We start from the raw sequence: 50404 nt of genomic DNA, 5'->3' as shown, positions 1-50404 counted from the left end.
GATCGTATAGCCAAGTCCCTTTCTAGCAAGCAGACTAGTCAAGCCGCGTAATTAATTTTTTAAAAACACTAAAAGCGAAATGGGGGTCGTCTAACAATCGTGAACTAGGCTTTATGAAATTGATTCAATTAAAAGATCAGCTCAACAACTAGAGAGCTTCGCAAAAAAACAATATTAGCTCCCTCTAAAAACCACTAAAACTCCCAATAAAGTAAACAGCCCTGTCACTGTCGAAGCTGCTGAAAAAGGATGATTTTCACTTTTCCAGCAGCTTAGTAATGAGCGTAGCCGTTGCCTAATTTTAAAAGCCTTGCTACGAGTGGGTGTCTCGCAGCAAGGCGCGCAACGTGCGAAGCCATTACTCTTCTTCGAGTTACGAAAAAAGAAGTTTTCAGTGGCCCTGTCACTGTCTACCATATTGGGAGCATGTTTTGCTTTGTCGTTTCAACTAAATCTTTCTTTTCTCTCTCGATCCAAAATAGCCTTTAACCTCGGTGTCAGGACATAATTGCTTTTCCCTGTAATCGCATTTTCAGTCAGCACGGCAAGCTCTTGATCATAAATAATCCCGGCCTCTTCCGGCGTAATCCCGAACTTCCTTCCAGCTGCCTTTAAAACGATAGGGTCATGCCTTTCGGGATTGTACTCGCCATCTTTTTGTTCCAACTCTTCCCATTTGCGAACACAAAAAGAATAAAGGATTTTCTTGTCGACCAATGCACACACGTCCTTTCGTAAAAATAGATTTACATGAGAAGCATGTTCTGGATGTGATAGAGAGTCTTTCTCCCTACTATCGTTCGCTATCAATAGGGAAGATCCTACCTTTTTTGTTCGTCAAATTTTGACATTAATCTCCGCAACTAGAGGGAGCAAGTTCCCACTTATACGTCCATTAGCAGCTGCTTCACGCTTCTCCTTGCCCCATATTGCAAAATATCGGCAAGCTCTTGCTGCAACGCTTCCTTCAGGCCGTCGATTGTCAGCAAATTCATGCCCCAAAGCTCCCGCTGCTGAAGCAGCACTTCCGCTAGTTCGGCCGGGTCCTCTCCATAGCGGGCCCAGGTCTCATGAAAGCAATCAATGACGTGATCATGATCACGAATCACGTGCTCCTCCCCCTGCTGTCGGCTTCCGATTAAAAAGTCCCCCTCGCGCCGTACGGGGCGGTAATAAATAATCAAAGCAGCGAGGGAAAACACGAGAACCCGCGGTAATGCGCCCTCGTGCTTGACGTATGCAATCAGGGACGGAATCACCCGCACCTGGAATTTATAGACCGCATTCATGCCGATATCTGTCAGCATATGCCTCGTGTACGGGTTATGAAACCTCTCAAGCACGGAGGCGGCGAAGCTTTGCTTTTCCTGCTCCTCCACTTCGACGTACGGCAGAATTTCTTCTTTCATTCCTTTCTCGACATACTTGAGCAGCGTTTGATCCCTCATCGCTTCAAACACAGTATCTCTCCCGGCTAAATAGCTTGCAGCAAACATCATCGTATGGGCGCCATTTAATAAGCGGACCTTTAAATCACGGTAAATCGTACTATCTCCCCATTTCACATTCAATCCGGCCTTTGTAAACGGAAGCAGTCCGGCGGCAGCGCTATCGGCTTCGACCGCAAACAAATGATAGGGCTCCCCCACGGTTAAGAGGACATCCTGATAGCCTAGCCGCTCAAAAAAAGCGTCACTGTTTTCTTTCGGAAACCCGGTCACAATACGGTCAACTAAGGAGTTGCAGAACTGATTGGCGCGAGCGACCCACTGCATAAAATCCTCCGGAAACCCCCATTCCCTGGCGATGCGGATCACGAGCTCTTTTAACACGGTTCCGTTGTCTTCCACAAGCTCACACGGAATGATTAGCAAACCTGCGTCATCCGCACCTTTGAAGACGTTGTACCGATGATACAAAAAAGCCGTTACTTTGCCCGGGAAAGAAAGCGGGGACCCCTCTTGGTGATACTCCTCCTGCATATAAATCAGCCCGGCCTCCGTCGTGTTGGAAAACATAACTTCGATCGCCGGATTTTCAGCGACCTCCAGCACTTCCTGCCAGTCTGTATAGGGGTTAATTCCACGTGCAATCGAAGAGATGATTTCACTTTTGTCCACGGGCTGCCCGCCTTCGACTCCCCGCATGACAAACGTATAGAGGCCATCCTGCTCCTTCAATTTCGGTACGACTTTCCCATGAGGAGTCGGCTGAATCGCTACGACTCTGCCATTGAACAGCTGCTGCTTATTCATCTGATGAATCATCCAGTCGACAAAGCCTCTCAAAAAGTTCCCCTCTCCAAACTGAACGACCTTTTCCGGCAGATGCTCCGCCCGAAAGCATTCCACTTTGCTCTCCTCAATCAAACCTTTGGATAGTTGCTTCATCGTCTTCCTCCTTCCCCTCTGCTACTACTCCACTTCCACCATCACTTTAATTACATTCGTCTTTGGATCAGTGACCGCTGCAAACTGCCGTGCCACTTCATCAAGCTTTATTCTTTTTGTCAGCAAAGCCTCACAGTCAACCAGACCTTTTTCAATACAGGAAATGACATACTCAAAATCAGCCCTCGTCGCATTGCGGCTGCCGCTCACCGTCATTTCCCGTTTGTGCATTTCCGGGTGCTGAAAGCTGACATTCTCTTTGGTCAGCCCGACGAAGACGAGCTTTCCGCCATGACTAACATAGCGGATCGCTTCGTTCATCGAATGCTGATTTCCAGTCGCATCAATCACCGTCCACGCTCCGTCCCCATTCGTCAGCCGCTGAAGCTCTGAAAGCGCATCCTCCCCCCCCTGAATCACATGATCAACCCCGGTCCACTGCTGACAAAAACGCAGTCTTTCCCGGTTAATGTCCATGGCGATCACCTTCGCCCCGGCCAGCACGGCAAATTTCATCACCGCTAATCCGATAGGCCCGGCGCCGATCACCAGCACTTGCTCGTGCTCCTTCACCTCTGCTCTTCTGACCGCATGAGCGCCGATACTTAATGGCTCAATTAACGCCGCCGCATCAAGGGAGATATCGTTCACTTTGACCAAATGAGAGAACGGGACAGAAAGAAATTCCTTCATTCCCCCGTCAGTATGGACGCCAAGCACCCGCAGGCTGACGCAGCAATTAGGCTTCCCGTTCCGGCATGCCACACAGTTTCCGCATTCCATATACGGCACAATCGTCACACCGTCTCCAAGTTGAAACTCACTTTCCCCGTTCATCTCTACAATCTCGCCGCTTAATTCATGGCCGAGCACTCTTGGATACGTAAAATAAGGCTGATTGCCATAGAAGGCATGAATATCCGTTCCGCATATGCCAATCCTCTTAATATGAAGCAGGGCCTCCCCTTCCTTCGGTACAGGCTTTTCTTCCTCGCGCTCATGAAATGTATTCGGCTGCTGGCAGTAAACCACTTTCATCTTCTCATCCCCTCTTCATCTATTAGCTATTTCCTTCATCTTATCAGCAACAGATGATAAAAAAATTGCCTATTATTGCGTATTCATACCTTATTTTGATATGGTTAGTAAGAAGAGAAAACAGGGAGGACCAGGGAATGAAACCGATTCAAAAAAGCTTTGCAGCAAGCAGTCTCTTTCCTTTCGAAATCGTTTACAAAGATTCCAAGAGTCTGCAGCGGGAACTGCCTTTTCATTATCACGAATGGTATGAGCTAATTTATGTCTATGATGGGGAAGGAACCTTTTTAGTCGATCAATCGATTCAGTTGATGCAAGCCGGCGATCTGTTCGTCATTCCAAGTAACATTATTCACCGGGCTCTCCCAAGTAAGGACAATCCGGTGACCTCAACGGCTGTCTTTTTTCATCCTGTTTTTGTCCAGGATCGTTTTCTCGGAGACTCGTTTCACTTTCTCCAACTGTTTGAAACATGTTTACAGCAAAAAAGCTATACATATCAATTGGATGAAACACAGCAGCAAGCCGTTATCAATGAGCTGGACTCCATTCAGACAGAAATAACGGAAAAAAAAGCCGGCTACAAGCACGCCACCCTCATTCACCTGCAAAAGCTACTACTGTTCATCAACAGAGAATGGCCCCGGTCCAATCCTTCCAGCACAGCACCCCTACCTCACACGGCGCCCGGCTGGATGAATGACATTCTTTCATTTATTGAAACCCAGGACCTCAGTAACCTTTCTCTTTCGACGCTTGCCAAGTACGGCAATGTCAGCACCGCTCATTTAAGCAGAGTTTTTAAAAAGACAACCGGGCTGAAAATGTCAGAATACATCATGACGAAAAAAATTCTCAAGGCAAAGAAAATGCTGTTAGGCTCCAATTTGACGGTTGAAGCCATCGCCCGAGAATGCGGCTTTGAAAGCCTGCCTTATTTCCATCGAACCTTTAAAAAGTACAGTGGACTGACACCTTCCCGTTTTCGCAAACAGCACTGGTAAAAGGGCAATGTATCGTCTCCTTTCCTCCGCCAATTGGGTACATGCACAGGCGAGACGCTTGACGCATAGTATGCCGAAGATAAGCTTCATCGTACTTGATAGAAAAGGCAGGAGGATAATCAATGGCTTCCTATATGGATTACACATCACCTTCAACTGAGTTCGCGTTTGATGTCAACCAAAGTAACCTGATGCATAAGGACAGTCAAAATTACATTAACATTTTAAGCACCAATCAATTAAATACGTTGGAAAATGTCTCGTTGCTTGATATTTTTCTCAGCACGAATAATGTGATTGAGCCACATTATCATCAAAATGCGGCTGAATTAGTCTATTGCATTTCCGGCGCCGCCACGGTTTCCCTGCTTAACCCGTTTACAAAGGAGTTTCTCCATTATCCGATTACGCCCGGACAGGTAGCAAATGTTCCTCAAGCCTGGTGGCATTATGAAGTCGCTACGGCGGATAACACCCACCTTTTAGCGATCTTCGACGCGCCAATCCCTGAAGTCATTCTTGGCTCTGATCTTTTGAAGCTCACCCCTGCCAACATCATGGCTCACACCTACTGCATGGACGAAAATGAATGGACGCAAACGACGGCTCCTGTTCAGCCTTCCACCTTTATCGGTCCTACAACAGACTGTACGAGAAACGCCGATCGCACTGCCCCGGCTCACAACCAGACCCAGGGCTATATGCCGGCACAGTACCAGCCTTATCCATACACATCCTATCCATATTATCCGAAGTGGTAGAAGAAGCACGTGATAAGAAAACGCGTAGCATCCTTTCTTAGAAGCGACGTGCGAAGCCGACGCCCTGAATCATCCCGAAAATGTTTATACTTTCTTATCTTTTAAAAAAAGTCAGCCATGAGCAAAAAGGCTCTACGACTGACTTTTTTTCGCTACTCTTTCCTCACCCTCGAAAGAGTCAACCCATCTCCAATCGGGATCAGCACCGACTCCAATTGAGGATGTTCAGCTACAAAATGATTAAATTTCTTCATACATTCCGTATAACGTTTCGGTGTAACGGTGTCGTCGATTACACTGCCTGCCGCAAGAACATTATCAGAAACAATTAATGCGCCCGGTACAGCTAATCTGATGCAGGCTTCTACGTAATTCTCGTAATTCTCTTTATCAGCATCAATGAAGAAAAAATCAAAGCGTTTCTCTTCCTCAGCCAACGTTTCGAGACTTTGCAAAGCCGGTCCGGTAAGATAAGAAACCTGCCCGCCATAGCCCGCTTTTGTCACACTTTCATGGGCCAGTTCTGCATAGCTTTCTTTTAATTCGAGTGAGGTTAATGTTCCTTCTTTCCCGAAGCCTCTGGCAAGACAAATTCCGCTGTATCCTCCAAGGGCACCGATTTCCAGCACATGCTTCGCTCCCGTGATCGACACGAGCAGCGTCAGCAATTTTCCGGTAGAAGGAGAGACGGAAATCGCAGGCATGCCGTTTTCCTGAATGGAAGAAATCACCCCCTCCAATAGTCGATCCTGACTGTAGAAAACCGAGTCAATATAACTGTTTACTTGCTTCATTTTCGTCAATTCCTTTCCTCTCATCTGTCATGCATTCTCCCTTTTATTTTACTACAACGACGAAAGAAGTTATGCCAAAACTAGCTTTGACCGATTGGCGAGCAAGCCATTGCATAATGATGTTCAGCTACTTTATCATGTAGGTGCTTTATGGCTCCACTTGTGATGGGGATAAATGAACGCTAATGCAATCGCACCAATTGTACTCGGCAGTAAAATAAAAGCAAAAAAACGAAGTGTAAACAATCCACTAACATCAAAATGACCATGAGAAGGATTTAATATTTGAGTCGCGGTCATGATCGCCACATGAAAGCCAATTGATGTCCAAACGTTTCCTGACACAGCTCTGAAATACCCTAAAATAAACGCGAAACCAGGAATAAATTGAATTTGCTCCACAGAATACATCGCTCCTATAAAGAAAGCAAATAATGTGAACAAAAGTGATTGCAAGATGACCGTGAGCCAATGGGGAAATGATACATGTAAGTAACGATAGATATACCCTCTAAAAATAAGCTCTTCAGGCAATGCCTCCATCAAAAATACAGTAATGAATAAAATCAGGATGCTCAGCAACAAGGCATTAAAGTCCGTATGGAATGTTATGTCAACCCAGCCAAGCATGAGACAAATAACTAAACCGACTAATGCAGGAATTGTCCAGAGAAGAAAGCCGACAAAAAATGAAAAGATGTTTGTTCGAAGAGATGCCTGACCAAGGTTTTTCCACGAAATGTTATCAATTCTACATACGATTCCTAAAAGAGCAATAGTGAAAAATGTAGTAAGGAGAGCAATGAAGAAATGGTTTAAGCGACTGTATTCTTCTCCGGACGTCACGTCGCTAATGTAAATAACAAAATTCCAAACGGCAATGCCTAGCAACATTACAATTCCGATTCTGACTACTGTCGCTGTCATTTTCATTGATCTGCTTCCTTCCACATTAGCTTTTTATAGCCTGGGGCAAAGCCAACATTTCAGATGACCTTGCCCGGGCCCTTTCCTATTTTCGCTCCATCAAATTGATGCCGATCCCCATACAGATTACGCCGATAAGCAGCAGAAACGATAACGGGGTGGCAATTTCGCCGACGCCATACTGGTAGAGCGACGCTCCTTTCAGACCTTCCATCGCATAGAAAATCGGCATCGCCTGTGCGAGAAGCAACATCACTTCATTCGTCACGATCTCAATCGGCCAAAAGGCACCGCCCAGCATCGCGATCGCTGTCGATGTGATCGGAATAACCGCCTGAAGCTGCTGGGATGTTCTGACGAGACCGATGAGCAGCATTCCTAAAGCCACAATCGCAAACACATAGCAGCCAATGACAATCAGCATGGTACCAAAGCGATTGCCAAGCTCAAAATCCAACAGATAGTAGAAGATGAAGAAAACCGCCACAATCTGCAGGATGCCAATGATAAAGCAATAGAGAAGATGGCCGGTGTAGACCTGCCATTTACGGAGTGGCGAAACAATCAGCCGATTCCATGTCCCTTCCCGTTTTTCCTCTGCGACGTTCATTAAACTGAACATAATCGTATAGATCGAAAAAAACAACGTCATCCCAAATAAGACATGAAGCCGCTCCTCATCAAGAAAAACGCCATCCGCTCCGGCTAATGAAGTGCTGGAAACCGTAAGAACAGGTTCAGCCAAAAAACGCTCTACTTCGGAGCGGATATCTGCTCTTTCTGACGCCTCAAGCTGTCTTATGCGCAGTTCCTCGGTGAATACTTGATTGACGTAGCTGTCAACGACATAGTGGGTTTGTTCATCAGTAGCGACTAGCAGACGATAGTCGTCCTTCATAAGCCGAAGCGCCAAGCTTACCATCCCTGTGGCGACAGCATGCCTTGCCTCCTCTTCCTCAACCCACACAAAGCGCAAGGCGCCGGATTCATTTAATTTCTCCAACCAGCCGTCCCGTTCCTCCACTGTAAGGGTTTCATCACCGTATGTGTAAACTGTCAGTTCACTCTCTGAACGGAAGCCCGCCAGAAAAAACACAAACAATAATGTCAGGCCAAAGAAAAACAGGACCAGGACCGGCGCTCTTTTAAATCGCTGCCATTGCAGCAAAAAAACAGATTTCATGATGACATCGACCTCCCCGGGTAAATCATGACACTGGCGATTAACAACAGCAGCGCAAAACCGGCGATCCTGCTGAGCGGCACAAGCAGCTCACTCATCGCAAACCCCTGCATCAATTGAAGATAGGCGGTCAGAGCGGCGCCATTTGGCGTCCAGCCGCCGATGGCGGTGACAAACTCCGGCAATACAGCGGTCGGAAAGAAGCTCCCGCCAACAAAGGCGAACAGGCTCACCATTCCGCCGGCAAAAATATGGGAAACCGTGTCACTCTCAAAGCGAATCACGATCGTTGTCAGCAGAACGGCAATCGCGCCGATACAGATAGAGACGATAAAAGCAATCAATCCAAGACCAAGCCAGAATTCGGCCGTATGCTGGTATCCCCCAAAAGCCAAGGCGGAAAAGCCGAACAAAATCACCGTCTGAATATAGGAAATGACGACAGCTGAAATACATTTTCCCGCCAAGTATTTATAAACCGAGATTCCGGAAAGCAAAATCCGGTTCAACGCATGCTGCTTTTTTTCGACGAACGCTTTACTGGAAAGAGTGGCGCCCACATATAAAACGAACATGACCGCCATCCCGATCGTATAGTACTGAAACGAGGTGACCGGCTCCCGTTCCGTTACTGTCTCGATCCCTCCTGGACGTAACGCTTCTGCGGAGAAATCTGTCCTTTCTCCGACCGCGAAAGCGAGCGCCGTCTCAAAATTAAGATGATTAACAAAACGATCAATGATATCAGAAAAAATGCCCGCATATATAGAGCCGTATTCATGGACGGTTATTTCCAATTGACTCCCGTCACCTTCATTTAGCAGCATTTTCTGCAAGGAATCAAAAGTGAAATTTTCCGGTATCGTCAAAACGGCGGCAATCTCTCCTTCCGTTAAGGCGCTCCCGGCTTCGTCCGGCTCCATCGCGATAAGCTCGACCGCTCCACCGAGATGATCGTCAAACAGCCCCGTCAGCAGCTGATAGGGACTGACTTCCGCCGCAAGCTCCGTCCATTCAGCAGCGACATTTTCCGGATAATCCCTTTCATCCAGCATTGTATGAAATCTCTCTATTCCATGCTCGGCCTGATCATGCTGGACAATCGCCGCCTTTATCTCAAATTGTGCGACATCACCTTCCATCACGCCCTTTAACGCAAATCCTAATATCGTAATTAATAAAATCGGCATAAACAGCAAAATGAGCAGCTCTGTCCGATCACGAATCAAGGTGAGGAAGTCCTTTTTCAGCATATCTATCATCTTTTTTCCTCCTCTAGTCTCGCAGCTTCCGTCCCGTCAAATGCAAGAATACATCCTCCAATGTCGGAACCTGGACATTGACGCGCAAAATCTGAGCATCGTTCCGTTCAGCCGCCTGAAAGATTTCAGCGAGCATTTTGCTTCCTTTCGGGACAATCAGTTTAAGCCCTTTTTCCGTTTCAATCGTTTGAATGATAGCTTGATTGGCTTCCAGCTCGTTAAACAACCCGCCATTTGGCCGTTCTAAATCAATCAGGATCGCTTCCTCTCCTGATAAAATACTTTTCAGCTCTTCCTTTGTCCCCGCCGCGATTACCCGACCATGATCCATGATATATAAGCGGTCGCAGAGGCGCTCTACTTCCTCCATGTAATGACTGGTGTACAGCACCGCCAGCCCCTGTTTCTGATTCAGCTCCCTTACCATTTCAAGAATATGACTTCTTGATTGCGGGTCGATCCCGACGGTCGGTTCATCCATTATCAAAATTTCAGGATTATGGAGCATCGCCGCCGCCATATTTACGCGTCGTTGCATACCGCCCGAATAAGTGCGGACGAGCTGCTTTTGCCGATCCGTCAAGCCGACCAGCTCCAGCACCTCCTGTATTTTTGCTTCAAGCTGCTTGCCCCGCAATCCGTAGATCCGGCCAAAAAATTTCAGGTTTTCATAAGCGGTCAGCTCTTGATACAAAGCGATTTCCTGCGGCACCATCCCCAACACGCGGCGAATCGCGTTCGGCTCCTGAATCACACTTTTTCCGTAAAGCCGGACATCTCCTGAATCAGGCCGCAGCAAAGATGAAATCATCGAAATCGTCGTCGACTTCCCTGCTCCATTCGGTCCGAGCAAGCCGATCGACTCCCCCTTTTCCATATAAATGTTAACCCCTTCCACCGCCGTGATTCCTTTAAAGCTTTTTGATAGCTCCTCCGTTTCCAGCATCAACCCTACCTCCTTCTTCCATCCTTACCTTGTGCCTTTATTGTAAAGCGCCGACGGTCCGCTGCCTACTATCCTCCGTCATTGCTTTATCGCTTTTTTCATGACTTAAGTCATTTTCTTAGAAGCAGCGCCCTGCCTCGCCCCCTCGAAAAACAAAAAGGAATTCCTTCAACCGCCGCCTCGGCGTGCAAGGAATCCCCTATATGGCTGCTACACAATTTTTCTGCGAATTGCGTAAATCGCCAGCTGTGTTCGGTCTCTTAGCTCCAGTTTATCTAAAATGACACTAATCTGGTTTTTGATCGTGCCGACAGATAAGCCTAGTTCATTTGCAATTTCCTTATTGCTTCTTCCCTCTCCAACTTTGCGAATAATCTCAAGCTCACGTGGCGTCAGAGACGGATCGGGGCTTTCCGCCTCGGCTCTTTCGTCAATCAGCTTTGGCATCACCTTCGCCGCCACCTGATCCTGCAGCATGATCCCGCCCGCTAAACAGCTGCGGATCGCACGAATGAATTCTTCAGGCTCCGCATTTTTGAGCATGTATCCTCTCGCCCCGGCCTTTAACGCCTCCAGTGCATATTGCTCATCATTAAATGTTGTCAGAATCAGCATCATCTGCTCCGGCCAGCGCGAATGAATGATCCTCGCCGCTTCCAGTCCGTCCATGACCGGCATCCGGATATCGAGGATGACGAGATCGAATAGATGCTTTTCACAGAGAGCGACGGCGCTTTTTCCATCGCTTGCCTCGCCGGCGACCGTAAGCTCAGGATCGGTTTCGATCATCATTTTCAAGCCTTGGCGCACCATTCCCTGATCCTCCGCCAACAAAATCCGAATCATTCCCTATCCCTCCCTTTTTGCAGCAATGGCAACGTACCACGTACAATAAAACTCCCATCATAATGCCGTATGTCCAAATGGCCGCCCGCCTGCTCGACCCGCTCTCTCATCGAGGATAAACCAAACCCCTCTCTAAAGGAAAGCTGCTCATCATCTGTCGCATTCGCCACTTCAAAACGAAAAACTGTTCCCGCGGGGGCTTCAAATAAGATAGTGGCTTCTTTCTTTTTCGCGTGTTTCATCACATTCGTCAGCGCTTCCTGAACAGCCCGGTAAACGACTGTTGCCTGCTCGTTGCTCAGCGGCGCCGTGAAAGCGCCGTGCTTCACCGACATATGAATGCGAAGATAGCTCTCGGCCTCCAGCCGGCGGATTAAGCTGATGATAGCCGATAATCCAGCCATATCATCCTCCTTCAATGTCTTCACCGCATTGCGTGTTTCCTCCAGGCTTTCTTTCGCCAATTGCTTCAGCTCATTCACTCTCTCCTTCGTCCCGGCGGCAGCCTCCAGCCGAAATACTTCCAATTGCATGAGCAGGGCCGTCAGCTTATGGCCGACAGAATCATGAATATCCCTGGCAATTTGCCCGCGCTCCTCCTGCCGCGCCAGCTTTTCGCCCGCCACAAGCTGCCGCTTCATTCTACGGAACTCACTAAGCAAAGCCTCATTTCGCAGCGTAACGTCTGAGACTTTCAGAAACAAGCGGCGATACATCACAAATGCTGCTCCGAGCATCACGCTGTAAACGAGAAGAAACAGCGGATGAAAGACGGAGTAGCCGAAAAAGGCAGGAAGAATCGAACCGAGCAATAGCAGCCCGCCAATCAAAGCAGACTGAACAGCCTTCAGGCGATAGACAGCCTTTCCCGCGATCATCGTAAAAACAAGTAAAGGATAAGGGTTAACGGCACCTTCTTGCTCCGGCCATAGAGCGGCGATAGCCATTACCGCGGCACAAGCTAATAAAGCGGTAAAGCGCCCTTCCTGCTTCCTAAAAAGCGGGGAAAGAAAAAACAAGGCAAAAAAGCCGGCAGCCCCTGCAATTCTTTCCGGCATCGCATGAACCGGTTCGGCATAGCCGTTTATTGCCAGAATCCACGCCACCATCAGCAGCATCAGCCACATCCAAAAAGCCGCCACACGCTCCCCCTCCTTCTTGCTTAAAATCAGCATTCAACTCAAGGCTAGTATAGCGGTAAGTATTTCCTTTTTACAAGTCGATTTTCATCCGATGGGAAAAGAAGGACACTACATCCATTAAAACACACTTGACAAATCAGATTAGTATGTTTTAGTATAAGATTACTCATCACGAATTTGCAAATTTCAAATTTTTCAACCAGCTGATCGGTCGACCGAAAGCACTTGTTCCTCACGGGAATGAGTGCTTTTTTCGTTGAAAATAAGGGCTGCTGATGAGGCTAACATGAAATAATCAAGGAGGTGTGACGTTTGACTATTCTTAAACCGCTCATCGCAAAGAATGGCTGGTTCCGGAATCAGATACTCCCATGGTGCCTGCCCGTTGGTTTTCTCGTATCCTGGCAATTGCTGACTCAGCTCGGCATCATTTCAACAAGGATTTTGCCGGCGCCGCTCAGTGTTCTGGAAGCCGCCGTTGACTTGACGAAGTCCGGCCTGTTACCCGACTATATTCAATCAAGCGCGAGCAGAGCCTTTTACGGATTTGCCATTGGTGGAGGGATTGGCTTTCTACTCGGACTGCTCAACGGAATCTGGAAGCTTGCGGAACAAGTACTGGATACGTCGATGCAAATGATCCGCAACATTCCGAACCTGGCGCTTATTCCTCTTGTGATTGTCTGGTTTGGCATCGGAGAAGAATCGAAGGTCATTCTGATTGCTTCCAGCGTGTTTTTCCCGATTTATTTAAACACGTACCATGGGATTAAAAACGTCGATCCTCTGTTAAAAGAAATGGGGATCGTCTACCGGTTAAAAGGATTTTCACTTTTTTGGAAGGTGATTTTACCGGCCGCGCTCCCTTCGATTATCGTCGGCCTGCGCTTTTCACTCGGCGTGATGTGGCTCACCCTCATCGTCGCCGAAACAATCGCTTCCAATTCCGGTATTGGCTATATGGCGACCAACGCCCGTGAATTTATGCAGATGGATATCGTCGTGTTAAGCGTGATTATTTACGCCCTGTTCGGCAAGCTGTCGGACGTGATTGCCCGGGCTATGGAAAGAAGGCTGTTGCAATGGCATCCGAATTACAGCGTACAGGAGGGGAATTAACATGGAGGGACATCCAGCCGGAATCAGCATCAAAACGGTCAATCTTCATAAATCATTTCAAAGCACGAAAGTTATTAAAGGCATGAACCTGGCAATCACTCCAGGCGAATTCATCGCGATCGTCGGTAAAAGCGGCTGCGGAAAAAGCACATTGCTCCGCTTAATTGCCGGGCTCGATCAGCCGACTTCCGGTGAGATTTTAGCCGGTACCGAGCCTTTAACCGGCATCCACAAAGATATGCGGATGATGTTTCAGGAAGGAAGACTTCTGCCCTGGCTAACGGTTTTGAACAATGTCGGACTTGGGCTAAAGGGAGATTGGAAAGAAGAGGCTCATCTTTTGCTTCAGAAAGTTGGACTCGCCGACAAAATAAACGAGTGGCCTGCTAAATTATCCGGCGGCCAGCGGCAAAGGGTCGCTCTCGCCCGGGCGCTGATGAGCCAGCCCCGCCTGCTTTTATTTGATGAACCTTTAGGGGCTCTTGACGCACTGACAAGAATCGAAATGCAGCAATTAATCGAGGGCATTTGGCAGGAGCAGAAGTTTACCTCCCTGCTTGTCACTCATGATGTCGAAGAAGCTGTCGTCATGGCGGACCGTGTCATCGTAATCGAGGATGGAAGGATCGCCATGAATACCCGGATTGACCTTCCGCGGCCAAGAGACAGGCGCAACAGTCATTTTTCCAATCTCGTCGGCGACATTTTAGATCGCGTTCTCGGCCATGCGCCGCCCTCAAGCCAGTTGAGACAAAATGTTCAATAAGAAAACCGCGTAGCGGCTTTTCTTAGAAGCGGCGTGCGGATCCGTTACCATCTTTTAAGGCTGGCTGAAAACGGGGTTGTTTCAGACTGCCACGTAACGGGTGCAGCCGACGCCCTTCTTTTAAAAAAAGAAAAAGAAAAGGAGAGATATTATGCGGACGAACAAACGAAGCATTTTCTTTTTCATGATAATCGTTACAGCGCTTTGGCTAACAGCTTGCGGAGCCAAAGAAACAGATTCAGTAAGCGAAGCGGCGCCCGGGCACCCGGAGGAAGATACGGCTGGTGGAGATCCCGACGTTTTTAAAGTCGGCTTTCAAAAGGGCGATAATCTGACCATTTTAAAAGCAAGTGGTGAACTGGAAAAAGCATTGGAGCCACGGGGAATCGAGGTGGAATGGGTCGAATTCTCCGTCGGGCCGCCTTTATTGGAAGCTCTTAATGTCGGCGAGATCCACTTCGGCTATACGGGGACATCTCCGCCAGTATTTGCCCAATCCGGCGATGGTCCTGACGTTGCCTATGTTGGCTATGCCCCCTCTTCCCAGGAAGGGTATGGCATCATTACGCAGCATGATTCTCCTTTATCAAGTCTCAAGGAGTTAAAAGGGAAGAAGGTTGCCGCCGCCAGAGGCTCCGCCGGTCACTATTTCCTCATAAAAGCCCTGGAATCAGTCGGGCTGACACTTGATGATATTGAGGCGACTTATCTGGCGTACAGCGAAGGCCGCACCGCCTTCGAACGCAAGGATATTGATGCCTGGGTCGTGCCGGACCCACGCTTTGCCGATGCAGAAATCACAATTCAGGCAAAGCCTCTGGCAACGCGATCCGACGTCCCTGCTCAATATAACTTTTATTTAGCGTACCGCCCGTTTGCCAATGAGCACTCGGATATTCTCCGCATTGCGATCGATGAGCTGGCCAAAGCGGAAGACCGCGCTCAGGCCGACCTTCAGGCAACCGCCGAGCTGCTGTTTCAGGATACAGGAGTCGCCGTCAACATCTGGGAACGCTCCTTATCACGCCAGGCATGGGGCTCCGCCTATCCGCTGACCGAAGAAGTGATTCAAGCACAGCAGGAAGTAGCAGACACCTTTTATCAAACAGGAGAAGTCCCGCGGGAAATCGACGTCACTGAAGCAATGATAAACATCGAGGAATAAAGGGGGAAAACAAAATGACAGCACATGAACGTTCTTTTCATTTAGGAGCATTTATATGGGGCGTCGGGCATCATGGCGCAGCCTGGCGTCACCCTGATACCGACTTGAAAGGGTTCACCGATTTCAATTTTTATAAGCAGATCGCCGAAAAAGCCGAGGCTGCAAAATTTGATATGATTTTCTTCGCAGACCGGCTGGCGATTTCAGACCGCTACGAAAACCGCTTTGACGCGACTTTGACCTTCATTCCGCCGGTCCGCTTAGAGCCGGTGTCGCTCCTCGGAGCTCTCGGCGCCGTCACGGAAAAGATCGGCCTCGCCGCAACAGCATCAACCTCCTATAATGAGCCGTTCACCCTGGCGCGCAAATTCGCCTCGCTTGATCATCTGACAGAGGGGCGGATCGCCTGGAATATCGTCACCTCGACGAATGACGGAGAAGCGTTGAATCACAACCGCGAGCAGCACTTTGAACATAGCGAGCGCTATGCACGCGCGAAAGAGTTTCTCGAGGTCGTCACCTCGCTGTGGGACAGCTGGGAAGATGATGCGATTGTGCTTGATCAGGAAACGCCGCTTTTCGCCGACCCGAAAAAAGTGCATTACCTCGATCATGAAGGAGAATGGTTCCAAGTTCGCGGCCCCTTGAACATCCCACGTCCTCCCCAAGGCCATCCGATCAAAATTCAGGCAGGCTCGTCGCCGACCGGAAGAGATTTCGCCGCTGCTTCAGCCGATGTTATTTTTACCGCCCAGCCAACATTGGAAAAAGCGCAGGACTTTTATCAGGACATCCAACAGCGCTTAATCAAAGCAGGCAGACCACAGGGAAGTCTGAAAATCATGCCCGGCGTTATGCCGATTATCGGTTCCACGCCTCAGGAAGCGAAAGAAAAAGCCGACTACCTCGAGCAGCTCGTCGATCCGATAGCCGGCCTGGCTTTATTATCAGACAGCATGAATCATGATCTGTCGCAATACCCGCTTGACGGCCCATTGCCTCCGCTCACGGAAATACGCGGCAACCAAAGCCGCTTTAAGCTCGTCCAGGCACTGGCCGAGAAAGAACAGCTCACCTTGCGCGATCTTGGCAAACGCTTCGGCGGCACCCGCTCACACCGTTTATTGATCGGCACTCCAGAGGAAATCGCCGTCAATTTGCAAACCTGGTTTTTGAGCGAGGCCGCGGACGGCTTCAACATTATGCCACCGTATCTTCCGGGCGGCTTTACGGAATTTACTGATGAAGTCGTCCCGATTCTCCAGGATCTCGGTCTTTTCAGACAGGACTATCACGGCTCAACCCTTCGAGACCACCTTGGCCTAGCGAAGCCTGCCAACAAATTTTTGCAGCAGAAGACCGTCTGACCTCTCTCACGGCCGATGCTGATAGCGCTCCAGCTCAATACGACCATCAGCCGTAAACACTATGCCCTCGCTTTCGAGGGAGAGCTTTTGCACCTGAAACGCCTCGTCATCTTTCAACCCAATCTCTCCCTTGGCATTGATCACCCGATGCCAGGGGAGACGATGCTTTTTGCTCATGGAATGCAAAATCCGCACGACCTGCCTTGCCCCACGCGGGCTTCCCGCTAATGCGGCGACTTGTCCGTAAGTCATCACCTTTCCTTCCGGTATTTGTTTCATAATCTGAATGGCCCGTTCCGTAAATGGCTCCATCCGTAACGCCCTTTCATTCGCTCTTTTCCCGAGCTGTTTTTTCATCTTAGTCTATGTATAACATACAATAGTTTCAAAGCTGAGACCAGTTAGCAGATGGCTGTATCATAAACGCATTTTTTCTAGAACAAGGCCTCTCGACAACTTTCACTTCTTTATCTAAATGTTATCTTAAATTGAACCGATTTAACCTTTTTTACAAATTTAGCTTTTTTTACTCTTTTTACTACTAGAGTAGCCCTAATAATTACTAAAATTATAATACATGTAAACATAAAACGATCCTCCTTCCAACAAAAAAACCCCGACAAATAGACAGATGAAATCTGCTATCTATCGGGGTTTCCCGCTAAATATTTAATTATTAACTGAATATTACCATAATTATTATAACCTTGCAAATATTATTTTAAATGTTTTACTTTAAAGGTTTAATAAAAAGGAGACCTTCCAAAAGTCTACAGATGACTTATGAAAGGTCTCCTACTAGGCGAAACTTTCTTAAATAAAGTGTTTCAAGTGATGATTACATCATCCCAGGCATTCCGCCCATGCCGCCCATGTCAGGCATTCCGCCGCCGCCTTCGTTTTCTTCAGGCTTGTCGGCGATTACTGCTTCTGTTGTGAGGAACATTGCAGAGACAGATGCTGCGTGTTGAAGGGCAGAGCGTGTCACCTTCGTTGGGTCAACGATACCAGCTTCAACCATGTTTACCCACTCGCCAGTCGCGGCATTGAAGCCTTGGCCGACTGCTTCGCCTTTTAGGCGTTCAACGATTACTGAACCTTCAAGGCCTGCGTTGTGAGCGATTTGGCGAACCGGCTCTTCAAGAGCGCGAAGAACGATGTTGACACCAGTTGCTTCGTCACCTTCTGCATCAACAGCTTGAACAGCCTGGATTACATTGATCAGCGCTGTACCACCACCAGCGACAATACCTTCTTCTACCGCGGCGCGGGTAGAGTTCAGGGCATCCTCGATGCGAAGCTTGCGTTCTTTAAGCTCAGTTTCTGTTGCTGCACCGACTTTAAGAACGGCAACACCGCCAGATAGCTTAGCAAGACGCTCTTGCAGCTTTTCTTTATCAAATTCAGAAGTTGTTTCTTCCACTTGTGCTTTGATCTGGTTGACGCGAGCCGCGATTTGATCAGCTGCACCGGAGCCTTCGACAATGGTTGTGTTCTCTTTTGTGACAACTACTTTGCCGGCACGTCCGAGCTGCTCAATTGTAGCAGATTTCAGGTCAAGACCAAGATCTTCTGTAATCACTTCACCGCCAGTAAGGATCGCGATATCTTCAAGCATTGCTTTACGACGGTCACCAAAGCCAGGAGCTTTAACGGCAACAGCGTTGAATGTACCTCGAAGCTTGTTGACAACGAGAGTCGCAAGCGCTTCGCCTTCTACATCCTCAGCAATGATTAAGATTGGACGGCCTTGCTGTACCACTTGCTCAAGCACAGGAAGAACTTCTTGAATGTTAGAAATCTTCTTGTCTGTAATCAAAATATAAGGGTTGTCAAGAACAGCTTCCATCTTATCAGAATCTGTTACCATGTAAGGAGAAGCGTAACCGCGGTCAAATTGCATACCTTCTACGACTTCAAGCTCAGTTGAGAACCCTTTTGATTCTTCAATTGTGATTACGCCGTCGTTTCCGACGCGGTCCATTGCTTCAGCAATGATTTCACCGACTTCATTATCAGCCGAAGAGATCGCCGCAACCTGTGCAATCGATGCTTTTCCTTCGATTGGCTTAGAAATCTTTTTAAGCTCTTCCACAGCAGCTGCTGTCGCTTTTTCAATTCCTTTTCGGATCACCATCGGGTTCGCGCCGGACGTGACGTTTTTAAGTCCTTCGCGAATCATAGCCTGCGCAAGAACCGTTGCCGTTGTTGTCCCGTCCCCTGCAATATCGTTTGTCTTGCTCGCTACTTCAGCAACAAGCTTCGCACCCATGTTTTCAAAGGCATCTTCAAGCTCGATTTCCTTGGCGATTGTTACACCATCGTTTGTAATTAATGGGGAACCGAATTTCTTCTCAAGAACGACGTTGCGTCCTTTTGGTCCAAGCGTAACCTTTACAGCATTTGCTAATGCATCAACACCGCGAAGCATTGAACGGCGTGCGTCTTCGCTAAATTTAATGTCTTTTGCCATCGTTTCTACCTCCTAATTGATTGTATGTAGTTCCTATTCTCGATCCTTACCCGATAATAGCGAGAACATCACTTTCACGAAGAATGAGATATTCTTTGTGGTCATATTTCACTTCAGTGCCCGCATATTTAGAGAAAATAATCGAGTCACCTTCACTTACTTCAAGCGCGATACGCTCACCGTTGTCCGTTACACGGCCGGTTCCAACAGCGATGACTTTTCCTTCTTGAGGCTTTTCCTTCGCAGAATCCGGTAATACAATTCCGCTTGCAGTTTTTTCCTCAGACTCAACTAATTCAATCACAATTCGATCACCTAATGGCTTTAACAAGGAAAACACCCTCCTTCAAACCTTTGATTATAATTTTATTAGCACTCATTAGCACTGAGTGCTAACACAATTATTATGATAATCATATCGTCCTTATTTTGCAAGTCTTTTATCAAAAAAAATAACGACAAAACGAGTCAATTTTCTCCTCTAGCTTCTCCAAATCCTTCCTGCTTATTCCCTCTTTGTTCTTTTCTATTCAGTTGGGCGCTTCCCTTCTTATTTCGCTATAAAATATGATAAAATGAGAAGATGCTTGTTAGTTATAAGTACAGTTTATTATGTATAGACCTTATATAAAAAGGAGAAAAGCATATTGAATAAACGATATTGGTGGATTCTGATCACATATGTCATCATGCAGCTATCAGCGATACCGGGGGTAATTATTCTCAGAAACCTCGGCGTTGCACAAGAGCAGATTCCCGGGATTTGGAGCCTGTTCAGCTTTGGTCTCGGCTTTCTCGTTATCCTCCTTCTACTTGCACCCGATATGCGGGATCGCCATATGGTTCGCGGGCGTTCTTCGCGCGGCGAAGCAGTACGCTGGACAATCATTGGGGTTTTCATGGTTTTCGCCGCCCAATATGCAGCCGCTTTAATTGAGGTTTATCTGTTCGGAATTGAAGCTGGCTCAGAGAATACACAGCAAATCATTGAATTTGCCCAGGCGTTACCGGCTTTTATTATCGTCGTTTCCGTGATTGGACCGATTTTGGAGGAGATCGTATTTCGGCTTGTCATTTTCGGGGCGTTGTATAAACGGTTTAATTTCTGGATTGCCGGCTTTATCAGTTCCCTTATTTTTGCGGCGATCCATTTCGATTTCACTCACTTACTCGTTTACACGGCGATGGGCTTTGTCTTTGCCTACTTGTATGTCAGAACGAAACGGATCCTTGTCCCGATTGTTGCCCATGTCTCCCTTAACCTGTTCGTATCAGTCGTCAACGTCCTGCTTGTTGATGATCTTGAGAGATGGTTGGAACAGCTTGAGGAACTTGAACAGCAAATGTCAATGATTACAGGAGGATTACTATGAGAGCATCGCCATTAATGATGGCGCTTCTTTACTTTTTTGTCGGCTGTCTGCTCGTCTTTTTCGCGATTCAAAGTGTAAGCAGCACAGGCTGGACCGTATGGAGCTTGTTAATTATTTCATTCGCCGCGATCGACTTTATGATCTCCCTGCGCTTCTTTCGCCTGCGTCGGGGCATCAAACAAGTCCAAAAGCAAAATAAAAAAAAGAAGTGAGCATTGTCACTTCTTTCAGTCTGTCGACAAAGTCTCGCAAAAGCGAGAGGTTCGACAGGCTTTTTTTGGTATAAGGATTTGTCACGATCCAAAGCTTTGAACCCGCTCCCGGGATGGGGGCACGCTTTCCGCAAGCGGGCGTTGAACGAACCGGCACGCCGGTGGATTTCAACCTGCCCTCTCCTCCAGCGTCACCAACCCGAGACAAACTAACGTAAAAGCGAAGTGAGCATTGTCAGTTCTTTTTCCCCCTTGCTCCCCACCAAAAAAGTCCGAGTACCGCCAGTACGACGATGAGTATCGGTGCGATCATAATCAGAAAGAAGTTCACAACCCCACCTCCTATTTTCGTCCTTCCACATATTTATTATCAAACAGAAACAGGCGCATTAACAAATAGAGTGACGGAATTAGCAGGCAGAGACCGGCTATGAAGGCGACGATCAGCGCAATGGCCATCGCCTCGTTCGTAAAGCCGTCATAAATCGTTAAATGCGGATAGAGCAAATACGGCAAATGAGACGCTCCATAGCCGAAAAAGGCCGTGGCAAACTGGAGCATAACAAAGATAAAGGCTAAACCGAGCTGCCGCTTTTTCCAGACAAAATAGACGGCGCCAAGGAAAAACAGAAAGGATAAGCTGAACACCCATGATATATCCACCATCTTGGCAAAATGCACCGGGTTATGCTGATTGAGGGCAAAGAAGACGAGCACGCTTGCCAAAATCGTCGGAAAGCTCCAGAATAACGCATAGCCTCTTAATACCTCAAACGCCTTCATATCCCGCGCTTTATAAGCATAAAACGTCAGGAAGCAGGCCGAAATGTAAAGCACGCTGACAATCGCCAGAATAACGACCGACCATGAGTAGAAGCTGGAAAACAAGGCGCCGTAATCAAGCATGACATTGTCGTTCTCGATGACGATAAAGCCACCCTCTGAAATCGTCAGCACAACCGATAAGGAAGCGGGAATCAACAGCCCCGTCGCCCCATACAGAAACTTATAGAGCCGGTTTCCACGGAAGCCGTAATGATAAAAGGCATAATACGAGCCTCTGATCGCCAGCAAAACAATCGCGAAACTCCCGGGAATCAGCAAAGCCGTGCCATAGTAGTACGCCGTCGATGGAAAGAAACCGATAATGCCGATGAAAAAGAATACGAGAAAGACATTGGTCACTTCCCAGACCGGGGAAAGATAACGGTTGATCACTTTGTTGATAATATGCTCCCGTCCGGTTACTGTCGAATAGTAGCTAAAGAAGCCGGCGCCGAAATCAATCGACGCGACAATTAAATAGCCATATAAGAATGTCCACAACACGGTAATTCCAATTAATTCATAATTCATGATCTCCCCCCTCTATTCGATTCCCCGATCAAGTAATTCCTGTTCAACCGGATTCGATTTAAACATTTTCCGTAAAACGGTCACACATGACACCGCCAGTACCAAATAGAGCAAAATAAAGAGGTAGAGCATCAGGTCAACATGCTGAGACGTAGTCGCTCCCTCCGCGGTTCTCATAAAGCCATTGAGAATCCAAGGCTGCCGGCCAATCTCTGCAAAGAACCAGCCCATTTCAATCGCGAATAGCGCAATCGGAGCACCGGCAAGAATCGCCCACAGCAGCGGCTTATTATGCTCATTCCATTTCTTTCTGAGCCGCATGATGACAAACAACATCGAAACCGCAGCCAGGAAGATCCCGCTTATGACCATCAAATCAAATAAATAATGGACGATCATCGGCGGCAAGTCTTCTTCAGGAAATTCCTCGAGGCCGATTACCTCTGCCCCCGGATCTCCGTGGGCAAGAATGCTTAAAGCATACGGGAGCTCCAGCGCATAAGCAATCTCTCCATCCTCGGTCAAAATTCCGCCTAAGATCAATGGCGCTTCCGTCGTCGTCTCAAAATGCCACTCAGCCGCCGCAAGCTTTTCCGGCTGATATTCCGCTAAATATTTACCGGACAAATCGCCGATCAGTGCGGTGACGATGGCAAATACACAAGCGACCGTCATCGTTAAATGTAGAGCTTTTTTATGATAAACATGTTGATTGCCCCGCAGTAAATAAATCGCGGCAATCGCGGCCAGAATGAAGGCCGATGTTAAATAAGCTGATGAAAGAACATGAGCGACCTTGGTCGGCGTCGCCGGATTAAACATCGCCGCAAGCGGGTTAATATTCGTGATAACCCCGTTCTCCACTGTAATTCCGTAAGGTGAATTCATAAAAGCATTGACCGTCGTGATAAAAAATCCCGAAGCCGAAGCGCCGATCACAACCGGAATCACCAGCAGCCAGTGATGAATTTTCTTTTTAAAACGATCCCACGTATAAAGGTAAATCCCAAGAAAGATCGCTTCAAAGAAGAACGCGAATGTCTCCATAAACATTGGCAAACTGATCGCATGCCCGGCAACCTCCATAAAGCTGGGCCACAATAAACTTAGCTGGAGGCCGATAGCCGTTCCTGTCACGACTCCGACCGCCACCGTTATCACAAACCCGCGCGCCCACCGACGCGCAAGCAAGCGGTAATGCTCATCATTTCGCTTAATTCCGATCCATTCCGCCAAGGCAATTAATAGCGGAATACCGACCCCGATTGTCGCAAAAATCGCGTGAAAGCCCAACGTCACACCTGTTAATATCCGACTGTATATCACCGGATCGTACTCCATCATTTCTCCTCACCCTCCTTAGAAAAACACCAAAGGCATCTTTTTTCATCATCCTGTAAATTTTTTATTCATCCTTTTACAAAATGCTCACCTTTTCACATTCAAATTAAAATGGGCTTTAAAATTGAGCCAAGACAAGCTTTTCACTACTGCCACTATCACTATAGGTTTTACAAGGCGATTGTAACATATCGAAAAAGCCGCCGAGAAAATGATCAATGAATATTTTGTGAAAGGAATCACATTGTCATGATTTATTCTTTTTTTCTATACCATTTGTTCATTATTTCTAAACACAGCGGCGCAATGGATTGTAAGCTAGGTTGCTTTGAGAAAGCAGAAAAAACCGGGGAACAGGGATGATCTTTTTTCACCCTGTGTCCCGGATCTGAAAGCAGTGAATATAGTCAGTGCCTCTTTAATGCCCCTGAGCTTATTCATTTAAATCATTTATTTTTGCAGCAGTCCTTCACGCTGCTCAATCTTAACATGCAAGTCCTCTCTCTTTCGCAAAAGCTGCCGGCGTAGATAAGGCAGCACCCAACGGTCTCCCCCAAACCGTCCAGCATTGGCCCCTGCCGCCATAATAAAAATAGAAATCAAAATAAGCAGCGGATTTGTAGAAATCGTTCCGGCAAATAAAAAGGCCATATTCATCGCTACGCCAAAAAAAGCAGCGGCAGAAGTCAAAATACCAGTAATCAGTCCTAAACCAACAAGAATCTCTCCCCAGGCGACAACGAGACTAAATAGATCGGCATACGGAATCGCCACAGATTCTAAAAACGTTACATAAACAGGATATAAAACTTCCTCCCCCTTCATCACGGGATTCGTTACCGCACTTTCCAAAAAACCTCCCGCATGAAATCCCCCTGTTACCTTGCCAACTCCTGAAGATAGCCAGGCCCAGCCTAAATAGAGGCGTAATATGACCATAATTCCTGCTACTACCTTGTTTTCTCGTAAAAATTGTCCAATCATCAAAATGTCCCCCTCATTCATGTTCACTTAAAATGATATTGTGAATGTTTTCACAATGTTTATAAGGTAAGTATATCGGACTTAGATCAATTTGACTACCATATCTTACACATTTCACACTTTGTTCAATATTTCACAAACTATTGTGTGAAATTAAGGTTCTACGTCAAATGTTGGGATAGCGAGAGGATGACTCCTTATCCTACCCCGAATGTGATGTCTTTGTATTGATGGTGAAGTAAGATCCGGTTGCGCAACCGATCATATCTTCGAAAGCCAAACGCATTCCGCTTGATGACCTTCGTTTGATTGTTGAGTCCTTCGACAAATCCATTGGTGTACCCAAACGCAAAGCTATTTAAGATTTCAGTTTCCCAGTTCCGGAATGTTCGAATGGCTTTCTGAAAGGCGTCAAGGTGACTCTGTTCCACTTTTTCATAGAACGCATAAAGTCCCTCTTTGACCTCCACCATTTTGCCTTCCTTGCCCCGCTCTTTCGCCCGATCAAACCATGCCATATACGCTTCTTTCAGCTCATAGGCCTCTCGTAGAGCGTCAGAAAGGGACAAGTACCGTTCTACGTACCATAGCTGCCTCTCGGTCAGCTCTTCTCTTCGCTTGTAGAAAATGCTTCTGAGTCGCTTGCACTTCTTCCGGTCATAGGGGTGGAAGGCTTTCTGTTCGGTTCGTCGAACCGCCTCTAAGGCCCAAATCATGTAGCGGGAAAAATGGAACCGATCCCCAATAATGACCGGGCTGCCAAGTGCCTTTTGTACCGCTGATTTGAATGAGTAGCTCAAGTCCATCACGACTATTTGCACATGCTCCCCCTTCTTCTCCAAATACCGTTGTAACGTCTTGGCAGAGCGGTCGGGAAGGATGTCGAGAGGGCGGCGTGTTTGAGCATCTGCTAGAATGAGCTGGTAGGTCCCTTCCTACGTGTCTGCCTTGTATTCATCAATCGCGATCACCGGCGGAAGCTGATCCACTTCCTTTACCAGCGAAGCTGACAGGTGATCGAACCTCCGCATCACCGTCGTCGGAGAGGTATGGAACTGCTTGGCTGTATCCGTAAAGTTCTTCCCTTCGATCACCCTCATACCCAACGCCTGGTTCCACTCGATGGTCTGGCGTTGATACTTTTTCACAAACGATACCGTTTCCGCGAACTTCTTTCCGCATGGACAAGCATACCGGCGCTTTCGATAAAACAAAGCGACCTTCCGCTCAAACCATTTAAGGTGCTGGATCTTTTGGATTCGATAATCATGCACACGCGTCGTCATCGTTTGACAGGCCGGACATTCATGGGGTTTCCTTGGTACCTCCACATGAATCGCCACCATGTCCTCGCGTTCTTCTATCTTTGTCACGTTGACCTCTTTTAATCCTGGGATTTTCATGATAGACTTTTGTTGCACGCTGCTCCATCCTTTCTTTGTTTCTCGTCAATTCAAGGATAACAGGATCAAAGGAGCTTGCGTGTCTTTTTTTGTCCTCATTGTGCGAATACCCCAACATTTATTCTAGAGCCAAAATTAAGAAGGAATAGTTCCTTTGCTGCTGTTGCCCTAGGATCATATCGATTCCTCTAATCAAAAAAACGAGCAGGAACCTGTTTCCCTGCTCGTTTTTCAACCTTTATTATGAATCGGCTGCTTCCGCTTCTTCCCGTTCTCTTTCTGCTTTTTGTACTTTCCGGTACGTCACATATGACACCCAAATACTGAATTCATAGAGCAGCAAGAGGGGCACCGTGACCATTAAATGCGAAATGACTTCAGGCGGGGTAATCATCCCGGCGATGACCAGCAGCACAAAATAAGCTAGCTTGCGCACCTGGCTTAACAGCATCGGGGTTATGATCCCCAGTCTCGTTAAAAACATCACGATCACAGGGAGCTGGAATAACACACCGAATGGGAGCGTCACCTGAAAAAGAAACGTAAAGTATTCATTAATCCCATACTGTTCCGTAATACCGAGCCGCTCTGCTAAATTGCTCATGAACTGAACCAGGTAAGGAAACAAAATAAAATAAGCGAAGGCGATTCCCGCTAAAAACAGCAAAAATGCAAGCGGAATATAGGACAATGTCGCCTTCTGTTCATTCTCATGAAGGCCGGGTCGGACAAAAGCCCAAAGCTGATACAGAATAATTGGGAACGTTAAGATTAACGCACTCGCGAATGCGAACGTCATAAAGATCCGGATTGAATCGGTCATTTTAAAGGCGTTCATCGGCAAATCAGCTGCGGTTGGCGTGCTCTGCAAATATGTGATTAAAGGAGTCGCTAAAAAAAAGCCGGCGATAAAAGCCACTGCAAAGAAAGCGAGTGTGATGATTATTCGCCGCCTTAACTCCACAATGTGTTCCATCACCGACATATCTTTTTGTTCCATGGATAAACCCTTCCTGCTTAGGCTTTGTTATTATCTTTCTTTTTATCGTCATCATCATCCGCCAAGCCTTTTGTTGCATGCTTGAATTCACGTAGTGTATTCCCAGCAGCTTTTCCAAGCTCCGGCAGTTTTTTCGGACCAAAAATCAACAATGCAACAAGCGCAATAATCGCAATACTTCCTGCTCCTAATCCCATAGGTAGCACCTCCTTGTCCTTTTATCATACTCAGCAACAGCTTCGCTGAGGAACTTCGCTTGCAGTCATACTCCCGGTGGGCCGTCAAGCCGCTCCGTTCGCCACCCGTTTGCTTTTCGGAATACTCCCGGTCGGAGTATTCCTATTATACGGGATAATGCTTTAGAAAATAAACTAACGCCTGTAATTCGACGGACAGGTCAATGTGATGGACGCGGACTTCTTCGGGCACGTCCAGCCGGGCCGGTGTGAAATTAAGGATTCCCTTAATTCCTGATTGCACGAGCTGATCGGCAATCTTTTGCGCAGCGAGAGCCGGGACTGTCAAAATGGCGACCGTCACCTCCGGATCAATCAGCTCAGTCAGCTGTTCAAGATGATAGATCGTCACTCCACCAATGTCCTTGCCGACCTTTTCCTGATCAACATCAAACGCCATCACAATTTCAGTATTATTATTTTTAGAAAAATTGTAGTTCAAAAAGGCTGTCCCAAGGTTGCCGACACCGACAAGAATCACTTTCGTCAATTCATCCTGGTCAAGTGTCTTACGAAAAAAAGAAAGCAAATAATTGACATTATAGCCATAGCCTTTTTTCCCAAGTGCTCCAAAATAGGAAAAGTCGCGACGAATGGTCGCTGAATCTACTTTCACTGCCTCACTCAATTCTGTTGACGATACTCTCTGTTTTCCTGAGGCCTGGAGATTCTCCAAAAACCGATAGTACAAAGGCAGCCGCTTTGCAGTTGCTTGGGGAATCTTCGTTTGCTCACTTTTCATCAGCGCCTCCCTCCTACCTGCGAGGACATGATCCTCATTTTTTCATTGTACACCATTTCACACAGTTTGTAAGTGGTTTCGTTTCATGTTCAATAAGTTGTTGAAAGATTAATTCTGCGATACACTCACAGTATACAGCTTTTTTGAAAACACGTCGTATCTTGCCAGAAGATAGAAAGGGAAAATCATGATTGTTTTACAGTGCATCAATCTTTCAAAATCATTCGGTGCAGAGCCTATTTTATCAAATATTAAACTAGATATCCAAACTGGAGAACGTCTTGCCCTCGTCGGACGTAATGGAGCCGGCAAATCAACCTTGCTGAAAATCATTGCCGGACAGCTTTCCTATGATGAGGGCGAGCTGATGCTCCCTAAAGGGATGGAGCTTGGCTACCTCGCCCAGGACACTGGACTCGAATCCAACCTGTCGATCTGGGATGAAATGCTGACTGTCTTTGAGCCTTTGCGCCAAATGGAACAACAGCTGCGCACGCTGGAAGCGCAAATGTCCGACCCTGATTTACTGCAAAACGCCACGCGCTATGAAAAGCTGCTGCGGGAATACGATGAAAAGCAGCTCGCTTTCAAGGATAAAGGCGGCTATCAATATGAAGCCGACATCCGGACCGTGCTTGCCGGGATGAACTTTGCCGACTTCGAATACAGCACGAAAATTGCCACGCTAAGCGGCGGGCAAAAGACGCGGCTTGCTTTAGCAAAGCTGCTTCTGACAAAGCCGGACCTGCTTATTCTTGATGAACCGACCAACCATCTCGACATTTCCACCTTAACCTGGCTTGAGCATTATTTGCTCGGCTATAAAGGAGCGATTTTGATCGTCTCCCATGACCGTTATTTTCTCGATAAAATCGTCACAAAGGTCGTTGAGATTTCCAGAACGAAGTCAACCAAATACTACGGAAATTACAGTGATTACCTCGAGGAGAAGGCAAAGCGCTACGAGCTTGAAGTAAAGCAATATGACAAGCAGCAGGAGCAAATTGCCAAGCTCGAGGACTTCATTCAAAAAAATATCGTTCGCGCCTCGACGACAAAGCGGGCACAAAGCCGGCGCAAGCAGCTTGAGAAAATGGAGCGGCTCGACCGGCCTCAAGGTTCCGAGAAATCCGCTTCCTTTTCTTTTGAGATTGACAGACAAAGCGGAAATGAAGTGCTGCGGGCAACCGGCCTTCATGCAGCCTACGGCGAGCACTCGATTTTCCGCAATCTTGATTTGGCGATCGACCGCGGCGAAAGCGTCGCCCTGATCGGTCCAAATGGAGCCGGCAAATCGACGCTATTAAAAGCGTTAATGAAGGCAATCCCGCTTCAGGACGGAACGATCCGACTCGGCAGCAACGTAACGATTGGCTATTACGATCAGGAGCAGGCGAATCTCAAATCGAACAAGCTTGTGCTGCAGGAGCTGTGGGATGACTATCCGTTATTACCTGAAAAGGAAATCCGGACCGTGCTCGGCAACTTTCTATTCAGTGGGGATGATGTGCTCAAGCCAGTGTCGGCGTTAAGCGGCGGCGAAAAGGCGCGCCTTGCCTTGGCGAAGCTAATGATGCAAAAAGCCAATTTCCTGATTCTTGATGAGCCGACGAACCATCTCGATCTCGACGCAAAAGAAATGCTGGAAGCGGCCTTGATTGATTATCCTGGCACCTTGCTTTTCGTCTCACATGACCGTTACTTCCTCAACCGGATTGCGACAAGAATGGCCGAGCTTGAGAATGGTCAAATCACGAATTATCTTGGTGATTACGACTACTATGTAACGAAAAAAGCGGAAATGCAACAGCGCGAGCAATTGGAACAGGAGGAAGCCGGGAACCCGACCCAACCAGAAGAACAGTCCGACAAACGGAATTATGAGGCGGACAAGGAAGCGAAAAAACTGGAACGCCAGCGTACACGCCGAATTGAAGAGCTCGAGCAGCTTATTGAACAGGCGGAAACGGAGCTTGCCAAATGTGAAGAAGCGCTTTGTGATCCCGAGATTTACTCCAATCACGAGAAGGCTCTGGCTCTCCAGCAAAAAATCGATCAGCTTCATCCAACTATCGAGAGATACATGGAAGAATGGGAGCAGCTGCAGGAATAAAGCACTTCGTCCTACAAAGGGCTGGACAAAAGGTAAAAACAACCTTTTGTCCAGCCCTTGCTGTCTCAGTCTTTTTTAGTGCGCAGCCTGAAGCGCGATGATGCGCTCGGGGTAGTTTGTCGTAACCCGCAGCTCGTCGTGAAAGCTTGCGAGCTTGTTCTGCGTGTCCTCATCATCCACTGTCCAGACGCCGATCTTGATCCCCGCCTGAATTAGCTCATTAATCAATGATTCCGTTATATAGGCGTAATGCATCGAAATAAAGCTTGCTCCTGTATAGCGCGCCTGCTCAACTAAAAGAGTCGGCCGGCCAAGGTAAACGAGCCCTGTTTCAATCGCCGCATCAGCGTCTTTAACCGTCTTCACACTAATGTGGTCAAACGAAATGACGGTAACCTGACGCTCGAGCTGATAGGACTGGATCAGCTTCACAACGGCTTCCTCCAATCCTGGATAATGGTCTGCGGTTTGCTTGAGCTCGATCACGAGACGACTCGTCCGGCCTTTGAACATTTGAAATACCTGCTCTAAAGAAGGAATCTTCTCCGCCATGAATTCCTGGCTGAACCAGCTGCCGGCAGTAAGCTGCTGCAGCTCGGAGAACGTATAATCGCGGACGGCGCCTCTGCCATTCGTTGTCCGCTCTAATGTATGATCATGAATGACGACCGGAATGCCATCCTTCGACAGGTGGACATCCAGCTCCACTTCGGTAATGAACGGCTCGTCCAATGCCAGCCGAAAAGCGGCCAGCGTATTTTCAGGCGCTTGTCCGGACCAACCCCGGTGTGCAATAATTTTCATCCTATCGTCACCTTCCTGCTTTTATTTTACTCCTGTATACACAAACGCCCGGATAATTTGACGTTGAGCGAAGAAAAAGACAATCAAAATCGGCAGAACCAAAATCATGTTGCCGGCCATTAAAATATGCCAGGCGACACCACCTTCGACCTGCAGCAATTTCGTAACACCAATAGGCAATGTCCGCGAAGCGTCGGACGTCGTCATGACGAGCGGCCAGAAATAATCATTCCAATGAGTAATAAAACTGAACAAACCGAACGTAATTAATACAGGCTTGGCCATCGGTACCATAATTTTGATAATGATCTTCCATTCACTCGCCTCATCAAGCCTGGCCGCTTCAATCAGCTCCTCTGGCACCTGCTTAAAGGATTGCCGCAGCAGAAAAATACCGAAGGCGCTTGAAGCAAACGGAAGAATCAGTGCCCAGAGCGTATCAAGCAGGCCCCATGCACTCATTTGCAAGTAAACTGGTAAAAAGATCAGCTGCGCCGGAATCATCAACGTAATCATCGTCAAACCGAAGAAAAAAGTATCCCCTTTAAACCGGTAGCGCGCAAAGGCGTATGCCGCCGGGATGATCGTACAAAACTGCAGGATAAGAATCCCGACAGACACGAGGATGCTGTTGACGAAAAACCGCAGAAACGGACCCGAGTTCCACGCCTTTTCAAAATTGCTCCAATGAAAATCCGCAGGAATCCATTTCGGCGGGAAAATGATCGTCTCGCCCAGTGATTTAAGCGAGGTCGACATCATCCAAACAAACGGCATTGCAAAGATGATCACGATGCAAATCAGGCTAATCGCGCGCAGCAGCTTGAGAGCAACTACTTTGTACTTCATAAGCATCTCCTTTCTTAGCGGTAGTGAACGCGTTTGGCAAGCAGGCGGAAGTATATAATCGTCAATAGGCTGACGACAATCAGCAGGATGACACCAGCCGCGGATGCATAGCCGATTTTAAAGAAACGGAAACCATTTTCATAGATGTAGTAGACGAAGGTGTTCGTTGAATTGATCGGCCCTCCCTGCGTCATAATCGAAATCGTATCAAAGATTTGAAAGGAGCCAATCATACTGATCACAGCCAAAAAGAACAGCGTCGGCGACAGCATTGGCAGCGTAATTTTCGTAAATGTTCTCCACGGACTCGCCTCGTCCAAAGATGCTGCCTCGTACATGTCTTTTGGAATGCTTTGCAGGCCGGCGATAAAGACAAGTGTATTAAAACCGACCCCTTTCCAGACGGCGACAATGACTAAGGAGTACAACGCGGTGTCCGGGTGGGTGAGCCATTGCACCTTATCAATCCCGAACAGTCCAAGAAACCAGTTAAGCAGACCGTAATCAACATCCATCATCCACATCCACAGCATCGAAATCGAGACGAGCGAAATAATATGCGGACTGAAAATCGCTCCTTGGACAAAGCTGTAGATGACCCCCTGCTTATTGAGCCAAAGCGCCAAAAACAGCGAGATGGTCAGCGTAAAGAAAACGGTCAGAAACGTATAGACTGCCGAATTGCGCATCACTTCGATAAATTCCCGTTCGGCCAGCAGCGATTTGAAGTTTTCCAATCCAACGAAGTCCTTCGTCGGACTGACGAAATTCCAATCAAAGGCACTTAAGTAAATCATGTAGAAGATGGGATAAATAAAAAACAGGCAGAAAATGATCACCGCCGGCGCAATCATCATGTAAGGGCGCAGCACCATCCAATTCACGTAACTAAACCCCCTCCAGCACAAGCGGCTTTTGTCCAATTGAGACATGGCGCATCCGCATTCCGTCTTTATCAAAGAAATAGAGCTTCTCCAGCGGAATCGCGAGGTGAATCATTGTCGCTTCCTCGACATTCGTTTGAAACTGCTTCACCCGGCAAAAACCGGCTGCCGTTTTCACCTTGTAAATAATCTCGGCGCCCAACGTTTCCCGCGTCACGATCTCTCCCGGAATAATGAGCTGGTTATCATGATGGGACGAACCGCTTAGCCGTACGACCTCGGGTCTGAAACCAACATAGCCCGCCTTAAGATTGACATCCGGAAGATACATCCTGACCTGTTGATACGGAACGACATTCATCGCCGGCGTGCCGATGAACTCAGCCGTAAACGTATTATTCGGATCGCGGTACATTTTCATCGGGCTGTCGATCTGCTGGACCTCTCCTTTATTTAATAGAATAATTTCATCCCCCATTGACATTGCTTCCACTTGGTCATGGGTCACATAAACGAATGTCGTGCCGAGCCGTTTATGCAGCTCGATCAGCTCCGTCCGCATCTGGTTGCGCAGCTTCGCATCAAGATTGGATAACGGTTCATCCAATATAAACACCTGCGGCTTTTTGACCATTGCCCGCGCCAGGGCGACGCGCTGGCGCTGTCCGCCGGATAAATGCTGCGGCTTCTTCTTTAAATACTCCGTCAGACCGACAATTTCGGCAATTTCATTGATCAGCTTTTTCCGCTCGGCTTTCGGCACTTTTTTATTAATCAGGCCAAACTCAATGTTTTCTTTCACTGTCATCGTTGGGTATAACGCGTAATTTTGAAACACCATCGCGATATTGCGCTTTCCAGGCGGCACTTCATTGACGCAGCGATCACCGATCCAAATGTCGCCACTTGTTTGCTTTTCCAGTCCGGCAATCATTCGCAGCGTTGTCGATTTGCCACAGCCAGAAGGTCCAACCAGCACGGTGAAGGAGCCGTCTTTGATCGTTACGTTTACATCTTTCACGACCTGTGTCTCATCAAAGGCCTTTGTGACATTCTTCAAGACGATTTTTGCCATTTTGTAGGTCCCCTTTCTCGTTCAATTCGTTGTTACCCTGTGATCTGAATCGTTCTCGCAGTAAGTACTTCGGCTAATTGGTCAACCGTTTTTACAGTAACATCCGGTTCCATCAATAACCCATGATGCGTATAGCGCGTAATCAGGCACGTCTTTCCTCCGACCGCTTTAACAGGATACAGGTCATTCCACGGATTGTCGCCAATTGAGAGAATATGTTCAGGCTTGTAGCCCTCTTCCAGTAAATGTTTCACATAGGCGCTCATTCCAAGCGGTTTTTTCGCGTCATACATGTATTCATCAAACAACCCGCCGATGTTCAAATAGTTGACAAACTCTTCGCCGGAGGGGGACGGTGTATTCGTCATGAACACTTTTCTTTCCACCTCCAGCTTTTCAATCGCGGTAAATAACGGCTCGCAGCGTTCAATCGAAAACGGCGATTGCAGCATTTCTTTCCTTACTTGATTAAAAGCCGCCACGCACTTCTCTTGAGCAATTTGATGCTTTTCAATATAGAAATTCGCCACACACCACGGATCACCGAGATAGGCAAGCTGCTCGCTTTCCAAATTAACAAGGTCGGACGTTACCGTTTGCTCCACTCCCTCCCAGGAAAAAGCTTTTGCGATCCTCTCTTCCTTATAGAGAAAAACAATTTTCTTCTCCCGATCGAGGAAATGTCCTAATTGAATCGGGTGCTCGCCTGCTAAAATCTGATACGCCTCGTTGACCGTCTGGTGAACCTCTCTCTCGGACAGTTTGTCTTTTAATAAATAGGTGATATAACGCTCCAAGAAGGAATATTCCTGATAAAGGGTTCCATCTAAATCAAAAATCGCCACTTTACTCGTTTGAAACGGGTGCATTCATCCGACCTCCATTCTTATGCTGAAAAAGGGGCTGCAACACTTCGCAACCCCGCTTTGACCTTCATGTTCAGGGCATTACTGCAATAACTGATTAGCCTTTTCCGCCGCGGTATTCAACGCGTCTTCGGGACTACTATCCTCATTAATGAGCGAGCGTGTAATTTCATCTTGCAGAATCTTTGAGATTTCCGGGTATTGATCGAGCATTGGACGCGGTCTCGCATACTCAAGCTGCTCGACAGCGACTTCATATTGTGGAAACTCCTGATACAGGCTTTGCATCACATCACTTTCAACGGCGGAAGAACGGCTCGGAAGATATCCTGTATACTCACTCGCATAAACCGTCTGCTCCGTCGCGGTCATCCATTTAATAAATTCCCACGCAGCTTCCTGCTTTTCCTCATCCAGCCCGGCAGTCATGACTAAGTTACAACCACCTGTCGGCACCCCGTAAGTTTCATTGGCCGGCATGAAGGTTGTATTCAACTCAAAGCCCTGCTCATCAGCCATTGCCAGCCAGTAGGAAAGGTCGGCCGTCGAACTGAAGGTCATGGCCGCACGCCCATTCGCAAAATCCTGCTTTGCCGTGTCCCCGGCTTCATCCCCTGTCGGAATTTTAATAATCCCTTCATCGTTCATCCTTTTCCAAAATTCAACCGGCGCGACTCCTGCTTCACTGTTAAAGGCGACAGACTGCTCATCGTCGGCAATCATTTGGCCTCCGCTTTGCGCGACATAGGCCTCATAGAACCAAATGTTTACAGGCAACGTCATCCCAACCCGCTCGCCTTCAACCGTCAAAGCTCTCGCATACTCTTCAAATTCTTCCCATGTTTTTGGACCAGATGGATCAAGCCCGGCTTCTTCAAGCAGGGTCGCATTCAAATAAAGAATTGGCGTACTGCGTAAGTACGGCAGTGCATATAAGCGTTCATTAACGTAGGAATTCCCCATTAGACCTGGGATAAAGTCATCCATATCAATATCATCGCGCTCGATAAATGGCGTTAAGTCTTCCGTCATTCCTGAGTTGGCAAAAATCGCCACGGAGGCAATTTCATTTTGCGTCACTTCCGGCGCATTCCCGGCAGCAAACGCCGCTTGTGTTTTCGCGTGCAAATCATCATAGGAGCCTTGATATTCAGCTGTGACGTGGATGCGATCCTGCGACTCGTTAAACATCTTAACTAGATTCTCGTTATTTTCACCGATTTTATCTCCCCAGGCGTACCAGTATGTGATTTCAATTTTGTCTCCCTCTCCGCCCTGAGCCCCCTCATCTCCACTAGCCGAAGCATCGGAGGCCGTATCATCGGCCGATTGACAAGCAGCTAACACAAGCATCACCATTACTGAAACGAGCAACATCGACAATCTGGTTTTCATTTGATCCATCTCCTTTTATTTGCTTTTATTTTCCTCTTCCTTGCCTTAGACTCTAAAAAAAGAGACCTCGCTCCAATAGACAGAATGAAAGAATCATTCATCTCTATTCGGCAAGGTCTCTCTGCTCATCGCACCAACTATTCTATTTACTTGTTAGGGTCATCATAGCTTTCAAATATTAAGAGAACATGAAAGAAAGATAAAGCTTTTATGAATAAGCGACCGCCCCGGCCAGGTCCGCTTTCCACACATCCCGATTAGAGGTCGAAACAGCCAACGCCCCATGGGCGAGAGCCGCCTCGGCATGCTCCTTTTCCGTCAGCAGCCCGCCGGTAATAATCGGGACATCCTTTGTAAAGGTTTTAATCTCCGCGAGGATTTCAGGAATCCGGGCCGGCATAATTTCAATAATGTCAGGCTTGTTTCTCTCAAGCTGCACGGGAAGGTTGACGAGAATCTCGGAGTCAATCATAAAGATTCGTTGCACCGTCAAAAGCTGACGCTTCTTAGCAGAAGCGATCAAACTCGGCTTTGTTGTGACGATGCCTGTTGGTCTGACATAGTTGGCGATAAAATCAAGCCCGTCGCTATCATTGCTTAATCCTTTGATCTTCTCGATATGGACGAATGTCGGCAGGCCGGCTTCAATTAGCACCTCGACATAATGCTTAATCACATTTATGTTGCCTGTTAAGAGAAAGACGCTGCCGATTTGCTCACGCAGCTTCAATACAAGATCAATATGCTTCGGCGTTTTCACCGCGGCGATTTTCTTCGTCTCTGCTATGCGCGTAAAGATATCCTTTGTCCCGTTCATTCCTTTTCCCCTTTCTTGAAGCTTTAAAAAGGTTTAGCTTACATCAACAACCGGCAAGAGCGACACCCGGCATTCACGATCAATCGCTTCTCCCCGTACATCGGTTTGATGGGTGAAGTGATTCATATGCTTGTAGACAACAGGAGCGGCTTCCGCCATGACAAGATCCTCTACATCCACCGCCGAGACAATGATTTCTTCCGGCGTAAGCTCAATCAGACGCAGCGCATGCTGATCAAGACAAGCCGACACTTGGACAAAGGTCCAATTTTCCTTTTTCACAATCGAATCAATATGGGTGTGACCATTGAAATACATTCCGATTCCGCGCTTTTTCTCCAAAATCGACCAGACATCGATCTCCGGATGAATCGACCCTTTTTCATGATCAGAGCGCTTCGTCGTTTGATAAACCGGATGATGGGCAAAGACAAGTAGCGGCTTCGTCCCCGATTCAGCGACAACCTCTTCTAACCAATCAAGCTGCTCTTCGTCCAGCCAGCCGCCCCAATCTTCATAATCCATTTCTTTCGCCGTATCAAGAAAAGCGAGGACAGCTTCATCGGTCTCAATCGTGTGATAGCGCTTTTGACCCGAAATCGTCAGCACCGCTTCCCGCGGCTGCGCGTAAAGATCATGATTTCCTAGAACGTGAATGAAGTTTTTTTGATGATGGTTAATCAGACGATAAATATCCTCCAATTCACTTGAGTGGCCGTAATTGGTCAAATCACCAAGTGAAAGATACAAATCCGCCTCAACTTGAAGAAAGTGATCGATAAACCTTTTGTAAAAGACTTCCCGTGCTTCAGCCAACCCGTCAATAGCTGCATCAATGTCCGGATAGTGCAAATCCCCGATAAGTGCCAGTTTCACTTTCATTCTCCTCTCTTCGTTTCAATCATCATGGAACATCGGCTTGTCCAACAATCCAAAATCTGTCGGTGGTTTTTTCGTTTTTTGAACGGCTTCTCTTTCAAAAAAATGAAAAAACCTCTCCTACTGTCCTTCGCAGACAGTAAGCAAGGTTTCTCCTATTCTCTACCTTAATGGTCTTTGTTTATTTACTTCTTACGTTCACTATACGGTTACATTGTTAAGTGATTATTAAGGGAATGTTTAGTTTCCTTATAAAAAGCTGTTATCCTTTCCAGCTTCCGGCTCTTTTGCAGATTTAACCAGCCAGAAGTAATAGCTCGATACAACACAGAACATCGAAGTAGCCGCCGCCACGACGCCGGAATCATTAAAAAGCAGCAAAGAGAACGAAGCGACGACTCCGGCCTGCATAAAAAGCTGCATATCAGCTCTTTTTAACTGACGCCGCTTTCTCCACAGCACAATCGCCCCGAGCAAATAGCTTGTTACTAACAGCTGTGTCCAGTTGGAATGCTTAAACAGCTTGAAGTTCATTGCCAGCTTCCTCTGGATCAAGTCGATAATGAACCTTACATCCCCCTGTAAAAGCCGCTCAAAGGCCGAGCCAATATGAGTCCGTTCACCCGTTAGCTGCAGAATAAACAAGAGCAGGACGCCACCGGCCAGCACAGCGAGCGTCATTATCGCAAACCTCCCCGCTGACAAACGCGATTGACAGAGGCGAGATAGCAGGAAAGCGAATGTAATCATCGCTGATAAAGTCGCCCCGGCATTCGTCCCCAGCGTGCTTTTTCCGAGCACGAGAATCACCACGATCGCCAGCACTCCCGCCCCGGTAAGCGCCAGCCATTTGCGGGGATAAGATAATAACGGCATCAACACCATTAAAGCAACGATCAAATAAACCCCGGCAAACTCATTTCCCATGCCGTAATAGCGCGCCCCAATGATGGGATCATAGCCTAAATACGAGCGCTGCATAAACGGAGAGCCGAGTGCAACATCGCACGTCAGCAGCAAAAAGGTGACAAGACCCGTCCAGAAAATCGGAATTCTTGTTTGATCCACGAGATATCCACATGTAATCGAACTAATAATTAACAGGATGATAAAGCCCCACACCCCTGTATACGGTGTCAGCCGGGCCAACGCCAAAAACCAAAACGGCGACCAGAGCATCGAAAGGAGCAGGAGACGGATTAGCTTGCGGTACATCTGTTTCGATCCTTCTGTGATGAAACTGAACCCTCCCGCTGTAATCAGGGCGATAACGAGAAAGGAAATATAGGTTGATAACACATTGGCGCGACTTTTATAAATAAGGACCATTTCATCGACAGCCTTGGAAATATTTCCGCCGTCGCTCCGCTCCTGGCGGATGATCTCTCCGGTAAGATGCACTTCACCGCTTGATAGGCCGAAAGAGTCAAGCAGCGTCGGGATGACATCAAGACTGCTAACCAAATACGGCTGCTTCGTCGTCGACGACGTAAGCATCTCTCCCTTCTTCTCTCCCCAATAAAACACCGGGGCCAGCTGCTGTTTCTCGCGATAAGCGTCCTCATTCATCATCGGTGCCAATAACCAGATTTCCTCCGCATAGCCGCTCTCTTCCAGCTCCTGTAAAAAGCTGCTTAACCGCTGTAATTGCTGCTGGCGTTTATCCGCAAAAAGCTGCTCCTCGATAAAAGGTTTCTGCTCATAGAGCCGGTGTAAGTCGCCCCATTCAATTACGCTTAATTGCCGCCGGTCTTTTGCTTCCGCCAACTGCTCCATAAGAAAAGCCGGATTCATCTCAACACCGGACGGAGCCTGTGGATTAGCGCGCACAGCTTCGAGTAAGCTTCCCTCACCTTCCCCTTGTTGATTCATAATGAGCAAGGAACCGTAACGCAGCTGTTCAGCAGTCGTATCGCTATGACCAAAAACCCGCCGTTCAACCCCAGCATCTTCAAGCATTTGCCCTAATAAACCGGTCGTCACAGCCGTGTTCTTTTTCTTAAGTTGTGGATAATAAGGGTGAAACAGATTTCCACCTGCCGTCCGCCAACCGACCTGGGACATCCACTGAGCAACATCCATCTCCTGAAAGCTTTCGCCAAGCTGGTAGCTGTTCCATCCTTTAACGCCGACTGTTCGCACTCCTAAACTTAACGTCATCATATTATTCAAATAAGAATAAGGGCCGTCAGGGCGGATATTCATCGCCCCCATCGCCGCCTTGTCCCAAATAGATGAGTCATCCTGCTCAAGAAACCAGCCTGCTTCATGAAAGGAAAGGCCGGGTACAATCATGACAACGACCTGCTTCGCTTCTGATTCTGCCGCCCACGTATCCACAGGGCAAATCAAGAAGATGACGCATAGCCATCCAATAAGCGATTTTTTCGACATTGTCCTTCCTCATTTCGACCTAATTTTCTGACATATCCACATTACCCACAAACTTATTCACATAAAAAACAGCGTATTTCCTACTATCCTTTTATTTATCCACATTATGAACAGCTTTATCCACATTTTAATTAACCACAGCTCATCCTTCGATTTTATCGTTTTTTCAGAGCTTATCCCCATTACTCACAATGATGTGGATAAATACTGTGCACAACTCGGCCGCAGTCCCTTTTTCCCACTTTACTAGCATAAAAAAACCATTTAAGGATAGCCTTTACACCCTTAAATGGTTTTAAACAAATATTTATCGCTACATTAATGATAAACCTGGATTTCCGTTTAGTTCATAGCCTGAGAAACGCTGCTGCTTCCATTTTATACTGGCCGCCGCGCCTATCATCGCCGCATTGTCGGTGCACAGCTCGAGCGGGGGAATGATCAGTTCAACCGAAGAGGAAAATTCTTTCTCCAATGCAGCACGCAATCCTTTGTTGGCCGCTACCCCTCCTGCCAACAGAAGCTGCTTAACCTCCAGCTCCTCAACCGCCCGCTTTGTCTTGCCGACGAGCACATCAATCACGCTTTGCTGGAAGCTTGCGGCGACGTCCTCGACTTTTACCTCTTCACCGCGCTGCCTGTAATTGTGAAGCGTATTAATGACAGCTGATTTCAGCCCGCTGAAGCTGAAATCGTAGGAATCACTCTCAAGCCAGGCACGCGGAAAGGAAATCGTCGCTTCTCCCGCAGCCGCCAGCCGATCAATATGCGGCCCGCCCGGATAAGGCAAGCCCAATGTTCTTGCCACCTTATCATACGCTTCGCCAACCGCGTCATCCCGGGTTTGACCAATAATCGTAAAGCTTCCTTCCTTTTCCATGTAAACAAGCTCGGTATGGCCGCCCGAGACAACGAGCGCAAGCAATGGATACGTTAACGGCCGCACAAGCTGATTCGCGTAAATATGTCCGGCGATATGATGAACGCCGATTAAAGGAAGCCCCCGAGCAAAGGCAATCGCTTTTGCTGCGTTCACACCGATTAACAGCGCTCCAACAAGCCCCGGCCCCTCCGTCACCGCCACTGCATCAAGGTCGGAAAAGCTCACCTGCGCTTCCTTCATTGCCTGCTCGACGATCAGTGTAATCTGTTCAACATGATGACGTGACGCCACTTCCGGCACGACGCCGCCAAAACGTTTATGGCTCTCAATTTGCGAGGAGACAATGTTACTAACAATGTCTGTCCCTCCTTTGATCACAGCGGCCGATGTTTCATCACAGCTCGTCTCGATTGCAAGGATCAATTCTTCCGTTTTCATATTAGCTTCACCCACATGACTAATGCGTCTTCCAAGTTATCCGCATAATAATTTTTTCGAATTCCGCCTGGCTCAAACCCTAGCTTCCGATAAAGATTTTGCGCCACTTCATTTGATACCCTAACCTCCAGTGATAAGGTCGCCGCTCCCAGTTGTTTCGCGAAAGCCATCGCAAAACTGAGCAGCTTTTCACCTCTCTTTTGCCCGCGAAAGCGCGAATGGATGGCGATGTTTGTAATCTGAGCTTCGTCCATCACCACCCAAAGCCCGCAATACCCAATGACACGCTCTTCATATTCATATACAAGATAATGAGCAAATTGATTGGACGTTAATTCATTATGAAAAACAGCCGGATCCCACGGAACGGAAAAAGCGTCCCGCTCCACGTCCATTACGTCCTTAATATCGTCCTCTGTCATAAAGCGAATGAGTTCCCGTTCTTGTTCAATCATGCTTTTGGATCCTTTTCCATCTGGGCTTTCTGCCATTTCGCTTCCGCCTCCGCCAGCTGCAAATAATCAGGAACGAGCGCATGAGGGGACGACTCTCCTTGAAGATGGCGGCCTAATCTCGCAAGCTCAGCCGGCCGCGGTAATTGAGCAGTTCCCGGCACAAAACAGGCCCGTTCCCCTAAGCGTTCGACGATTGTCTCTTTGTGCAACGCCACATCCTGACCGATGAACAGCACATCCTGCTCCTGCTTACTCAACCATTCCAGCCAATCTGTCAGCATCAGGAGACGATCTTCTCCCCGCGGTCTGACTTCCACCCCTTCCGCTATGTAGCTCCCGGTATAAACCTGACCGCGCCGCGCATCCATCAGAGGAACGATTACACCGTGAAAGAAACGCCCCGCTTGGGCCAGCACCGCCAAACTGGATACGCCAACGACCGGAATGCCGAGCGACCACGCCATCGTTTTCGCTGTCGTGACACCGATTCTCACCCCGGTATACGAACCTGGTCCCTTGGCGACGATGATTTTCTCAAGCTCACGGGGAGAAATCTCCGCTTCTTTCATCATCTGCTCAATCGCCGGCATTAAACGAAGCGAATGATTTTTTTTCAGATTCGTCGTCAGCTCGGCAACCGTTCGTTCATCATCCGTCAGCGCCACTCCCATAATAAAGGAAGATGTATCAATTGCTAATTGTTTACTCATTCCAGCCACTCCTTACCGAGCTGCTGCTCTCGCTCTCCTGACGCTGTTACCGTCAACTTTCGGCTCGTCTCATCCAGATGATAGATCGCAATACTGAGATGATTCTCTGGCAACTGCTCTTCAATCCTTGTCGGCCACTCAACCACCGAAACGCCTTCACCATAAAAATATTCCTCTAAGCCGAGCTCCTCCGCTTCGTCCTCCATTCGGTACACATCCATATGATAGAGCGGTAACCGCCCTTGATATTCTTTAATGATGGTAAAGGTCGGACTATTTACGACTCCCTTTACGCCAAGACCTTTGGCCAGCCCTTTTGTAAAGCTCGTTTTTCCGGCTCCTAAATCTCCTGCCAGCGTAATGACATCACCTGCCGCCACCAGCTGACCTAGCCGCTCCGCCAATCCCGCGGTTTCATCAGGACTGCGGGTCACCACTGTCCATTCCTGCATCTTCTTCACCTGCGCTTTTGAAAATGATTATAGCCTTGCTTCTCCAGTTTTTTCAGCTGACCGTTGTGCCTTAAAAAAACACCCGGCTCTCCTTCTTCGATATGTCCCACTTCAAAAAAAGAGAGCTGCCTGGCCGAAAAACGTTCCTTTAATTCCTTTACATCAGCGGGCGCTGCTGCTCCGAGCAGAACATAATCCTCCCCGCCATACAGCGCCCAGTCAAGCCGTTGTTGAAAGGAATGCTCGTCCATGCCAGGATGAAACGGAAGGGAATCAGCGCCAATGACAATCGACACACCACTCGCTTCTGCTATTTCATACGCTTCACTAGCGACCCCATCACTAATATCATTTAACGCCACTCGTCCGGCAAATCCCGCGAACAGACCAGCTTGCTCGACATGAGGAGAAGGCTCCTGATGAGCTTTCACCAATGCCAGCTCCTTCTCCGAAAAACTCCCCGTTCTGCCCCTTTTCAGCAACAGTTCCAGCCCGGCTGCTGAAGATCCGACATAGCCTGTCAGAAACACAAGATCTCCCGCCCGTGCATCATGACGATACTTGGCCTTTGTGCGCTCCACCTGACCAATTACTGTGATCGTCAGCACAAGCGCCGCAGGAGTAGAAACCGTATCACCGCCGATTAAATCCATTCTATATTCCGCTGCCAGTTCCTCCATGCCCTGATAAATCTCACGCAGTTCTTTTTCATTCCATGATTCAGGAACCGCTATCGATACAAGATAAAAGGCCGGCGTCGCCCCCATTGCAGCGAGATCGCTAATATTGCTGGCGAGTCCTTTTACACCAATCTGATAAGGGGAGAGCGTATCACGCCGAAAATGGACCCCCTCGACGAGAGTATCTACACAGACAACCTGGTCCGCCTGCCCTGAAGTTTTGTACACAGCGGCATCATCACCGATCCCTTTGATTAGAGAAGGCTGCTGAGCCTGACTCGGCATAATACTGTTGATGAAAGCAAATTCATCCATCTTTACGACTCTCCTTTACCCAGGCTAGAACTTTTCAAAATTTATGAACCTCATCTCTCTTCTAGTTTATCCGATTTCATGCGAAATGCCTATTTCCTGTCCGAACATAAGAAAAAAACCGAAACAATCCGCTTCGGTTTTTGGTATTGCGGGGGACGGATTTGAACCGCCGACCTTCGGGTTATGAGCCCGACGAGCTACCAGACTGCTCCACCCCGCGTCGTTAAAAAGTTATTGAATGATGCTTTTACATAGAAGATTAGAACTCTCCTCTTCCCGATTATTCAAGGAAGCTTTCATGCGTCGAGTTTACTTGTCGCTGTTTCGGCGGATGCTTTGCTCGTTGCTCCACCCCGCGTCGCTATTAAGTATTCGGATGCTGTTTCTCAAGGAAGTGACAAGCTCTCCTCTTCTTGATTGTTCAATGACGCTTTCATGCGTCGAGCTTACTCGTCGCTGTTTCGGCGGATGCTTTGCTCGTTGCTCCACCCCGCGTCGTTAAAAAGTTATTGAATGATGCTTTTACATAGAAGATTAGAACTCTCCTCTTCCCGATTATTCAAGGAAGCTTTCATGCGTCGAGCTTACTTATTCTCTCAACTGCATTATGTAACATGTATGACCTTAATGAAAGTATGGCCAACTTGTTCATCTTTTATGCAGAACAGCCCGGCAACGTCCTACTCTCACAGGGGGAAGCCCCCAACTACCATCGGCGCTGAAGAGCTTAACGACCGTGTTCGGCATGGGAACGGGTGTGACCTCTTCGCTATCGCCACCGGACTGTCTCTGACACAAGATCCATAATACCATATTGAGCTTATCACTTCAAGCTTTTTATCAACAAAAAGATTTATTCACAAAATGTACAAAAAACTTGATAATGATAGCGCTTACATGTTATGATATAAACAAGAAAATTCACAAAACATTCACTTTTACAAAAAGGGGGAGAACAGTATGCTAAAAAAAATGATGAATCCATTTCGGGTGATGTTACTTACACCGGTTGGTCTGTTACTCGCTGTGTTAGTTCTTCCAGTCCTCATCGCTACAGATGATGTACCACTTCTGCAGCAGTTCTTTGAATATTTACATCAATACGACTAATGGTCTCTAAATATGAATGGGGTGATCATCAGGGAAAACATCCCTTTTGACCACCCCATTTTCCTACCTGTTTACTCAATTTCCTTCCTTAGAGGAAGCCTTACAAATCATTCAGAAAAAGGGAAATCATTTCCGCGGCTTCAGCCCGTGAGCTATTCGCTTTCGGCTGAAACTCTTCTTCCGTCGCTTTCATCCAACCCAGATCAACAGCATATTGAGCAGCGGCCTTCGCATAACCACTAATCTGCTCATCATCCATAAATTCAACTTCGCTTGTTTCTACTGTTTCTTCGTTTATATAGTGAAAAGCTCTAGTAAAAATGACTGCCATTTGTTCTCTTGTAATAAACTCCTCCGGCGCAAATAGATGATCGGCTGTTCCATTCACGATCCCGGCTTCATAAGCGGCTTGGATAAGCGACGCATTTTCTCCATGAACGTCAGTAAACGTTCCTGATTGATCACTTGGCTCCAGCCCAAGCCCGCGACTCACCATTACGACCAGGTCTTCTCTTGTCAAAGTCGCCGCTGGGCGAAATTCTCCGGCATCAATTACTTCCCTCTCCAACAATTCCATAATATATGAATAAGCCTCATGTTCCTGCTCAACATCAGGAATTGGCGTCGGCTCCCCAAGTTGTTCTTGAATCTCATACACTGCCACCGTACCTGAGATTTCATGGGTCGCCGATAGGAGTGGATATCCGGTCGGACTATCTGCTGCGTCAATAAAAACAAGGCCTTCCGGCGAGACATCTCCGCCAACATCTACAGTAAAGTCCCGGCTGGAAATCATCGTCACAAATTCGGAAGCTTCCGGATCTGTCACATCATAGACCATAATTGCTCCAAAACGCTCTAAGGCGATAAAAGCATAGATGGAATCGCCAATCTGCCCGGTCACAACAGTTTCCGGCTCAGGACCTTTCGCATCGCTCCGCCCATCAAACTGCAACTTATCATTCGTCGTGTTAAAATGTTCAGGCATAGCTTCTGCCATTATCTGTTCAAATTCAGCCCCACTGTCATAGACCAGTTCCATCGTATCGGCGTTAAAAATGGAAAAGCTTCGCCCACCAAAAGAGTAGAGAGCTTCATAAATACCTTGATCATTTTTTCCATTCTCCGCTGTAACGAGTGTATCCTCCATGCTTTCAAGTAGTCCTGCTTCAACGAGTTCATCAAGCTCTTCTTGTGAATATCCTTGATAATGCTCTGCATTTAACTCAATTTGATCAAGTATCTCGCCGATTTTCACTTCTTCGGAATAGGCATCATAGTCACGGGCGTCCCCTTCATTCGGAGTCACAATATAGGTTTGGCCATTCACGCTAAAAGTATCAATCGCATCCGGCATACGCCAGCCAAGTAACGGCAGGTTTTCAATATTGATTTCGCCATCCTCTTTCCCGTCCAGTTCATTACCAGGAATCGAATGATCCTTTTCCCCTAATCCTTTAACTGCTGTTACTTTCTCCGCTTGTAAATCAATAATCGCCACAGCGTTATTTTCCTGCAAAGCTACATAAGCCGTGCTGCTGTCCTCACTGACAACAATGTATTCAGGTTCGATTTGTTGTTCTACACTGCCTTTTGAGGAAACACGTACGTTTTCATCAAACAGCTTTTCATCAAACAGAAGCGTATTCACGTTTAATGAACTCTCGGCTGCTACCCCGGCTGTCAGATCAATGATCGAAACTGATCCTTCCGGGTCGACACTATAATCATCGTTAGGCTCTCCTTCATTTGCGACAAGCGCTTTCGTACCATCCGGCGAAAACGTCACCATATCCGGCAGTGCTCCGACTTGAACATGGGTAAGATAATCGCCTGATTTCGTTAAAAATACAATATAGCCTGGATCTGTCTTCGGATTACTGACAACTGCCAAAGCAATGAGATCCTCACTCGGGTGTGAAGCTACACTTGTAATATCCTCCACCTGCTCAAGACCGAAATCAGCTACATGAATACGGCGGATTGATTCTATTTGGCGAAACTCTCCGGAAGTTAGCTCGGCAAACGACAAAATATCCAACCCTGCTTCCGCCCCGTTTGTGACAAAAGCTTTTTGACTTGCAGCATCGTAGGCAAGAATCTCCGTCCCGCCTTCTCCCGCTCGACTGTCGTACTGGGCGAGCTGTGACACGTGAAGTCCTGTTTGACCATATTGAACAAATGGTGGTGCTTCCGCCAGTACATGATAAGGCTGAACTGAGAATAAAAGTGTTCCTGCTAATGTGAGTCCTGTTAAAAGTTTTTTCAATGTTTTCTTTCCTTTCTTTCCTTATATTTCAGTTTTCATCATACTGAACGAATGTAAAGGAAAGATTAAGCTATGCTAATGTTTGTCTAAAGATTGAGCACAAAAGGACCGCGCCAAAAGGTTGGTTGTTTTACCTCTTGACACAGCCCCTAATGCTAACTAGTTTTGTCCCTCTCTCATTTCGACTGAGCTAAAGTGATCGCGCGCTGAAAAGCTTCAATAATATCACGTTCATCTTCTATTCCGACCGAAATACGAACAAGTTGTTCTCCAATCCCCAGCTCCTGTCTTAATTTCTCTGGAATCGTTCGATGCGAAGTCCGTATTGGATACGAGACCGTCGTTTCAACGCCCGCCAAAGTCGGTGCAATTTTTACCCATCCAAGCGACTTGAAAAAGGTCTCGACGTTAACGGTTTGCTTAAGATCTATACTTACCATCGCCCCGTTCCCTTTCTCGGAAACATCCTTTGGATAATAAACACGGGAAACGCCTTCGTTTTCCTCCATCGCGGCAGCCAAAGCAGCCGCATTTGCACTCTGCCGTTCCATGCGAATGCTTAACGTCTTTAATCCTCTGCATGCCAGCCAAGCTTCAAATGGCGTTAAATTACTTCCAAACGTAACAATTTTTGCTCTGGCCGCATCGATTAATGACTGCTCTCCAGCCAATACACCCGCTGTCACATCACTGTGTCCCCCGATGTATTTTGTCGCACTATGCACAACGAGATCAGCGCCCAGCTTGATCGGCTGTAGCAAATACGGCGTTGCGAATGTATTATCAATGATCGTCTTTATCTTTTTCGCTTTCGCCAGTTGAATGACCTCTGCCAGCTGCTCTACGCGAAGGAGCGGATTCGTGATCGACTCGGTATAGAGCAAAACGGTTTTTTCAGTGATCGCGTCTTTTACGTCATCCAAATTTTTAAAGGAAACGAAGCTTACTTCAATATCAAAGTTCGCCAGCTCTTGGGCAAAGAGAGTATACGTCCCACCGTACAAATCATCTGAAGCGATAATGTGATCTCCCTGTTTCGCGATAGCAAGAATCCCTGCCAAAATGACCGCCATTCCGGAAGCCGCCGCAACCCCATCATCGGCTTCTTCTAATAAAGCAACTCCTTTTCCAAGATCATCAGTATTAGGGTTACTGTAGCGAGTATATAAATACTCCTTCTCCCCTTCATAAAAGCTTTCCATATCATCGAGATCGGTGAATACGAAAGCTGAGGTCTGATAGATCGGCTTTGCCTTACTCATATTTCGCGCTTTCTCTTTTTTTTGAAAATGAACCGTTCTCGTATTAAAATGTGACTCTTTCATCTTCCCCACTCCTTATCGCTTTTATCTCATTACCATAAATCCGGTCATAAACAAACAAATCGATCCGAAAATCGACAACCCCATATAAAGAAACAGATGCAGCCATCGTCTTTGCTGATACAATTGAACAGCCTCTACACTAAAAGTCGAAAAAGTCGTAAATGCACCGAAATAACCGAGGGCCAGAAAAAGAAATAACGGCTCTTCATAAGCTTGAGGAATTTGTTGAAAATAAGCTCCATAAAAAAAACCCAGCCCAAATGAACCTAGAACATTTACAATCAACATTGCCAAAGGGAAAGGTTGAGAGACGAGCTTTTTCATAATGTAAAGTCCCAAGACATAGCGGGACACCGCCCCTGCTGCTCCTCCCGCGCTGGCAAACAGTAACGCAAAGTTCAATTCAGCTTCACCTCTCTTCCCCTTTTAGCTGCCAACTTTTGGCCAAGTAAAAGGCCGGCTAACGCACTCATCACGCCTCCAAAGACTGACAGCAGCAAGTAGAGAAAAGCAGGCAACCATTGTGCCTCTAACAGCAAAGCCGTACTGTCGGCAGCAAGGGTCGACATCGTCGTGAAGCCCCCGCATATCCCAACTCCGAGGCCAACTCTCAGCCATTCGCGGCGCTGCCGGGACAAAAACCAGCCAGTCAACGCCCCCAATGCAAAACTGCCTGTTATATTTTCAATTAATGTTCCCATTGGAAAACTGCTTGTCAGTAAATATAAATTGACATAATAGCGAAGCAAAGTGCCAATGGCTCCCCCTGCCGCAACTGCCCCAATATTTTTCATCACAGAGATCTTCATCCTATCCCCACCCTTGCGAATAGTACGATTTTAACGTATGAAAGGATCAAGTGACAAGTCTTTTTGCCATCCCCTCCATTTAGGAGCGTACTTTATCGCCCGGCAACCAAGGGAGCAACACGATTTCCTTCGCACTTACTCATGCAGCTCCATCAACTTTTTCATTTCCTCATACACAAAAAAAGCACAATCCATTTGGATTGTACTTTATCGCCCGGCAACGTCCAGGCTCACCATTTGTCTTCTACGGGGATGATGCTCTTGTCGCTTTCCTCGGGCCCCTTTTCATGAAGTCTTACGAAGACAAACCGCTCGTCTCACAGGGGGACAAGTTGCTTTGCTTCGTTGTTTACTCACGCAGACCCATCGGCTTTTCATAGAAGCCGCTCGTTCTTCCGAACGAGTGCTCTTCGCGCCTTGTGCGTTATCCTTTGTGCAATAAAAAAAGCACAATCCATTTGGATTGTACTTTATCGCCCGGCAACGTCCTACTCTCACAGGGGGAAGCCCCCAACTACCATCGGCGCTGAAGAGCTTAACGACCGTGTTCGGCATGGGAACGGGTGTGACCTCTTCGCTATCGCCACCGGACTTTTGATCGGCAGATTACCTTGTTAAGTTCTCTTTGATCAATCTATATCGGGGAAGATCGCAATGGCTCCGTACGCTACTCGTCTAGAGTGGAGAACCCCACTCCTCTCTAGACTTTGAAAAACTTGTAGCGACTCCGCACATTGCCGCGTCCATGTCCCGAAAAGGCAGGGACATGGACTTGATTCTTTCAAAACTAGATCATGATTGTGCAAGTGTCAAGAATTGCTTGGATAAGTCCTCGACCGATTAGTATCTGTCAGCTCCACGTGTCGCCACGCTTCCACACCAGACCTATCAACCTCATCATCTCTAAGGGGTCTTACTGGATTACCTCCATGGGAAATCTCATCTTGAGGGGGGCTTCATGCTTAGATGCTTTCAGCACTTATCCCGTCCACACGTAGCTACCCAGCTATGCTCCTGGCGGAACAACTGGTACACCAGCGGTGTGTCCATCC

The 50404-nt window shown here is 47.5% G+C and carries 48 protein-coding genes, 1 tRNA gene, 3 rRNA genes and 1 pseudogene; 10 read left to right on the top strand and 43 right to left on the bottom strand.

Annotation, left to right across the window (positions count from 1 at the left end):
* Positions 1-444: 444 nt before the first annotated feature.
* From M3202_RS17505 to M3202_RS17495, 3 genes are all read right to left on the bottom strand, one after another.
* Entirely contained in the window at positions 445-717 is a 273-nt protein-coding gene (locus M3202_RS17505; protein WP_251224554.1) for a hypothetical protein, read from the bottom strand.
* Positions 718-884: 167 nt separating this feature from the next.
* Positions 885-2390, bottom strand: a complete 1506-nt coding sequence (locus tag M3202_RS17500) for a tagaturonate reductase (protein WP_251224553.1) — start codon at positions 2388-2390, stop codon at positions 885-887.
* Between the two features lie 24 nt (positions 2391-2414).
* The gene (locus tag M3202_RS17495) at positions 2415-3428 is read right to left on the bottom strand and encodes a zinc-binding alcohol dehydrogenase family protein (protein ID WP_251224552.1); all 1014 of its coding nucleotides are present in this window, start codon (positions 3426-3428) and stop codon (positions 2415-2417) included.
* Positions 3429-3565: 137 nt separating this feature from the next.
* Here M3202_RS17495 and M3202_RS17490 point away from each other — a divergent pair, with 137 nt between their 5' ends.
* Both M3202_RS17490 and M3202_RS17485 read left to right on the top strand, forming a co-directional pair.
* Positions 3566-4432, top strand: coding sequence for an AraC family transcriptional regulator (locus M3202_RS17490; protein WP_251224551.1), 867 nt, complete (start codon positions 3566-3568; stop codon positions 4430-4432).
* 122 nt (positions 4433-4554) lie between these two features.
* The gene (locus M3202_RS17485; RefSeq protein ID WP_251224550.1) at positions 4555-5193 is read left to right on the top strand and encodes a cupin domain-containing protein; all 639 of its coding nucleotides are present in this window, start codon (positions 4555-4557) and stop codon (positions 5191-5193) included.
* A 152-nt stretch (positions 5194-5345) separates the two neighbouring features.
* Here the strand turns inward: M3202_RS17485 and M3202_RS17480 are convergent, their stop codons facing one another.
* The 7 genes from M3202_RS17480 to M3202_RS17450 all read right to left on the bottom strand — a co-directional run bounded on the left by M3202_RS17480 (position 5346) and on the right by M3202_RS17450 (position 12293).
* Complete coding sequence (locus tag M3202_RS17480) at positions 5346-5987, bottom strand: O-methyltransferase (RefSeq protein WP_251224556.1); 642 nt, start codon at positions 5985-5987, stop codon at positions 5346-5348.
* A gap of 135 nt (positions 5988-6122) precedes the next feature.
* Positions 6123-6920: a CPBP family intramembrane glutamic endopeptidase gene (locus M3202_RS17475; RefSeq protein ID WP_251224549.1), complete on the bottom strand. Its 798-nt coding sequence runs from the start codon at positions 6918-6920 to the stop codon at positions 6123-6125.
* 79 nt (positions 6921-6999) lie between these two features.
* Positions 7000-8097: an ABC transporter permease gene (locus tag M3202_RS17470; RefSeq protein WP_251224548.1), complete on the bottom strand. Its 1098-nt coding sequence runs from the start codon at positions 8095-8097 to the stop codon at positions 7000-7002.
* The gene (locus tag M3202_RS17465) at positions 8094-9359 is read right to left on the bottom strand and encodes an ABC transporter permease (protein ID WP_251224547.1); all 1266 of its coding nucleotides are present in this window, start codon (positions 9357-9359) and stop codon (positions 8094-8096) included. Before M3202_RS17465 ends, M3202_RS17470 begins: the two co-directional genes overlap by 4 nt.
* 13 nt (positions 9360-9372) lie before the next feature.
* On the bottom strand, positions 9373-10305 hold the full coding sequence (locus M3202_RS17460; RefSeq protein WP_251224546.1) for an ABC transporter ATP-binding protein: 933 nt from the start codon (positions 10303-10305) through the stop codon (positions 9373-9375).
* A 210-nt stretch (positions 10306-10515) separates the two neighbouring features.
* Positions 10516-11151: a response regulator gene (locus M3202_RS17455; RefSeq protein ID WP_251224545.1), complete on the bottom strand. Its 636-nt coding sequence runs from the start codon at positions 11149-11151 to the stop codon at positions 10516-10518.
* Positions 11148-12293 (bottom strand): sensor histidine kinase, encoded by a 1146-nt coding sequence (locus tag M3202_RS17450; protein WP_251224544.1) that lies wholly within the window; start codon positions 12291-12293, stop codon positions 11148-11150. The genes M3202_RS17455 and M3202_RS17450 overlap by 4 nt, the downstream gene beginning before the upstream one ends.
* A gap of 312 nt (positions 12294-12605) precedes the next feature.
* Between M3202_RS17450 and M3202_RS17445 the strand changes: the two genes are divergently transcribed.
* The 4 genes from M3202_RS17445 to M3202_RS17430 all read left to right on the top strand — a co-directional run bounded on the left by M3202_RS17445 (position 12606) and on the right by M3202_RS17430 (position 16710).
* The gene (locus tag M3202_RS17445; RefSeq protein ID WP_251224543.1) at positions 12606-13412 is read left to right on the top strand and encodes an ABC transporter permease subunit; all 807 of its coding nucleotides are present in this window, start codon (positions 12606-12608) and stop codon (positions 13410-13412) included.
* 1 nt (position 13413) lies between these two features.
* Complete coding sequence (locus tag M3202_RS17440; protein ID WP_251224542.1) at positions 13414-14178, top strand: ATP-binding cassette domain-containing protein; 765 nt, start codon at positions 13414-13416, stop codon at positions 14176-14178.
* A gap of 151 nt (positions 14179-14329) precedes the next feature.
* Positions 14330-15343, top strand: coding sequence for an aliphatic sulfonate ABC transporter substrate-binding protein (locus M3202_RS17435; RefSeq protein ID WP_251224541.1), 1014 nt, complete (start codon positions 14330-14332; stop codon positions 15341-15343).
* A 14-nt stretch (positions 15344-15357) separates the two neighbouring features.
* A complete protein-coding gene (locus M3202_RS17430) occupies positions 15358-16710 on the top strand; it encodes an LLM class flavin-dependent oxidoreductase (protein WP_251224540.1) in 1353 nt (450 codons plus the stop codon).
* A 6-nt stretch (positions 16711-16716) separates the two neighbouring features.
* Here M3202_RS17430 and M3202_RS17425 read toward each other — a convergent pair whose 3' ends face one another.
* From M3202_RS17425 to groES, 3 genes are all read right to left on the bottom strand, one after another.
* The gene (locus M3202_RS17425; RefSeq protein WP_251224539.1) at positions 16717-17022 is read right to left on the bottom strand and encodes an MGMT family protein; all 306 of its coding nucleotides are present in this window, start codon (positions 17020-17022) and stop codon (positions 16717-16719) included.
* 526 nt (positions 17023-17548) lie between these two features.
* Entirely contained in the window at positions 17549-19183 is a 1635-nt protein-coding gene (gene groL / locus M3202_RS17420; RefSeq protein ID WP_251224538.1) for a chaperonin GroEL, read from the bottom strand.
* Positions 19184-19229: 46 nt separating this feature from the next.
* Entirely contained in the window at positions 19230-19514 is a 285-nt protein-coding gene (groES, locus tag M3202_RS17415; protein ID WP_251224537.1) for a co-chaperone GroES, read from the bottom strand.
* A gap of 316 nt (positions 19515-19830) precedes the next feature.
* Between groES and M3202_RS17410 the strand changes: the two genes are divergently transcribed.
* Both M3202_RS17410 and M3202_RS17405 read left to right on the top strand, forming a co-directional pair.
* Positions 19831-20556 carry a CPBP family intramembrane glutamic endopeptidase gene (locus M3202_RS17410; protein WP_251224536.1) on the top strand — a complete coding sequence of 242 codons (726 nt, stop codon included), beginning with the start codon at positions 19831-19833 and terminating at the stop codon, positions 20554-20556.
* Positions 20553-20768 carry a YdiK family protein gene (locus M3202_RS17405; protein WP_251224535.1) on the top strand — a complete coding sequence of 72 codons (216 nt, stop codon included), beginning with the start codon at positions 20553-20555 and terminating at the stop codon, positions 20766-20768. The genes M3202_RS17410 and M3202_RS17405 overlap by 4 nt, the downstream gene beginning before the upstream one ends.
* A gap of 235 nt (positions 20769-21003) precedes the next feature.
* On the opposite strand, the gene cydS is transcribed toward M3202_RS17405, so the two are convergent.
* From cydS to M3202_RS17370, 8 genes and pseudogenes are all read right to left on the bottom strand, one after another.
* On the bottom strand, positions 21004-21099 hold the full coding sequence (gene cydS / locus M3202_RS22735; RefSeq protein WP_390189184.1) for a cytochrome bd oxidase small subunit CydS family protein: 96 nt from the start codon (positions 21097-21099) through the stop codon (positions 21004-21006).
* Between the two features lie 11 nt (positions 21100-21110).
* The gene (locus tag M3202_RS17400) at positions 21111-22124 is read right to left on the bottom strand and encodes a cytochrome d ubiquinol oxidase subunit II (protein WP_251224534.1); all 1014 of its coding nucleotides are present in this window, start codon (positions 22122-22124) and stop codon (positions 21111-21113) included.
* Positions 22125-22136: 12 nt separating this feature from the next.
* Positions 22137-23468 (bottom strand): cytochrome ubiquinol oxidase subunit I, encoded by a 1332-nt coding sequence (locus M3202_RS17395; protein ID WP_251224533.1) that lies wholly within the window; start codon positions 23466-23468, stop codon positions 22137-22139.
* A 447-nt stretch (positions 23469-23915) separates the two neighbouring features.
* Positions 23916-24449, bottom strand: coding sequence for a DoxX family protein (locus M3202_RS17390; RefSeq protein WP_251224532.1), 534 nt, complete (start codon positions 24447-24449; stop codon positions 23916-23918).
* Between the two features lie 197 nt (positions 24450-24646).
* Positions 24647-25852, bottom strand: a pseudogene (locus M3202_RS17385) (ISL3 family transposase).
* Positions 25853-26093: 241 nt separating this feature from the next.
* Positions 26094-26852, bottom strand: a complete 759-nt coding sequence (tatC, locus tag M3202_RS17380) for a twin-arginine translocase subunit TatC (RefSeq protein ID WP_251224531.1) — start codon at positions 26850-26852, stop codon at positions 26094-26096.
* A gap of 17 nt (positions 26853-26869) precedes the next feature.
* Positions 26870-27049 (bottom strand): twin-arginine translocase TatA/TatE family subunit, encoded by a 180-nt coding sequence (locus M3202_RS17375; protein WP_251224530.1) that lies wholly within the window; start codon positions 27047-27049, stop codon positions 26870-26872.
* A 145-nt stretch (positions 27050-27194) separates the two neighbouring features.
* Positions 27195-27830 (bottom strand): redox-sensing transcriptional repressor Rex, encoded by a 636-nt coding sequence (locus M3202_RS17370; protein WP_251224529.1) that lies wholly within the window; start codon positions 27828-27830, stop codon positions 27195-27197.
* A 187-nt stretch (positions 27831-28017) separates the two neighbouring features.
* On the opposite strand from M3202_RS17370, the gene M3202_RS17365 reads away from it, so the two are divergent.
* On the top strand, positions 28018-29943 hold the full coding sequence (locus tag M3202_RS17365) for an ABC-F family ATP-binding cassette domain-containing protein (RefSeq protein ID WP_251224528.1): 1926 nt from the start codon (positions 28018-28020) through the stop codon (positions 29941-29943).
* A 75-nt stretch (positions 29944-30018) separates the two neighbouring features.
* Here M3202_RS17365 and M3202_RS17360 read toward each other — a convergent pair whose 3' ends face one another.
* The 16 genes from M3202_RS17360 to rrf (M3202_RS17285) form a co-directional block, all read right to left on the bottom strand.
* The gene (locus tag M3202_RS17360; RefSeq protein WP_251224527.1) at positions 30019-30747 is read right to left on the bottom strand and encodes a glycerophosphodiester phosphodiesterase; all 729 of its coding nucleotides are present in this window, start codon (positions 30745-30747) and stop codon (positions 30019-30021) included.
* Positions 30748-30768: 21 nt separating this feature from the next.
* Complete coding sequence (locus tag M3202_RS17355) at positions 30769-31596, bottom strand: carbohydrate ABC transporter permease (RefSeq protein ID WP_251224526.1); 828 nt, start codon at positions 31594-31596, stop codon at positions 30769-30771.
* 14 nt (positions 31597-31610) lie between these two features.
* The gene (locus tag M3202_RS17350) at positions 31611-32471 is read right to left on the bottom strand and encodes a carbohydrate ABC transporter permease (protein ID WP_251224555.1); all 861 of its coding nucleotides are present in this window, start codon (positions 32469-32471) and stop codon (positions 31611-31613) included.
* 13 nt (positions 32472-32484) lie between these two features.
* Positions 32485-33555 (bottom strand): ABC transporter ATP-binding protein, encoded by a 1071-nt coding sequence (locus tag M3202_RS17345; protein ID WP_251224525.1) that lies wholly within the window; start codon positions 33553-33555, stop codon positions 32485-32487.
* Between the two features lie 32 nt (positions 33556-33587).
* Positions 33588-34424, bottom strand: coding sequence for an HAD family hydrolase (locus tag M3202_RS17340; RefSeq protein ID WP_251224524.1), 837 nt, complete (start codon positions 34422-34424; stop codon positions 33588-33590).
* A gap of 78 nt (positions 34425-34502) precedes the next feature.
* Entirely contained in the window at positions 34503-35816 is a 1314-nt protein-coding gene (locus tag M3202_RS17335) for an ABC transporter substrate-binding protein (protein WP_251224523.1), read from the bottom strand.
* Positions 35817-36024: 208 nt separating this feature from the next.
* A complete protein-coding gene (locus tag M3202_RS17330) occupies positions 36025-36633 on the bottom strand; it encodes a glycerol-3-phosphate responsive antiterminator (protein ID WP_251193792.1) in 609 nt (202 codons plus the stop codon).
* Positions 36634-36666: 33 nt separating this feature from the next.
* Entirely contained in the window at positions 36667-37509 is an 843-nt protein-coding gene (locus M3202_RS17325; RefSeq protein WP_251224522.1) for a metallophosphoesterase family protein, read from the bottom strand.
* Positions 37510-37761: 252 nt separating this feature from the next.
* Positions 37762-39906 carry a hypothetical protein gene (locus tag M3202_RS17320; protein WP_251224521.1) on the bottom strand — a complete coding sequence of 715 codons (2145 nt, stop codon included), beginning with the start codon at positions 39904-39906 and terminating at the stop codon, positions 37762-37764.
* 313 nt (positions 39907-40219) lie between these two features.
* Positions 40220-41227, bottom strand: a complete 1008-nt coding sequence (tsaD, locus tag M3202_RS17315; RefSeq protein ID WP_251224520.1) for a tRNA (adenosine(37)-N6)-threonylcarbamoyltransferase complex transferase subunit TsaD — start codon at positions 41225-41227, stop codon at positions 40220-40222.
* Positions 41224-41682 carry a ribosomal protein S18-alanine N-acetyltransferase gene (gene rimI / locus M3202_RS17310; RefSeq protein ID WP_251224519.1) on the bottom strand — a complete coding sequence of 153 codons (459 nt, stop codon included), beginning with the start codon at positions 41680-41682 and terminating at the stop codon, positions 41224-41226. Before rimI ends, tsaD begins: the two co-directional genes overlap by 4 nt.
* Positions 41679-42392, bottom strand: a complete 714-nt coding sequence (gene tsaB, locus M3202_RS17305; protein ID WP_251224518.1) for a tRNA (adenosine(37)-N6)-threonylcarbamoyltransferase complex dimerization subunit type 1 TsaB — start codon at positions 42390-42392, stop codon at positions 41679-41681. The genes rimI and tsaB overlap by 4 nt, the downstream gene beginning before the upstream one ends.
* Complete coding sequence (tsaE, locus tag M3202_RS17300) at positions 42389-42844, bottom strand: tRNA (adenosine(37)-N6)-threonylcarbamoyltransferase complex ATPase subunit type 1 TsaE (RefSeq protein ID WP_251224517.1); 456 nt, start codon at positions 42842-42844, stop codon at positions 42389-42391. The genes tsaB and tsaE overlap by 4 nt, the downstream gene beginning before the upstream one ends.
* Before the next feature lie 5 nt (positions 42845-42849).
* On the bottom strand, positions 42850-43839 hold the full coding sequence (thiL, locus tag M3202_RS17295) for a thiamine-phosphate kinase (protein ID WP_251224516.1): 990 nt from the start codon (positions 43837-43839) through the stop codon (positions 42850-42852).
* A 146-nt stretch (positions 43840-43985) separates the two neighbouring features.
* Positions 43986-44059, bottom strand: a tRNA-Met gene (locus M3202_RS17290).
* Positions 44060-44506: 447 nt separating this feature from the next.
* Positions 44507-44622, bottom strand: a 5S ribosomal RNA gene (gene rrf / locus M3202_RS17285).
* A 177-nt stretch (positions 44623-44799) separates the two neighbouring features.
* Here rrf (M3202_RS17285) and M3202_RS17280 point away from each other — a divergent pair.
* A complete protein-coding gene (locus M3202_RS17280; RefSeq protein WP_251224515.1) occupies positions 44800-44949 on the top strand; it encodes a hypothetical protein in 150 nt (49 codons plus the stop codon).
* A 100-nt stretch (positions 44950-45049) separates the two neighbouring features.
* Here the strand turns inward: M3202_RS17280 and M3202_RS17275 are convergent, their stop codons facing one another.
* The 6 genes from M3202_RS17275 to M3202_RS17250 form a co-directional block, all read right to left on the bottom strand.
* Complete coding sequence (locus M3202_RS17275; protein ID WP_251224514.1) at positions 45050-47218, bottom strand: choice-of-anchor I family protein; 2169 nt, start codon at positions 47216-47218, stop codon at positions 45050-45052.
* 176 nt (positions 47219-47394) lie between these two features.
* Positions 47395-48543 (bottom strand): trans-sulfuration enzyme family protein, encoded by a 1149-nt coding sequence (locus M3202_RS17270; RefSeq protein ID WP_251224513.1) that lies wholly within the window; start codon positions 48541-48543, stop codon positions 47395-47397.
* A gap of 21 nt (positions 48544-48564) precedes the next feature.
* Entirely contained in the window at positions 48565-48945 is a 381-nt protein-coding gene (gene crcB, locus M3202_RS17265) for a fluoride efflux transporter CrcB (protein ID WP_251224512.1), read from the bottom strand.
* Positions 48942-49352, bottom strand: coding sequence for a fluoride efflux transporter FluC (locus M3202_RS17260; RefSeq protein WP_251224511.1), 411 nt, complete (start codon positions 49350-49352; stop codon positions 48942-48944). Before M3202_RS17260 ends, crcB begins: the two co-directional genes overlap by 4 nt.
* A 475-nt stretch (positions 49353-49827) precedes the next feature.
* Positions 49828-49943, bottom strand: a 5S ribosomal RNA gene (gene rrf, locus M3202_RS17255).
* A 229-nt stretch (positions 49944-50172) separates the two neighbouring features.
* Positions 50173-50404, bottom strand: a 23S ribosomal RNA gene (locus M3202_RS17250); the annotation flags it as partial.

Source organism: Halalkalibacter oceani, assembly GCF_023715605.1.
Lineage (GTDB): Bacteria > Bacillota > Bacilli > Bacillales > Bacillaceae_D > Halalkalibacter > Halalkalibacter oceani.
Note: the sequence above shows the minus strand (reverse complement) of the source record. Positions and strands in the feature narration are given on the sequence as shown.

Excerpts from the sequence above, each read along its gene's own strand:
- M3202_RS17500 (WP_251224553.1), bottom strand. The coding sequence starts at position 2,390 with ATGAAGCAACTATCCAAAGGTTTGATTGAGGAGAGCAAAGTGGAATGC.
- M3202_RS17495 (WP_251224552.1), bottom strand. The coding sequence starts at position 3,428 with ATGAAAGTGGTTTACTGCCAGCAGCCGAATACATTTCATGAGCGCGAG.
- M3202_RS17490 (WP_251224551.1), top strand. The coding sequence starts at position 3,566 with ATGAAACCGATTCAAAAAAGCTTTGCAGCAAGCAGTCTCTTTCCTTTC.
- M3202_RS17485 (WP_251224550.1), top strand. The coding sequence starts at position 4,555 with ATGGCTTCCTATATGGATTACACATCACCTTCAACTGAGTTCGCGTTT.
- M3202_RS17480 (WP_251224556.1), bottom strand. The coding sequence starts at position 5,987 with ATGAAGCAAGTAAACAGTTATATTGACTCGGTTTTCTACAGTCAGGAT.
- M3202_RS17475 (WP_251224549.1), bottom strand. The coding sequence starts at position 6,920 with ATGAAAATGACAGCGACAGTAGTCAGAATCGGAATTGTAATGTTGCTA.
- M3202_RS17470 (WP_251224548.1), bottom strand. The coding sequence starts at position 8,097 with ATGAAATCTGTTTTTTTGCTGCAATGGCAGCGATTTAAAAGAGCGCCG.
- M3202_RS17465 (WP_251224547.1), bottom strand. The coding sequence starts at position 9,359 with ATGATAGATATGCTGAAAAAGGACTTCCTCACCTTGATTCGTGATCGG.
- M3202_RS17460 (WP_251224546.1), bottom strand. The coding sequence starts at position 10,305 with ATGCTGGAAACGGAGGAGCTATCAAAAAGCTTTAAAGGAATCACGGCG.
- M3202_RS17455 (WP_251224545.1), bottom strand. The coding sequence starts at position 11,151 with ATGATTCGGATTTTGTTGGCGGAGGATCAGGGAATGGTGCGCCAAGGC.
- M3202_RS17440 (WP_251224542.1), top strand. The coding sequence starts at position 13,414 with ATGGAGGGACATCCAGCCGGAATCAGCATCAAAACGGTCAATCTTCAT.
- M3202_RS17435 (WP_251224541.1), top strand. The coding sequence starts at position 14,330 with ATGCGGACGAACAAACGAAGCATTTTCTTTTTCATGATAATCGTTACA.
- M3202_RS17430 (WP_251224540.1), top strand. The coding sequence starts at position 15,358 with ATGACAGCACATGAACGTTCTTTTCATTTAGGAGCATTTATATGGGGC.
- M3202_RS17425 (WP_251224539.1), bottom strand. The coding sequence starts at position 17,022 with ATGGAGCCATTTACGGAACGGGCCATTCAGATTATGAAACAAATACCG.
- groL (WP_251224538.1), bottom strand. The coding sequence starts at position 19,183 with ATGGCAAAAGACATTAAATTTAGCGAAGACGCACGCCGTTCAATGCTT.
- M3202_RS17405 (WP_251224535.1), top strand. The coding sequence starts at position 20,553 with ATGAGAGCATCGCCATTAATGATGGCGCTTCTTTACTTTTTTGTCGGC.
- M3202_RS17400 (WP_251224534.1), bottom strand. The coding sequence starts at position 22,124 with ATGAATTATGAATTAATTGGAATTACCGTGTTGTGGACATTCTTATAT.
- M3202_RS17395 (WP_251224533.1), bottom strand. The coding sequence starts at position 23,468 with ATGATGGAGTACGATCCGGTGATATACAGTCGGATATTAACAGGTGTG.
- M3202_RS17390 (WP_251224532.1), bottom strand. The coding sequence starts at position 24,449 with ATGATTGGACAATTTTTACGAGAAAACAAGGTAGTAGCAGGAATTATG.
- tatC (WP_251224531.1), bottom strand. The coding sequence starts at position 26,852 with ATGGAACAAAAAGATATGTCGGTGATGGAACACATTGTGGAGTTAAGG.
- M3202_RS17375 (WP_251224530.1), bottom strand. The coding sequence starts at position 27,049 with ATGGGATTAGGAGCAGGAAGTATTGCGATTATTGCGCTTGTTGCATTG.
- M3202_RS17370 (WP_251224529.1), bottom strand. The coding sequence starts at position 27,830 with ATGAAAAGTGAGCAAACGAAGATTCCCCAAGCAACTGCAAAGCGGCTG.
- M3202_RS17365 (WP_251224528.1), top strand. The coding sequence starts at position 28,018 with ATGATTGTTTTACAGTGCATCAATCTTTCAAAATCATTCGGTGCAGAG.
- M3202_RS17360 (WP_251224527.1), bottom strand. The coding sequence starts at position 30,747 with ATGAAAATTATTGCACACCGGGGTTGGTCCGGACAAGCGCCTGAAAAT.
- M3202_RS17355 (WP_251224526.1), bottom strand. The coding sequence starts at position 31,596 with ATGAAGTACAAAGTAGTTGCTCTCAAGCTGCTGCGCGCGATTAGCCTG.
- M3202_RS17350 (WP_251224555.1), bottom strand. The coding sequence starts at position 32,471 with ATGGTGCTGCGCCCTTACATGATGATTGCGCCGGCGGTGATCATTTTC.
- M3202_RS17345 (WP_251224525.1), bottom strand. The coding sequence starts at position 33,555 with ATGGCAAAAATCGTCTTGAAGAATGTCACAAAGGCCTTTGATGAGACA.
- M3202_RS17340 (WP_251224524.1), bottom strand. The coding sequence starts at position 34,424 with ATGCACCCGTTTCAAACGAGTAAAGTGGCGATTTTTGATTTAGATGGA.
- M3202_RS17335 (WP_251224523.1), bottom strand. The coding sequence starts at position 35,816 with ATGAAAACCAGATTGTCGATGTTGCTCGTTTCAGTAATGGTGATGCTT.
- M3202_RS17330 (WP_251193792.1), bottom strand. The coding sequence starts at position 36,633 with ATGAACGGGACAAAGGATATCTTTACGCGCATAGCAGAGACGAAGAAA.
- M3202_RS17320 (WP_251224521.1), bottom strand. The coding sequence starts at position 39,906 with ATGTCGAAAAAATCGCTTATTGGATGGCTATGCGTCATCTTCTTGATT.
- tsaD (WP_251224520.1), bottom strand. The coding sequence starts at position 41,227 with ATGAAAACGGAAGAATTGATCCTTGCAATCGAGACGAGCTGTGATGAA.
- rimI (WP_251224519.1), bottom strand. The coding sequence starts at position 41,682 with ATGATTGAACAAGAACGGGAACTCATTCGCTTTATGACAGAGGACGAT.
- tsaB (WP_251224518.1), bottom strand. The coding sequence starts at position 42,392 with ATGAGTAAACAATTAGCAATTGATACATCTTCCTTTATTATGGGAGTG.
- tsaE (WP_251224517.1), bottom strand. The coding sequence starts at position 42,844 with ATGCAGGAATGGACAGTGGTGACCCGCAGTCCTGATGAAACCGCGGGA.
- thiL (WP_251224516.1), bottom strand. The coding sequence starts at position 43,839 with ATGGATGAATTTGCTTTCATCAACAGTATTATGCCGAGTCAGGCTCAG.
- M3202_RS17280 (WP_251224515.1), top strand. The coding sequence starts at position 44,800 with ATGCTAAAAAAAATGATGAATCCATTTCGGGTGATGTTACTTACACCG.
- M3202_RS17270 (WP_251224513.1), bottom strand. The coding sequence starts at position 48,543 with ATGAAAGAGTCACATTTTAATACGAGAACGGTTCATTTTCAAAAAAAA.
- M3202_RS17260 (WP_251224511.1), bottom strand. The coding sequence starts at position 49,352 with ATGAAGATCTCTGTGATGAAAAATATTGGGGCAGTTGCGGCAGGGGGA.